The organism is Sinomicrobium endophyticum (assembly GCF_052983315.1).
Map to the genome: position 1 here is coordinate 1 of NZ_JBRKIS010000069.1, position 57,671 is coordinate 57,671.

Below are 57,671 nucleotides of genomic sequence, written 5' to 3' on the forward strand. Positions count from 1 at the left end.
CCACCAGGAACAACTCCGGGTTAGGAATAGTGTTCTGGAAGGCGCAAGGGAGCTTCGTAAGGGCCATCCTCGGCTGGGTTGTAGGAAGCTCTATGCGGAGCTCAAGCCTACCGGGATGGGTCGGGACAAGACCGAGGCCTTATTGCTGAGTCATGGCTTTAGGTTAAAGCGCAAGCGCAACCGTTACCGTACCACTTATGGGGGGAAGCATTGGTATCCTAATCGGATCACTGATTTACAACTAACCGGGATCAACCAGCTTTGGGTGAGTGATATTACCTATATCGCTGTATCGGCTAAGAAGCCTTATTACCTGACCTTGATCCTGGATGTGTACAGTAGGAAAATCAAAGGCTGGAGTTTGTCAGCCACCCTGACCGCAGAGGATACTATAGTTGTAGCTTATAGGGAAGCCCTGGCCACGACTGCTAAAACCGAACGGAAACAACTCATATTTCATTCGGATAAAGGCAGCCAATACGTTTATAAGCGATTAGCTGAGTTACATACAGAAAATCAGGTACAGCCTAGCATGGGCGGTAAAGCCTGGGAGAATGCTCATGCAGAATCTTTAAACGGCATATTAAAAAATGAATATATCGATTTTGACCACTCCCATATCAGTTTAAAACAAGGGAGAATATTGATAAAAAAAATCGTAGAAAAGTACAATTATCAACGTCCACATGGTTCACTAAAAAATATGAAACCTGTAGAATTTGAAACCTTTGTTCAGGGGTTAACCCCTGAACAAAAACCGAGATTTAAGATTAATTATTAACCAGAAAAAAGGCAACCATATTCAGGCATGCCCAAACCTGCAACCTGCAACCTGTAACTTGAAACTTGGAGCCTGCAACTTGAAACCCGTAACCTGCCCCAACTATAAATAAAAAAAATGTACAAAATAGTAACTTTAATATGTTTATGGTGCTGCATTCCGGGAATGTCTGCCGGCCAGGAAAAATCCGTCCGCCGGGTCATTCCCCTGGATGCAGATTGGAGAACCACGATCAAAGAAAGCCGGGACACTATTGGAGAAACGTCTTTTATTCACAGTGATTTCCCTGACACCGCCTGGCAACAGGTAAACATTCCGCACAACTGGGACCGTTACGAGGGATACCGCCGGATGAAGCATGGTAATCGTCACGGTACCGCCTGGTATCGCCGGGAGTTGTCACTGGACAAAAAAGAAAAGAACAAACGTTATTTCCTGTTCTTCGAAGGTGTCGGGTCTTATGCGACCGTATGGGTCAACGGCCATAAACTCGGGGAGCACCAGGGCGGGCGAACCACCTTTACCATAGACATTACGGATGCCGTACATACCGGCAAACCCAACACCATAACCGTAAAAGCGGAACACCCTGCCTTTATAGCCGATCTTCCCTGGGTATGCGGCGGATGTTCCGGCGAATGGGGATTTTCCGAAGGATCACAACCTATGGGGATATTCCGTCCCGTATCCCTTGTGGTTACCGAAGATGTTCGTATAGAGCCATTCGGTGTGCATATCTGGAACAGCGACGAAGTATCCGAAGAAAAAGCCCTGTTATGGACAACAGCCGAAATACATAATTACCGTACAAAGCGGGCCGGGGTACAACTGGAATATACCTTACGGGATAGTACGAACAAGATTATCGCACAAGCCGTTCAGAACGTATCGCTGAAAAAGGGAGAAGTCCTGGAGACCGCAAAAGCAAAACTCGAAGTGGAGCGTCCGCATTTATGGTCGCCTGAAAACCCTTATTTGTACCAGTTGTCCACCGTCATCAAGGAGAACGGAAAAGTTGTGGACAGCATAGGTACTCCTTACGGTATACGCTGGATCAGCTGGCCGGCGGGTAGAGAAGGGGACAACGGACATTTTTACCTCAATGGCAAACCCTTGTTTATCAACGGAACCTGCGAATACGAACACCTTACCGGGAAAAGTCATGCCTTTAGCGCTACACAGGTAAAAGCACGGGTAGACCAGGTAAAGGCTGCCGGGTTCAATGCTTTCCGGGAAGCACACCAACCGCATAATCTGCGATACCAGGAACATCTCGATGAAGAAGGCCTGTTGTTCTGGAGCCAGTTTTCCGCACATATCTGGTACGATACCCCCCAATTTCGCGAAAACTTCAAAAAACTCTTAAAACAGTGGATACGTGAACGGCGGAACAGTCCTTCCGTAGTGCTCTGGGGATTACAGAACGAAAGTGTCATCCCCGAAGCCTTTGCACGGGAGTGTACCGAAATCATAAGACAAATGGACCCGACCGCATCCGCTCAAAGACTGGTGACAACCTGTAACGGCGGGGAAGGAACGGACTGGAATGTTGTACAAAACTGGTCGGGCACCTATGGAGGGGCCCCCTTTAACTACGGCGCCGAGCTCAGTAAAGAATGGCTCAACGGAGAGTATGGCGCCTGGCGTACTGCCGGGTTACACGGGGAAGGCCCTTTCCGTCAGAAGGGAGCCTACACCGAAGAGCGTTTTTCACAACTTATGGAGATCAAGGTAGCCCAGGCCGAATCCGTCAGGGATAAGGCGGCAGGCCAGTTCAACTGGCTGTTTGCATCGCATGAAAATCCAGGGCGAATACAGAACGGTGAAGCATGGCGCGATATGGACCGTGTAGGCCCGGTAAATTACAAGGGCCTGTTTACCGTATGGGGAGAACCTCTCGATGCCTATTATATGTATATGGCCAACTATGCCCCGGCCCATGAGGACCCTATGGTTTATATCGTATCCCATTCCTGGCCGGGCCGGTGGACAAAAGCCGGAACCAAAGACAGTATTGTTGTATATTCCAATTGCGAAGAAGTGGAATTGTTCAATGATACCGGTAAGATCTCGCTGGGCAAAAAGAAAAATCCCGGCAGGGGAAAGCATTTTCAATGGGATAACGTACCCGTACAGTACAACCTGCTTTATGCCGTAGGCTATGAGAACGGCAGGGAAGTAGCGAGAGATTATGTCGTACTGCACCATCTGCCCGAAGCCCCCGGGCTTAAACAATGGAAAGAGACTACAGAAGATATCCTGGAACCCGAAAAGGATAAAAATTACCTGTACCGGGTAAATGCCGGGGGAGCGGAATATACGGATACCTATGGCAATATCTGGGCCGCCGATGTGCATAAGAGCAGGGAAAATACCTGGGGTTCCCTTTCCTGGACCGATGATTTTGCTGGCCTTCCCGATTTTTATGCCAGCCAGGGCAGGACTTTCGACCCGGTTTCCGGTACCGCCAACTGGCCGCTGTTTCAGTATTACCGTTACGGTATGGACAGGCTTCGCTACGAATTCCCGGTACCCGACGGGGAATATACCGTAACCCTGTTTTTTACAGAACCCTGGTACGGAACCGGTGCGCATACCGATTGCAGCAACTGGCGTAATTTTGATATTGCGATCAATAATAAAACCGTACTTCACAATCTCGATATCTGGAAAGAAGCAGGACATGACAAAGCCTTAAAAAAAACATTTCAGGCAAGATCAGAACAAGGAAAGCTAAAAATATCCTTTCCCGAAGTAACCTCCGGGCAGGCTATTATATCAGGTATAGCTATTGCTGCGGATGATACCGGAGCTCGTCCGGCCCCGGCATCGCCTGCCAATATTACCCGGGTACAGACCGATGCCGCAATACAGGGGAAATATGAGGTGGTTTCCTGGTTAGATACAGGAGACCGGGTATGTACCGATAGTGAAGTCCGTTTTTCCACATTGCCCTATCAGCTTTTCGGGGCGGACCGTATACGTTTTGCGGAAGAGCTGGCAGGTAAAGACTTCCGGGGTAGTTTTATTCCCCTGCGCAACTCTGGTGTCTATGTACTTATGGATAGCGTGGTGACCGTTTTACCTGTGTGGCTTAAGGAATATGAAAAAACAGGAGACATAGCGGCGGACGGAGCCGGAAAAATATATACCGTTTACCACCGCAAAGCAACCCGGGGTGAACACGTAGCTTTCGGTAAAAACGGGGCAGGGGAAAATAAGAAGGCAGGTATGTACAGTATTGTGGTGGTGCCGGAATACGATATGGGAGAAGATGACGACTCACGTCCCGTATTTACACACGAAGCCGAGGATGCTGCCATATCCGGGAAAGAAGCGGAACGCGGACATTTTAAAAAAGAAGATTATATAACCTTTGTAAAAGAGGGGAACAACAGCATTACCTGGGAAGTAAACCCGGGCCTGGCCGGGGAATACCTGCTTCGTTTCCGGTATATGAATACCGGCACCGAAGCGGCAAAGGTCAGGCTGCAAATAGAATCTACCGACGGTATAATGCTTCGTGACGATGAGATAAACTTCCCGGTAGCGGATGTAAAATGGAAAATACTCAATACCACCACGGGAGGATATATCAATGCGGGGACTTATAAAATACGATTGTCCGCCCCCGATCTCAGCCGATTACGACTGGATAAAATGGAATTTCAATAGGGGAGGTATTAGATATTAGATGAGAGACTTTAGAACGCAGAATTTATATATAGAAACAAGAAAAAAGAAAAAGTCCGTCTTTTCGTGTGCGTTGCAAACGCACTTTACAATGGGTACTCGTTTCCGCTTTGCTCAAACGAGCACCAGTTTGGAATATTAGATTTTAGATGTAAGATGTTAGACTTTAGAGAAGAGAAGAAAAAAGCTTACCCCGGGCTTGTAAATACCCTCTGTGAACCTCTGAGTGTCTTTGAGTATCTCTGTGTAATAACCTGTAACCCGGTGGCTTCGATACACTCCTGGCTGCGCCGGAGCACTCAGCCACCTTTGTAGAGGCTTTGAAAAACCTGTAACCTGTAACCTGGAACCTGAAACCTGAAACCTGTAACTTGTAATGTAACCAATACTATGATAAAAACAACCAAGAACCTGTTTTACCTGGCCATAGCTGTGATCCTCTTTGGCTGTCATACCGAAGAAAAACCGGCACGGATCATTCAGGACTTCAACGAAAACTGGAAGTTCCTGTTGGGAGATAGTCTTAATGCTTCTGCTATGGAATATGACGACAGCTCCTGGCGCGTGCTTGACCTGCCCCACGATTGGAGCATAGAAGGAGAGTTCGGAAAAGACAACCCGGCAGGTACCGCTGGAGGTGCATTGCCCACGGGCATAGGTTGGTACCGTAAAACATTTAAAGTGCCGGATGAATGGCAGGGTAAGTCTATACGGGTAGAATTTGGCGGGGTATACCGTAACAGCGAAGTGTGGATCAACGGGCATAGCTTGGGCAAAAGGGCCAACGGTTATATCTCCTTCGGCTACGATATTGGCTCCTACCTTAATTTTAACGGAAAAGACAATGTACTGACCGTAAAGGCAGACAATTCCCCGCAACCCAATTCCCGCTGGTATACCGGTTCCGGGATCTATCGCGATGTACGATTGGTGACTACCGGGAAATTACATGTAGCCCCGCAGGGCACATACATCACTACTCCCGAAGTCTCCGGGACTTCTGCCAAAGCAACACTGGAGGTAGAGGTGACCAATGAAAATACGGAAGAAAGGCAACTGAAAGTCGTATCGGAAATCATAGACAGTAATGGCCGTAGTGTGGCAACGACGGAATCTTCTGAGCATATAGTTTCAGGGCAAACCATAACAGTACGGCAGCACCTGGCGGTACAAGATCCGCAGTTGTGGAGTGTGGACAGTCCCGCTATGTACAAAGTACTTACCCGGGTTTACGATGGAGAAGAAAAAACAGATGAGTACGAAACCCCGCTTGGTATCCGGTATTTTGACTTTGATGCTAAAAAAGGCTTTTCACTCAATGGCAAATCCATGAAAATACTCGGTGTATGCCTGCATCACGACTCCGGGGCCCTGGGATCGGCGGTGTATGAGGATGCGCTCCGCAGGAAACTCACCCTGATGAAAGAAATGGGGGCCAATGCCATTCGCACCGCGCACAACCCGCATTCAACGGAATTACTCCGGCTGTGCGACGAAATGGGACTTATTGTACAGGATGAGGCTTTTGATTCCTGGAAAAAGAAAAAGGTCAAGGAAGATTACCATACCGATTGGGACGCGTGGCACAAAAAAGACCTGGAAGATTTTATAAAGCGCGACCGGAACCACCCTTCCGTGATGATGTGGAGCATAGGCAACGAGATCCGCGAACAGTTCGACAGTACCGGTATAACCATTACACGGGAACTTACCGATATCGTAAAATCGCTGGATACCACCCGCCCCGTGACCTGTGCATTGACTGAAAACGAGCCCGGAAAGAACTTTATATACCAGTCCGGAGCCCTGGACCTGCTCGGGTTTAACTATAAGATAGATGCCTATAAAAACCTTCCCAACCGGTTCCCGGGGGCAAAATTTATCGCATCGGAAAATGTTTCGGGCCTTGCCACCAGGGGCTGTTACGACATGCCGTCGGACAGTATCATGCACTGGCCTGAAGCATTCGATGCGCCTTTTGAAGGACATGAAGATTATACCGTATCGGCTTACGACCAGGTTGCTGCCTACTGGGGATCTACCCATGAAGAAACCTGGAAGGTAGTTAAAGACCTTGATTTTATTTCCGGTATATTTGTATGGGCGGGAATTGATTTTCTCGGCGAACCCGTACCATATCCCGATTACCCCGCACGGAGTTCGTATTACGGTATTGTAGACCTCGCAGGTTTTCCAAAAGATGTATATTACATGTACCAAAGCGAGTGGACCGATAAACCCGTGCTACACGTATTCCCTCATTGGAACTGGGAAGAAGGGCAGGAGATAGATGTATGGGCCTATTACAACCAGGCCGATGAGTTAGAGCTCTTCCTTAATGGTGAATCGCTTGGCAGCAAGTCCAAAAAGGAAGATGTATTCCATGTCATGTGGCGTGTGCCTTATACTCCCGGAACGCTTAAAGCTGTATCCCGGAAAAACGGTAAAGTTATTTTGGAGCAAGAGGTCCGTACGGCAGGAAAAGCCGCTGCGCTGCAATTACAGCCCGACAGGGACGATCTGAAGAAAGATAAAAAAACGTTGTGCTTTGTAACCGTAAATGTAGTGGATAAAGATAAAAATATTGTTCCGAAAGCGAACAATAAAGTATTTTTTGAAGTAAGCGGGGGAGCCAAAATAGTAGGAGTGGACAACGGCTACCAGGCCGACACCACTTCCATGAAATCCCCGGAAAAGAACGCCTTTAACGGAAAATGCCTGGTTATCCTGCAATCCGATGGAAGCGGCGAAAAAGCTGTTCTCAAAGCCCGTTCGGAAGGACTGGAACCGGCCGAAATAGTATTAAATATAAAATGAATATGGAACCTGTAACCCGGTGGCTTCGATACATTCCGAACGCAGTTCGGAACACTCAGCCACCTCGTTTTGTGCTCAAACTGGAACCTATAACTTGGAACCTGCACCCCGTAACTTACAACCTGAAACTTTAAAAAAATGAAATATATAGTATGTGAGACCCCAGGCAAGTTTGTCCTGGAAGACAAACCCAAACCGGAAAAAAAAGAAGGGCACGCTTTGCTCAAAATACATAAAGTAGGCATATGCGGTACCGATTTGCATGCCTATGCCGGTAACCAGGCCTTTTTTCAGTATCCACGGATACTGGGGCACGAACTGGCCGCGGAAATACTGGAAATAGAAAAGAACGATAAAGGGCTGAAGACAGGAGATAAAGTCATTGTAATGCCTTACGTAAGCTGTGGAGACTGTATTGCCTGCCGGAAGGGAAAAACCAATTGCTGTACTGATATTCGTGTACTTGGCGTCCATGCCGATGGCGGGATGCAGGAAGAAATTGTTGTGCGAAATGATCTCCTGATCCCGGTAGACGGTTTGTCGCACGAGGAAATGGCCGTGGTAGAACCTTTGGCTATCGGGGCGCATGCCATACGCCGGGCAGGGTTGGAGTCTAACGAAACTGTGGTAGTGGTAGGTTGTGGCCCCATAGGGCTGGGGATCATAAAACTCGCCAAAATAGCCGGGGCCAGGGTTATAGCCATAGATGCCGTGAAAACACGGTTAGGTTTTGCCAGGGATATAGCCGGTGCCGATCACGTATTCCATATTTCCGAAGACCCCGTATCCGGTGTGAATAACATTACCGATGGCGACCTGGCTACGGTGGTTTTTGATGCTACGGGCAACAAAAGGGCACTCGAAAGCGGTACGGACTATATGGCGCACGGCGGAAGGTACGTTCTTGTGGGACTCTCCAAAGAAGACCTGGTATTCAATCACCCGAAAATACACGCCAAAGAAACCACCCTGATGTGTAGCCGGAATGCCACTTTAGAAGATTTTGAATACATTATAGCCCATATCCGGGAATTCCCGGTAGAAGCCTTTGTTACCCACAAAGCACATTATACCGAAATGATCCGCGATTTTGATAGCTGGCTCGATCCGGAAAACAATGTTATTAAAGCTATGGTAGACTTTAGCTGACAAGGAGGGGAGGGAACAAATTACAGGTTGCAGGTTCCATGTTTGATTCTATGTAGTTGTTACACAGAGATCCACAGAGTTTCCCGGAGATACGCAGAGCTTAAATATTGCTTTGTGCCAAACCTGAAACTTGTAACCCGGTGGCTTCGATACAACAGCCTGTGGCTGTCACTCAGCCACCTCGCTTTGTGCTAAACCTGTAACTTGCAACCTGTAACAACTTGTAACCTGCAACTAATTTACCCCCTGGACAGACTTCGCTTTTTAACAACATTCCTCAGGAAAAAGAGCAGGGACAGGATACACAGGGACAGGATAATATAACTCAAAGCCATTCCCGGTTGGTTCCGGATGTGTAATATACTTACTATGGCATAACTTGCCACGGAGGTCACCAGGTAGCTTGCCCCGCTGGTGAGTCCGTTGGTCACCCCCGCATATTCCGGGAACCTTGTCAGGCAGTAGGTAAAATATACGTTGTATAAAAACCCGCTGAAGAGGTGTAGGAGGTATATAAACCCTACAAAGATATAAATATTGGAAACATAGTTACCCGTGGCAAACATCAACACCGCAACAACGATTTCCATAGCCACACCAAAGAACAGTTTAGGTAAAAAAGGATAAGTGCTCAGGGAACGCCCCAGTATTCCGCCACTCATGATCCCCAATCCCGATAGCAGGGCACAATAGCCCGTTACCACAGGAGAAAAATTGAAATGGTTTTCTACGAGAAAGGGGGCAGACATGGCAAACACCATGACCATACCGTACGTTAGGCCCAGAATGACCAGTCCTGTGGAAAAATCCGGGACTTTGAGTACGGCTTTGTACGTGGAAACAATACTTTTCCGGTTAAACGTTTTGAATTCCGTAAACGCTTCCCCGGAGAAAAACCATTCTATAAACAGCATCACCAGGGCATAGCCCCCGAGGAAATAAAAGCTGGAGGTCCAGCCGAACCCTTTCTGAAGGTATCCACCTATAAAAGGAGCTGTAATCGGGGCCATAGACCAGATGATAGTCATTAAACTCGTGTAGTGCTGCAATTTCTTGCCCTTATAGATATCTACCAGGAAGGCCCTTTTTCCCACCACGATAAAAGCCGTAGTGATTCCCTGCAATATTCGCATGGCATAAATAAAATAGAGGTCGGGCACGATGGCGATGGCAAAACTGCTCAGGGAAAACAGCAACAAAGAAGCCAGGACCAGCTTATACCGCCCGAAACTGTCCACTAAGCTCCCGGCTACGAGAAGCGAGATCCCGTAACTGATAAGAAAACAGCTCAGTGTCATTTGTATGCCCTTATTGTCCGTCAAAAGCATTTCCTGCATTTCCGGGAAAGAAGGTATGAAAATATCTGTGGCCAGTCCCGATAATGGAATGAGTAAAAAGATCGAAATAGTACTGATCCGTTCGTGTTTTTTATCATATGTTCTCATAGCAGGTAAGTCAGCGTAATTTTACACAACAAAATTATCTGTACTTCCCCGATGAAAAAATAATCAATTCAAATCAAAAGTTAAACAAATCAAATGTTAGCCGGAACTCCCAGTTTGTATTGTTTGGGACTTATTCCTATATGCTTTTTAAAGAAGGAATTAAAGTGTTGCGGATACTCGAAACCGAGGCTGTTGCCTATTTCAAAGATGCGCCAGTCACTGTACCGGAGCAGGTTCATGGCTTCTGTGAGAATACGTTCGCGTATCAGTTCGGAAGTGGTTTTTCCGGTTTGTGCCTTTACGCTGTGGTTCAGGTGGTTTACATGGATATGTAGGAGGTCTGCATAATCTGCCGGAGTTTTTATTTTTAAGGAAGCCGCAGGCGATTCTATGGGGAACTGGTTGTCCAGGGTTTCCATGAACCGCGTTACCAGGTCCCGGTGGTGTATCCCCGGAAATTCTTTGTTATCGGATGTTTTTATTTTTATTCCCGTGTAAATAATAAGATTAAGCAGGTCGCGCAGCATGCGGTCTTTATAGGTGAAGTTACTGCAATACTCGTTCCGCATCAGCGTAAAGTACTGCTCTAACTGCCGGTATTGGGCATTGGTAAGGAATAAAAAAGGGTAGATGTCCTCCTGGAATAAAGAGAACAGTTTCCGGAAAGCTTTACGCAGTCCCGGTGTTGCAAAATATTCGTTGAACAAACAGGTAAAACCGTCCTGTCCGTCCCCGACATTCTGCCAGCCGTAGCGGATACTCCGGTCCGAAAAGAACAGGGCGGGTTTATCGATAATAACTTCTCCCTTTTCCGTATAAAGGACCGCATTCCCCCGGGTGAGTACTATTTTATAATAATCTCTCCGGGTAAAACTGAGTGCCGTAAAGCAGTTATCTCTTTTAAGGATATTAAAATGTGCCACAGCCCCCGAAGCAGATAACAGGTCGTCCGGTATCTGTTTGAAACTATGGGCGTAATATTCTTCAAGTGTCTCTTTTCCTTCCATGTAACAAAAGTACGAAAATCAAATATTAAGAGGGATAGGGAGGCAGGGCAAAATGCATTATATGCAGAAAGTTAAGGAGTTCTGAGTTTCGGAGTTGGGGGAGTGTATGTTTTTAAGTTTGAAAACCAGAATAAAACAGGTCATGGTACAAAGTGCAAATACCAGGGCACCGATGGCTTCAATACACCCATCGCTGCGCTCGGGTGCTCAGCCATCTTTGTTTTGGCTTTTATAAAGTTCAGTCTTAAAAAATAGGGAGAAAGGGATTGTGTATATTTGTGGCTATCGGCAAGCTGAAAAACAAATAAAAAATAGACAGATGAAAAACGCAATCTTCGCAATTATGATTTTAACCACAATCATATCTTGTAAAAATCAAAATGAAACTAAAAAGGTAGAAACTATTCAAGAAGAAAAAAATATGTCTGAAAAAATGATCTCTTTATCCGGAAAAACATTGGAGTATAATTATGGCGATAATGTTTATGAAGTAAATTTCAAACCAGAGAATCAACTGCATTGGAAGTGTGTAAAAGGAGAAGAAAAAGGGAGAGAAGCTGATGAAACCTATTCTATGCATAGACTGAATAGTTATACTTTTTTTATTTCGTGGATTGAACAAGACGGATTAGGTGTAAGCCAGGTTATTAACTTAAAAGACAATACTGTAAATTCCTTTTTGAGGATTGATAAAGAAATAATACCCCTGACGGGAACAATTCGTGAATTATAGAAATTGACCGAATAAAGCCAGCAGGCGATTTTACTGAAAATTCCGGTGGCTTCGATACACCAGCCTGCGGCCGGCACTCAGCCACCTTTGTTTTGGCATTTTGAGGGGAGAGTAAACATGTTTTACAACCCTGAGTAGTACCCCGTGCTCTTTAAAGTTTAGTCTTAAAAAATATGGAGACGGGGTAGCATTGGAGAATGTTTTATTTGACCTGTAAATATTGTTGTAAAAAATCAAGAAAAGGTTTCAATTCGTTTTCCCGTTCCGTTTTCCAGACCAGTTTCATATCCAGTTGTTTTCCTATTTTTTTGAGTTCGATTGTTTTAAGGTTCAGGTCAAAACCTTTGATGGTAGATTTTCCCATCATTGTAATGCCCAATCCTGCTGCTACCATACGAAGTACCGAGGAAGTGTTTGGAGAGCGATGCACAATATTGGGAGTATAACCATAGGCATTGAATATTTTGAGAATTTCTTCCATATATCCAAAGCCCTCCGTCTGTGGATGCAATATCCATTTTTCATTAGCACAATCCTTTAAATCCTTAAAGGTAGTTTTGTTGATAAAATGATCCTGGGGCAGGATTAACAGATAATTCTCTTTATAGACCGTATTGCCGGATAAGCCTTCGGGAACGAATGCATTGGGGACAAAACCAAAATCTACTTCATTATCGATCAGCTTGTTAAAAATAAGTTCATTGGTTCCTTCAACCAAACTGGCCTTTAAATTCGGAACTTCCCGTTCCATATATCGTAATAATTCCGGCAAAATGGAATGCATTGCGGAACTGGCGTGGCCGATATGTATTTCCCCTGCTGTTCCGCTGTGTACCTGAGCGGTTATTTTTATGGTTTGTTTAAGTTGATGAATTAGTTTGAAAACTTCCTTTTTGAAGTAAGTCCCGGCGGAAGTAAGCTTAATTTGTTTTTTGGTGCGGTCAAACAATTGTACTCCAATTTCTTCTTCAAGCTGCTGTATTTGCCTGCTTAATGCAGGTTGGGCTATATAGATGTGTTCGCAGGCCTTCCTGAAATTAAGGGTTTCGGTAAGCACCAAAAAATTTTCGAGCTGTGGAATGGTCATAATTATTGATTAAAATAAATGATTGATTAATCAAAATTAAGTATTTTTTTTAATCAATATTACCTTTTTACTTTGTTTTGATAAAATCAGATAATGAAAACAAAGCAGTACTTCCTGGTGTTAATTCTAATACAATGCTTTTGTTATGGACAAAACAAGGAAACAACCAGGACTAAAAAAAGTTTTAGCACCACTTTTACGGGCAATAAAATTAATATTGATGGATTGCTGGATGAACCTGATTGGGATATACCCAAGGAGGCAACTGATTTCACCCAGGTACAACCTCAAACCGGAAGCAAGGCCCATTTCATTACGAAAGTAAAAAGTTTATATACCGAAAACGCCCTGTATTTTGGGATTATCTGTTATGATTCCGTAGGTAAAAACAGATTTAAGGCTCCCGACCTCAAACGGGATTTTGACTTTCAGAACCATGACCTGGCAGGGATTACCATCGATGGTTTTAACGACGAGCGGAACAGCGTTACTTTTTTTGTAAACCCATATGGGGCGCAACGTGATTACCTATCCTTTGATGACACTTATTTTGATGTTGATTGGAATAGTCTGTGGAAGGTAAGGACAACCCGTACTGATACTCATTGGATCGCAGAAATTGAAATTCCCTGGAAAACCCTGCGGTATAAGCTTTCTAAAACCGGAACACCTGTTTTTGGTATCAATTTTCAAAGGGCACAACGGACCACTAATGAGCGTTCCGCCTGGTCGTTTTATCCACGTTCAGTAGGCTTTAACCGTATGGAATATACGGGTAAGATGTCCGGCTTTATACCTCCGAAACCAACAACCAATATTTTAGTAAACCCTTATGCTCTGGTCTCTGATAATCCTGATGGTGAAACCGAATTCAAGGCCGGAGGTGAAGCCAAATGGGTTATAAGCCCTAACCTTGTTCTGGATGCGACCGTCAATACAGATTTTGCACAGGCCGATGTTGACCAGCTTGTCAATAACACCACTCGATTCTCCGTTCTGTTTCCTGAAAAGAGACAGTTCTTTTTGGAAAATGCCTCCCTGTTCGGGGCGGGGATTTCCGATGGCAATATGAACGGTAATGTTGCCCTGATTCCTTTTTTTAGCAGACAAATAGGGCTGGATACCAATAGTAGGCCCATACCCATAGATTATGGGGGACGGGTAGTGTACCGTTCGGATAAAAGGAATTTTGGGGCAATGTTCCTTCAGCAACGGGAAACGGATAATATTCCCGGTCAGAAATATATGGTAGGCAGATACGCTGAAAATATAGGTAAAAACAATAGAATTGGCGCCATTGTTACGGGCAGAACATCCGGAGCTACAATGACCGCCAATTCCCAATTCGATTATACTACCGCTATCGATGGTTTTTTTCGGTTGAATGCGCATCACTCTATTAATACCATGGTTTCTCTGACAGGGGTTAAAGAAAGAAAAAACACGGGTTGGGCAGGGTATTTTCAGTATGAATATAATTCGGACAGAATCAAGGCTTGGTGGACCTCCACTTTGATCTCGGAAAATTTTGACCCCAAAAGCGGATTTATATCGAGAAGGGATGTTATAGCAACCACACCTGGAATTGAGTTCAGCTTAAGAGGTAAGTGGTTGCCTTTTAATAAAGTTATTCGCGATTACGAGCCGGGTTTACTTGCTGAACTCTACCATGAATCGTCCACAGGAAATATTCTGGAGCAAAAAATAAGTTTCACTCCTTTGTCCTTTAACTTTATAAAAGGGGGAAAAACCGGGGTGTCCTATTTCTACAATTACCAGAACATTGCCGAAGAATTTAGTCCGGTAGGGATAGGTATCGGGCTAGGAAAGTACACTTACAACAGGTACCGGGTTTTCTATGCGAGTGATGGTTCACGAAAAATTGCCTATGACCTTTCCTACGAAACCGGGGGGTATTTTAATGGTAAGTTGAATACTTTGGATGCTTCACTGGCCTACGCCCCGATTCCTTATATTTCATTGGGAGTGGGCGTTGGAGTGAATGATCTTAAACAGGTAGGAACTGCAAAAGAGAATAAAACGGCAAACGTATATTCCTTTGATAGTCGTTTTGCCCTTAATCCCCGATTGCAGTTTACATTTCTTTACCAAAGGAATTCATTGGACAAAAGCAACCTATACAATGCCCGTCTTTCCTGGGAATATAAACCCCTGTCTTTTGTGTATCTGGTCTTTAATAGTAGAGAATACGGACTTCTGGGGCGCACTAAGGAACAAAGTTCCATAATTAAGATTAACTTTTTAAAGCAGTTTTAATAAGAAAATCAACTATCTCGGGGCTTTTACACAGAGCCGAAGGGCCATAGCCGGACATACCCACATGATTTTACTGCCCTTAATAGTTATCAATAGCAAATTGAGATAAGGGATTGTGTATATTTTGGTGTTATCGACAAGTGCAAGACAACAGCTAAGCAAGGCGGAAACTGTGCAATGAATACAGATCTATTCTTTCAAAAAATCAGGACATATGTTGACCTTAGCATAGAGGCTGAACATGCTTGGCAGATATTACTTAAAGAAAAGAATTATCACAAAGGAGATGATTTTATTAGAATAGGGCAGGTTCCTAAAAAAGTGGCTTTTGTTATAAAGGGACTTTTTGCGCAATGTTATATTGCTGATAATGGCGATTCGGTTATAAAATACTTCTTCCCGGAGAGCAGAATTGCAGGGGTAATTCCTGCAACGTTAACAAAGTCAGAAAGCCCTTTTACCATTACAGCATTAGAAGATACTACTGTTCTCGAATATAATTTTCATGATTTTAAAAAATTGGTTTCAACGTACAGGGACGTTGCGGAATTTTATATTCGCTATATGGAGCGACATTGGGTTATAGATAAAGAACCGTATGAAATATCGTTACGAAATGACCTTGCAAAAATTCGTTATGATGAGTTTCTTAAAAAATACCCGGAACTTGTAAAGCGATTAAAAAAACATCACATAGCGGCCTATCTTGGTATTACTCCTACACAATTGAGCCGGATTTTTTTTGCTAATAAATAACTTTCCCCACTTCTCAACATATGTAAAAGTTTTTGACAAACCATCATTTTACTTTTATACTATTAGTAACAATTAAGACAGTTGATAATGGCAACAAAGGTTTTTATCAACCTTCCCGTGAGGAATTTGGACAAGTCAATGGATTTCTTCAAAGGCCTGGGGTTTTGTTTTAACCTACAGTTCACTGACGAAATAGCAGCATGTATAGAAGTAAGCGATAACATTTTTGTTATGCTACTTACCGACAGCTATTTTCAGACGTTTACGACCAAAAAGCTTTGCGATACTACACAAGCTGCCGAAGTACTTATTGCACTTGACGCGAATTCAAGAGATGAAGTAAAACAAATAGTGAGCAAAGCCCGGTCTTTAGGTGGACTTATCCACGCAGAGCCGCAAGACCATGACTGGATGTATCAGCATAGTTTCGCTGATCTTGACGGCCATCAATGGGAATTTGTTTACATGGACGAATCTCAATTACCAAATCAGGATTAGCATTAAAATACACAGAAATATGAAAAAGTATATAATCGAAATCAAATGGGCATTAATCTTTGCCGCAATGTATCTGCTTTGGATGGTCATGGAAAAACTGGCCGGTATGCACGACAAACATTTAGACAAGCAACAGTTTGTTACTGTGCTTGTTCTCATTCCTTCCATCATCATTTATGTACTTGCTCTAAAAGACAAGAAGAAAAAATATTATGCTGGAAGTATAACTTACAAACAAGGTTTTATCAGCGCACTTATGCTTACTGTTTTTGTGGTTTTACTGAGCCCGATAAACCAACTCATCACTTCTTATATTGTTACGCCCGACTACTTTACCAATATTATTGAGCATACGGTTAAATCCGGAATGTTTACGCAAGAACAAGCCGAAGCACAATTCAATATTAAAAGTTACATAATTACAAGTATTATTGGAGGTCTTGTAACCGGTGTAATTTTTAGCGCTGTCATTTCATTATTCATCAAATCAAAAAACAAATAGCCATGAGTAAAACAACTAAAATTGACGAGTTTATCAGCAAGCTCAATCATCCTTTAAAAGCTGAAATGGAAACGGTAATAAAAATAATCCGTGAAACCAGTTCTGAGATTGAGGAAGATGTAAAATGGGGAGGGCCAAGTTTTGATTATAAAGAGCCAATGGCAACATTTAACCCCAGGGTAACTGATTTTGTAGCTGTGATCTTTCACAAAGGCGAGTTGTTAAATGATAAGACAGGGCTTCTCGAACCCGGACCAAAGGGCAAGGCATATGCAAAATTTCATTCTATGGAAGAGATCAAAAAGCACAGGGAGAATCTTCAAAAGGTCATAAAAGATTGGATAGGACTAATGAATGATTAGGAGCGACTGCGATCGGCATTCGTTTGAGCTCACCGGTAACGAGCATCCACCGTCCAATCCCCGACAGCATTGATACACCAGCCTACGGCTGGCATTCTCGCACTTCCACTTTGGCTTTTTGAGGGTGCAGATGCAAACTTTAATAAGATGGGTTGTGATATTTTGAGAATAGAGGGTTCATTGTATATTTGTTATTGGCATGCCCCGTCCTATGAATAAAAAGGCATGTATAGAAAAAAAACGCCGAACCATGAGTGGAACAAACCCATTTAATTCTGTTGACGAATATTTTAACGCTCAACCCGAACAGACAAAACGAGCACTTTTGGAACTGAAAGAATGTATCCTTAAAGCTGAACCTGGCGCAACGGAACTGTTCAATTATAATATTCCTGCATATGCCCTGATTGAAGGGGGAAAAAGAGAACAGCAAATTATGATTGCAGGATATAAAAAACACGTGGGCCTTTATCCGCATCCCACAACCATGGAAAAGTTCGATGCCGAATTGGACGAATACAAAAAAGGCAAGGGGTCGGTCCAGTTTCCACTGAACAAACCTTTGCCAAAAGACCTTATTATCCGGATGATAAAATACCGGATGGAATTATTGAAAAAATAAAACTCCCGGGGCTTGGGTACACCAGCCTTCGGCTGGCACTCAGCCACCTTTGTTTTGGCTTTTTCGATGTAGCTTATAACAAACTTTCACAGCCTGGGCAAAGGCGGCTGAGTGCCCCGGTCTGCGATCGGGGTGTATCGAAGCCCCGAATTAGCACACAATCCAATTAATCTTTCCCTTATAAAATCAAATAAATCTATCAATGCTTTTTCTATAAGATGTAGGAAACCGTAAAATGATTGGATGTATTGGGTAAGGCTACGTTATGGTGCATTTTGCCATTCAAAGATGTAACTACTTCTAATAACAAGCGTCTAATAAATGAATATAAAGAAAAGACTATGTTTAGAAAAATTATTGTATTTGCTATTATTTCTTTAGTATGTTTTGCTTCCGAAGCACAACCAGATAAATTAAACTCTTTTATTGATGATTATGCTAAGAAAAACAATTTTAATGGAACAATTTTGGTGCAAAATGGGAACCAAATACTATTCCATAACAGTTTTGGAATAGCAGATAGACGATTTAACGTTCCCATAAATAACAATACTATTTATAAAACAGCTTCTATTACTAAAGCATTTACTTCAGTACTAATACTCCAACTTAAAGATAATGGGAAATTGGATATGAATAAAACCGTAGACGTATATCTTCCCGATTATAAAGGCGAAGCTGGATCAAAAGTCACTATACATCAACTGCTTAATCACACCTCAGGAATGAGGCAAATAGATACTATTTCAAGTTTACAAAATGCATTTAAGTATGGGCTGGGATATCTCCAAAAGCCACACACATCAGATGAACTTTTGAGCCTTTTTGAGAAGGATTCATTAGTAAATGTGCCGGGAAAACATTGGGACTACAATAATTTTGAATATATGGTATTGGGTAAAATTATTGAAAAAATATATGGTAAGCCTTACGAGGAGGTATTGAACGAAAAAATACTATTTCCTTTGAAAATGAAACATACAGGAGTTTTACATACCAATAATATCATAGAAAATCTTGCAAGCACTTATTTTACTGCGGATAATTCCCAGGAGTTAATTCCTGATTTACCGGTTTATATGGAAAACTGGTATGCTTCCGGGTCGCTCTATTCCTGTACTGATGATTTGATAAAATTTTCAAATGCGTTATTTTCAGGACAATTAATAACAAAAGTATCGTTAGATTTAATGCTAACACCGGGGTTAGATGATTATGGATATGGGGTTTGGGTCAGAGGCGAAGGAGATTTAAAGGTCATGGAACGTTTTGGAAGTATTATGGGAGCCAACGCCGTATGGACTCAGTTTCTAAACAAAAATATAACTGTTATACTTTTGAGCAATACAAACCTCATAGATCTAGGTGAATTTGCACTATCAATTGGGGAAAAAGTCATGGAATATGAATAAGAGCAGACCATAATAATCAAGTACTCATATGGTTGATAAGGCCAAACGTGAATTTGTACTGACTGAATCATAGCCTACTCCGGTGGCTTCGATACACCAGCCTTCGGCTGGCACTCAGCCACCTTTGTTTATATTATGGGAAAACCAACTTATACAAGCGCAATAGAGGATACTATCGGTAAGCCGTGTAAGGGAAAATGTCATGCCCGATTTGATGAGGGCTGCTATCCGAAATTTAATAACTTAGCAATTATATAGTAATTCTGGTAGTGGACCTACTTTACAGATTAAGACCAAACAAAAGAATGAGAAAAAAGAATTTATTTTTACTGCTAATCCTCTCAATATTACTCTCAAATTGTGCCTCGAAAATGAAAATTAAAGGGACAACATTAAATAGCTTACAACCATTAAAAAACACAGAAAGTGTTGTCATAATTGAGGAAAATGAAAATTTTGAACCTAACGATAAAAATATAAAAATAGGAGTTTTTGAAATTAAAGATGGTGGATTAAGTTTTGATTGTAGTTATGAAAGAGTCAAAAGTTTGGCAAAGCAAAAAGCAAGAAGTATTGGTGGCAATTCAGTTAAAATAGTTGAACACAAATTACCCGACATGTGGTCAACCTGTCATAGAATTAAATTTGAAGTTCATAAACTGGAAGATATTACGAGATTTGAGGAAGAACTAGTATGGAGTAGTACTAATAAGTTAAACTGGGGACATTTTAAAGGGGCACCAAAAATCGACAAGGCTTCTTATTTTTGTGGATATATAGACGTTCAATTTAATGATGTAAATTTCTTGAATGGAAAAGGCGAGGTAAATGTATCCCCCATATTTTTATTTGAGTGTTCTTATATACAGCCTTTGAAAAAAGATAAATATTTGTTGGAATATAATCAGGTTAAATTTGACCTGCTAGAGATTTATGCAAGAAAAATGAGAAATGAGTTTCAGAAATCTGAGATTAATACAAAAGAGAAATGGTCAAAATTTGCAAAAAGGATTTATGACAAAATATACTTAAAATACGATACAGATATATTTAATTTGGAAACTGAAACCAATTTTGGAGAAAACTATTCTGGTTTATTAAGTTGGAAATTTAAAACGGAAAACGGTTTAAAGGAATTGACCGAATTTTCATCAGAAAAATACTAATGCTTATAATGGTAACGTATGCTGGCTGGTTCTATTTCATTCTGTAATGCAAACATGACGTCGTTTTAACCCTGTTATAAAAACATAATGATCAAAAAAAATGTATTTAGTACCTTAGCAGGTATCATATTATTTTCTAATTGTGCCCGTCAGGAAAAATCAAGTTACGCTATTTTGAGTGGGGTAATTAAAAACGGAAAGCAAACAATAGAACTTAGGTCCCACTATAACACTACAGATAAAAGTAAAACGAAAATAATTCATTTAGATGAAGATGGGACTTTTCTTGACTCTCTTCATATTGAAAAAAGCGAATTGTATTTACTTTGGGACAAAACCAATATGGTTGAACTCTATTTAACCCCGTCTAAGAAATACAGTATCGATTATGATGCAAAAAAATTTAAAAGCGAAGGCGTTACTTTAAAAGGAGATGACATTGCTATCAATGAATATTATATTGATAAAACGCGAAATGAAGGTTTTTCTAATTATAACGGGGAAGGTAAGTCTGAAAAAGAACTCAGAAACTCTCTTAATAAGATTAAAGAAAAACAATTGGAAAGGCTTAATGCATCTAAATTACCTGACGTATTAAAAATGCATGAAAGCAGCAGTATTAATTATGAATATCTTAGAAATCTTTTTCTTCATCTTGGCTTAAATGACATTGACACCCCATCTGTTGCGTCTAAAAAAGAATTGAATATTGATTATTTAAACGAAGAAGACTACAAAAAATATGCATCATACAAATATTTAGTATCTGATTATTTTAATACACAAATAAGAAATAAAGAAAAAGAGTACAAAAAACAGGATTCATCATATTCCATAAATCAACATGCAATAAAGGAGTTGGCCTTACTTATTCCAAATGAACATATAAAGAATGATTTAATTGCTAGTGCTGCGTCATTTTATCTTTTAGGTTCAAAAGATATTGAAGCTTGTTATAACGACTTTAAAAAATACTACACAGGAAATGATTCCATTATAAAGGCGGAAATGCTTGATTCTTATAACCGGTTTACTTTACTAAAAAAAGGAACTCCTTCTCCAAAGTTTATAAATTACAAAAACTATAACGGAGGGGTAAATTCACTGGATGATTTTAAAGGCATGTTTGTATTTATTGACATTTGGGCGTCATGGTGTGGTAACTGTTTTTTCGAAATACCTGCCCTGAAAAAGTTAGAAAAAGATTATAAAGACAAAAACATTGTTTTTTTAAGTATTGCCTGGAAAGATGATGAAGATAAATGGCGAGAAACAGTAAAAAGAGAATCATTAACCGGAATACAACTATTTGCATCAAAAAAAGATAATACTTTCTTTGATGAATATAGAGTAAGTGGTATACCGAGATATATCTTAATTGATCCGGAAGGTAATATTGTAGATTACAGTACGCCAAGACCTTCAGAAGGCAAATTAACAGCTTTGTTTAAAAGCATTGGCATGGAATAACTTTTTATCCCATTAAATGGGTCTAATTCCCTGATGCTCTGCATCGAAATGGGCTAAGGTTTGTTCATTTAACTACCTCGCGTCCCGATAATTATCGGGATTGCCCCGAGGTAGTTGATTAAATAAATATAGGCAATATCGGTAGTCATTGCGCAAAAATTACTTGACTTAACTTTCCTCTCCGCTGGCGCTTGTAATGCCTATAAAAACCGGTGGCTTCGATACACCCGTTGCTGCGCTCGGGCACTCGGCCACCTTCGTTTTGGCTTTTATAGGATGTTTTTAAAGTTCAGTCTTAAAAAACATGGGAAAGGGGATTGTGTATATTTGTGTCTTAGCGGTTATTGCGAGATATTTCAATCGTCAAAGGACAGGTAACTAAATGGATATGACAATAATTAACAGACCAAAATAATCAGGACAATGGAATTTAACCCCAACAACAATGTCGTTAAACTCTGTGTTCAAGGTATGGGCATGGAAGAAAAGGACAAACCTGAGGAAGCAAGCAGATTATTTCTTCAAGCCTGGAACGAAGCGACAAACGACTTTGAAAAATTTACTGCCGCTTATTATGTGGCCCGACACCAAAAAAATGCTCCCGACAAATTAAAATGGCTCGAAACAGCTTTGCAGTTTGCATTAAAAATAAATAACGACAGTGTTAACGGGGTTTTTCCTTCTCTATATTTAAACATTGCCAAATGCTATGAGGCTTTAAGCGATCATGACAATGCAAAAAAGAATCGTGAATTGGCAACTTCGTTCACGGAAGAAATATCTGACAACGGCCCTTTTTATCACGGGACGAAAGCGGACTTACAGATTGGTGATTTGCTGACACCGAGGTTCAGGTCAAATTACAAATCCGAAGTTATAATGAATCACATTTACTTTACAGCCCTGGCTGACGGGGCGGGGCTTGCTGCGGCACTGGCCAAAGGAGATGGCCGCGAACGTGTTTATATTGTTGAACCTACAGGAAGCTTTGAAAATGACCCAAACGTTACGGATAAAAAATTCCCGGGTAATCCAACACGTTCCTATCGCAGCCAGGCACCATTAAAAATCGTTGGCGAAGTAACAGACTGGGCAAGGCAAACCCCAGAAGAACTCCGAAAATGGCGCGAAAACCTGGCAAATAACAAAGGAGAAATTATTAATTAATTCCTGTGATGTCCATATCTTGCATAACTATTGGAAATAAGAGAAAAATGACCATCGACAACAGCACAATTGACGATATAGACGAAATATTCCGACTGTATAAAATTGCTTCGGACTATCAAAAAGCCAAAAAAGAGGTCACCGTATGGCCAGATTTTGAACGGGCGCTTATTGAAAATGAAATTAGTGAAAAACGGCAGTGGAAAATGACAATCAATGGTGAAGTTGCCTGCATTTGGGCAATTACCTTTAGTGATGGACAGATCTGGCAAAAGAGAAATGAGGATAGCGCCGTTTATATTCATAGAATTGCGACTAACCCGGACTTCAGGGGGCATAACTTTGTCGCAAAAATTGTAGACTGGGCTAAGGAATACGCAATAGCTATCGGAAAACAGTATGTAAGACTGGATACCACCGGAAACAATGTGCGGTTGATAGAACATTATAAAAACTCGGGTTTTGATTTTTTAGGGATGTTTGAACTTGAGGATACGGCAGGACTGCCAGGACATTATAGCCGGGTGCCTGTATGTTTGTTTGAGATTAATTTGAAAGATAAAAACTGAAAAATAAGAGCGGCTACCGTCCAACTCCCGAGGGCTCGATACAACAGCCTGTGGCTGACACTCAGCCACCTCCGTCTGGGATTTTTTACGGAATTCCTTATAATTTTACTTACTTTAGTCATACGGAATAATTATTCCGGGTAATACAAAAGAAAAATGGTAGCCATAATAGCACAAGTATTGACCGCTTTGGTCGCACTGGAACATCTGTATATTTTGTGGATGGAAATGTTTGCCTGGGAAACAGCGGGGAAGAAAACATTTAAAACGATTCCCGCAGAATTGTTTAAACCCACAAAAGCTCTGGCGGCCAACCAGGGGCTATACAACGGTTTTCTCTCGGCCGGATTGATCTGGTCGTTTTTAATCTCAGACCCGGAGTGGACTGTAAACATTCGTTTATTTTTTCTCGGTTGTGTAATCGTCGCAGGAATATACGGAGCCATAACAGCTTCCCGGAAAATATTTATCATCCAGGCTTTACCGGCAATTATCGCATTTGTTTTTGCGTTGTTTTCTTAAGGGAATAATGGATTTATTCAGGCTTGTTTAAGTGTAGTGAAAAAAGTACCTGTAATATCAGAGAACCAAAAATGGCAACCAAAGATCTTTTGGATCACATCCTGGTAATTAACTCCAATTAAAACAAAAAAATCAAAACTATTAAAATGAAAGTCATCCTATGGTGTTGCATGTTATCGTTCCTTACCGTTAATGAAATTTATGCTCAGGATAGTCTCTTGAAAGAAGTGGAGTATACCATTATCGCGGAAGGTACGGACTCACCTGTTCCGAACTTGCAAATTGTTTGCTTCAATAAATTTTTTAACAAAGACTATCTGCCGGCAGATTTTCGGGAAAAATATAAACTTAACGATAAAGGACTTTATAAAAAGAAAATGCTGATCGAGGTTTTCCATTCCGATGAAGACAAAAACGGACTTGATGCTATTGAATTGATTGGAATTAAAGAAAATAAGGAAAGTTTGGTTGTGGAATATAACCTTGTGAATTCTAATCATGAAAATGACGATAAAGCATTAGCTCCCTTTCTTATTGTCCAGGTGCCAAAATCACAAAAACAAATCAGGTTTATTGTTAATGGAACGGAATTGGGGAAAGGTACCAAACTTTATATAGATTAAAAAAACACGGATTTACGGGAATCCATACATTTCTGCATAAGGAATAAAACCGGTGTTATTCCTTAGGGAACATTTGTCCGTCTTTTCAATTCATCATGAACAGCTTTGTATTTGGGATTGACATAAGGATTTTTTTTGTCCCGATGCATACCCAATAACATGGTATGGAGTATCCGGATGTCATGCGTTTTTATATACTGATCAATAAATGTGTTAAACGCTTTGTAATCCTTATTATCGAGGATTTCTCTTAGCATGAAAAAGATTTGATCATATGTGTCGGTATTTTTTTGTTCTACAGACATTATACGGGGTAATTTATAGTTGGTATACGTTGTACATCTTTGGTTATCCCGGTACGGATATGTTATTCAACATATCTGCGAGTTTGTCTTTACTGCTTCTGCCGAGGGGCAGGGGCGTGCCATGGACTTCTACAGTACGGCAACTATACCGGTCTACCTTATCGAGATTAATGATAAAAGATTTATGAATCCGCATAAAGCGATCTGCCGGTAATTCCTGTACGAGGGCCTTCATGGAGGAAAGTATAATGATATTTTTGTCGTCCGTGACCAGCTTCATATAATCTCCCAGGGCTTCGATCCATCGGATCTTGTGGAGAAAAACCTTGTGTTTTTCCTGATTGCACCTTGCGACTATATAATCGTCATCTTCCCGGACCCCGGCCTTGAGTTTGTGTATTTCCAGTACTCTTTTTACTGCTATTTCAAAGCGTTCCGAAGAAATAGGTTTGTGCAGATAGTCCGTTACGTTATAGTCAAAAGCTCTCAGGGCATATTCTGCCTTTCCGGAGATAAGGATAACCTGGGGCGGGGTCCGCAAAGATTCCAGGAGATCAAATCCGGTGATGACGGGCATCTCTATGTCGAGAAAAATAAGATCTGTTTTTTTTCGTTTTAACCCGCTTTTGGCTTCTATAGCGTTACCGTATTCTGCAATGAGCCGGAGGGAAGCGGTGTTCCGGATAAGCCGGGCCACGGCCATTCGTTGTATGCTGGAATCATCGACAATAACACAGTTTATTTTCATGATTAATTACAATTTTGAGCTAAACCTTTCTTTTTAAAAACTCGTCTTCCATTTCGCGTAGTTCCATAAAAGGAGTATGCCACGGGGTGATGTGAAACCAACAAACTTTGTTAGAAATATTCCGGGCATACTCTCAAATATGGATAGAAGGGAGGAAAAGGTGGAACTTTATTTGTTCCACATCCGGCTCATGGAGAAAAATTACCTGATCAAATTATGTAATACAGGTTTTAATTAGCTAGTTTGGCAATTTACTGCATGACCCCTCTATAGTATAAATACACGTGAGCTTACCAAAAGTCCCTCTTTAAAGGTGAGAAAAATGAAAAAAGATTTCTCTTTTACCTGTTTGTAACTTGTTTTTCTGTTCAAATAGACGGGGAAAAGCCGGGGTAATCCCGTAATTACCGGGACGAGGAGTTGCAGAAATTCACTTCTCGTTAGGGATAGTGTTTATTATCGGGTTGAAGGTTAAAACCCGTCAATGATAATATTGAAATTGTCAGTGTATAAAGCATCATATTCTGTATTTCTTTTTCTTCTGTATTAATTTCCAGACGACGACAACACTGATCAGGATGGTAAGGGCACAGAACAGGAACAGGTATTCCATACCGAATACCTTAATAACCGCGCCTTCCAGGGGGCCGGTTACTCCAAGGGAGATATCAATAAACAAACCGTAGCAGGCCAGTGCGGCACCGGCATTGGAGGCCGGGGCCAGTCTTACGGCTTCTACTCCCAAAGCCGGGAAAACCAGGGAGAACCCCAGTCCCGTTATGGCAGCGCCTGCCAGCGCAACGTTTGGGTGGGTTGCGAGAAACAGGATAGTGAGGCCTATCATTTCTGTTACCAGGCAAACAAACGCCACTTTTAACCCTCCTTTGGAGTTGATCTGGTTGGCAAAGAAGAGCCTGCCCAGAACAAACAAAACACTGAATACACTAAGGCATAGCACGGCATTGGGCCAGTTGAAATAATCGTAATACAGGGTGATGAAGTTGGACAACCCGCCAAAGCCGAGTCCGGCCAGTCCCAGGCAAATTCCGAACGGGGCTACCAGCCGGAAAACTTTAAAAAACGAAATCGGTTTTGCTTTAAACCGTCCTACGACCGCTTTTTTGGAGAGAGCGTATACCAATCCCAGTGCGGGGACAATAAACAGGCAGATGGCAATGTAGGAAAGGCCCCAGTGTTTGTCGATCAATACGCCGAGGGGGGCTCCCAGGGCTAAAGCGCCATAGCTGGCAATGCCGTTATAAGATATGGCTGTCGCGGTATGTTTGTCCCCGGCCACCAACATGGCCCAGTTGACGGGGCTGGCTCCTATCATACCTTCGGCGCAACCGGTTATAAGCCTGGCAACTGCCAATAGTATTAAGGTAAGCATCCCGCTTTCCCGGCTTTCAAATGCAACATACATTAATACAGCACTGAGCAGGAAACCGATCATGCTGATTACAACGGCTATCTTGGGACCTTTGGTATCCACGACCTTTCCGGATATGGCGCGAACTATTAAAGTGGCCACATATTGCAGGCTGATAACCACCCCGGCAACGATTTCGCTAAAACCTAAAGTCTTATGAATAAAAATAGGGAGTACCGCCAATGGCAATCCAATACACAGATATCCGAAAAAAGTAAAAGATACGAAGCCGGTAATTTGTAATTTGGAATTACGCCGGCCGGCAGATAAAGCGGTATCAAAAGACATATAGCAGAAAGTATTTACCAGTATAGTTTTCTGCTGCAAAGGTATAGAGGAATATAGTAATGCATACGATTGCACTATACTTTTTTTACGAACTTGACGAGATTTGAAATGCTTTGCTATTTGCCTGCCTGCTCCGGAGGGCGGATGCTGTGATTTTTTATGTTTTTTGAAAAGGAAGGAGCGTTATAAAGGCTTTGTAGGAGGGGGAAGGGGTTAATATTCGTATTCCAGTCTGTCTTTTATATTAGTAAATTCCTTCTCTTTATCGGGAAACCTTAGGAATAAGTTATCTAAAATCTCTTTTGCCTTTGTACAATTTTTGAATTCACGTTCACATTGCAAACTGTACAAATTAACAATTCTGTAGTTTACATCATAATTTTCCGGAAAAAGTTCTTTTGCTTTTTTGTAATAGAAGACGGCATTATTCCATTTAGCTTTCTCAAACCATTCATCCCCGTTTTGTATAAGGGCCAGGAATTCTTCGTTTTTTTCCTTAAGCAGTAATACCTTTTGTTTTTCCTGTGGTATATAGTTTTGTTTAACGAGTTTAAAAGTAAAATAAGAGGCTATGGTAATCGATATGGTGGCAATCGTAATTAGGGCCTGTTAACACTACACACTCAAAGCGGCTTTTTGGCCTATTTTCTGCCTCTCTTCGTTATTTTTTCCTTATTTGGCGCTACCAAACTCGTCAAACATGCCTCGATAGACAAAAAATATACTCAAAAATCCATCTTTTCTGGTAGTGTTAACAGGCCCTAGTATAATATTATCTTTTTTCCTTTCCTTAAGGACACTTTTTCTAATTCTGGTAATATCTTCTTTCGAAGCTTTTTTGAAATCCAAGTTTCCGCCGGCAGCTTTCAGATATTCCTTTTTTATGTTGAGAAAAGTCTTTTCTTTGGAGAATAAGCTTTTTGACCTGAGTAACTTTTTGTTGTTCTTCAGGCTGTTGATCATTCCCTGAATACTTCCGCCTCCTGACATTTTTTGATGTTTGTTAATTTATCTGTAAATGCAATAACGCATATACTTTATCTAAAATAAGGAATTCAAACGGATTAATTGGTTTTAAGGGGAAGACGTTCACGGCAAACACACTAAAGAATAATAAGCAGTTCAACATCTCCGTGAAATCTCTGTGCATCTCTGCGTTATAGCTATTACACAACCCTGCCTGCCGGCAAAGGCAGGGTTTCACGGAGAAGCACAGAGAGTTACACAGAGCAAAAAAACGATATTAAATAGTATTGATTATCAGGAATTTAATTTTTAATGCGGTTGCCCCGGGAAGACGTTATAAATGTTTTGGTATGATGACTCCCGTTGCAAACGAACATGAGGGAGGATTTATAAAAGCAGTATAAAAAACTTGTTCTTTTGCCAAATGACAAATCCTGTCCAATGAGCTTTAATTAACTTGCCACGATGAAAGAATTTATAGATTTCGTATTACGGTTCGGAAATTTAAATCAACAACGGATAGACCTGATTTCCAAAAAGGCAGAGGAGTCCTTACTTCGTAAAGAAGAATATTTTGTCGAAGCAGGCAAAGTTCTGAAACAGGTAGGTTTTGTTATAGATGGTATTATTCGTGTCTGTTACTATAATAATAGGGGTGAGGAGATCACCAAGATCTTCATCTAAGAAAACCATTTGCTTTTTAACCTGGATAACGCCCTTATAGACAAAAACGGCCCTACCGGAAAGTTTTTTAGTGAAGAATATAACCCGGAGACCGGGGAAATTCCGTGGTAGTACCTGGAATAATGGGGCCAAGGATATACGAATTATTTTTTTAATCCCATTAAATGGGGCTAATTCCCCGATGCTCTGCATCGAAATGGGTTAAGGTTTGTTCGTTTGAATACCTCGCGTCCCGATAATTATCGGGATTGCCCCGAGGTAGTTGATTGTTGTGTTACTCCTCAAACAAAGTGTTGAAAAACAATAAATTAATTTAGGATTTGCTGTTTTTTTCGTATTTTAATAGTGGATTCTAAAGAACGGAACCATGGGAACAGTAAAAACATTGAACAAATGGGCCAATGCGCATACGTATTATCCGCTGGACCTCTTACGGGTGGCTCTGGGAGTATTTCTCTTCCTGAAAGGTACTTCCTTTGTCGTAAACAGCCAGTACCTGATCGACATCATTAAGCCGATACAGAACTGGTGGGGAGCCATGCTGACCATTCACTATGTAGCCCCTGCACATATGCTTGGGGGGATACTGATTATTTTCGGACTGCTTACCAGGTTGTCCGTTGCGGTACAAATTCCTGTACTATTGGGTGCTATTGCCATTAATTTTATAGGAGAAATGCATACGGGGAACCTTATTGCTTCTCTTGTAGCTTTTTTGCTGTGTATTTTTTTCCTGGTCTACGGCTCGGGGAAGCATTCGGCAGATTATTATTTTAAGATGCAGCAATAAATAAAATTCAAAACGGGGCCCGGAGCCTCACCAGGTACTTGTTTGGTGTCGTGCAAACAAGTACCTGTTTTTAATACATCGCAAATGCTTTGTACGATAGAAAACAATTATTCAATACTTTTTAATATTTCCTCAATCTTTTCATTATCCGGGTTGAGTTCCAGGGCTTTTCGATATGCTATAACGGCATTTTCCGAATCCCCGGTTTTTAAGAGACACTCTCCGTAACTTTCATAATGCTTAAATCCTTCGGGGAAAAGTTCGGTATTCAGTTTGAATATTTTTAAGGCTTCCGCGTCCTTTCCCTGACCCATTAAATAATGACCTAAGCCGTTGATTTCATTTTCCGAAACGCTGTTTTTTGCTTCCGATGGAGATTTCTTTTTCACAAGTTTTATAATTTGGTCTGCACTGTTTCCGGAATCATAGAGTTCAAATACATTTACCCGGTTCATGGTTTTGACCTTTTCTTTTAGTTGAGCTAAAGTTCCGACACTAAATTTTATTCGCTCTTCATCGGTAATAACAGTGGTGTCTATTTCCGAGAGTTTCCAGGGGGTATCTCCTTCCTTATAATATTGCGTTCCGAATATCTGAGGTTTTCCCTTACTAAGTAAATACCTGTCGGTAGCAGCGGCCAGTAACCATTTGTTGGTGGTGGAGTCCAGGGCAATGGCTTTTTTCATAAGCTTGACTGCCATGCCATAATCTGCAGAATCCCTGCCATGCTGAAAAATCATTGCAGCATTTTTGTAGTCCCCGGAAGTCTTTACTTTATTGGAATCCAGAAGCTGAAGTACCCGGATACGCCTGAGGCTGTCATTCCTCATAATTATCAACGGGTCCGGATCTATTGTTTTCCGGTCGATCTGGTCCGCGGTATAGATTTCTTTGAGTTCCGGGTTGTCTTCTGTTTTTTCTACAATTACTTTATTTTCGTTCTTATGGTTCCGGCAGGAACAGAAGAATGCTATAAAGGTAAACAGTATAATATTTTTCATAACGGTCGGTTTTTTGGTAATTAGGAGAAGAGTTGTTTTATCTGTTCACTTTTCTCCACTGTAATTTGTTCGTTTGTCGGGATCATGTTTTTCCATACCCAGTTGTAATGTTCAATGATCTTTTCCGCTTTTAAATGTGGCCTTTCGCTAGTGGTATGTCCGTCTTCGACAACGGTGATATGGTAATCTTTTACCAGGGCGGATTGGATGGTGGATTCCACGCAGAAGTCCGTTGCGCTGCCCGTAATAAACAGTTTGTTTACCCGAAGCATGGATAATTTGGTTTGCAGTTCCGATTTGTAAAAGCTATCATTGGCATATTTATCTATGAGAATGTCAGAAGGAGCCACATTTAACGCATCCAGGATTTCCCAATCCGGAACGTTCTTTTCAAATTCCCCGGTTCCGGTGCCGTCGTGTTGAATATGAACTACCGGGTAGTTATGTCTACGAAAGAGATCGGCAAGTTCATTTATCCGCTGTACTACACCATTGGTATCAAAACTGAGCGTTTGCGGGGTAAAAGAGCCTTTTTGCATATCAATGATCAATAAAGCTTTTCTGTTTTTCATTGGACTATATGTGTTTTTTAAATATGTATCCTTTTTTAAAAGGAAGCTGCCTTATCCGAAGACTCTTAACCACAAAGTTCGCAAAGAATATGCAAAGTTCACAAGAAATAAGCAGGCAATTACGATGTATCTTACCCGGGCCCCTAACTCTGCGAATGTCCCTGATTTCGCAGCCCCTGAACTTCAATGACGGGCGAGTACGTTAAGCCCCTTTCCCGAGGGGTATCCAGGACTATATTTTATAACTTTTATCTGAAACTAACAAGCCTACGGCAAGGTTATTTCACTTGCGCTAGGTAAAACAAAGCAGAAACAAGTGCCTGTCTTTTAACTGTTAGTAACGCAGGAAAAAAAGATATACTATGGATATCCGTAAACAGAACATTTACGTTTTAATAACGGTTAATTTATAAATGAACGGAACAAACTTTTGTTTTTTTTATGAAAAATATCTAATATTACAACCCAAATGTTATCCTGGTTGCAGCACTTGAGCTGTTTTTATTTACCAGAACAAATTATAAACGAAATTCAAAGGCCGGTGAAATAAAATTACTTATTATTTATCCCCCTAAATGAAGTCTGTGTAATAACAGGCTTCACCCCCCTAATAATTAAAAGAAACCTTTACCCGGATTAAAGGCTGGGTGTGTATTGTCATATTTTCTGTTCATGCCATATACATGATTAGCTTTTGATTTTCCGGTTTGGAAATATTGTAACAGAATAGTTCCTGTTACCCGCAAACTTTTAGCAGCGCTGTTCGATAGTTGACCGTGTTGTGCTGAATAGTTTGCGGTAACTATGATTATGTATTTTGACTGTTAACATTAAAAACCTATAGAATCATGAAAAAGATATTGTTATTGCTTTTACTGGCTCCTTTGCTGTCCATAGGACAGACCAATACATTCCCGGCATCCGGGAACGTGGGAATAGGAATAGCGGCACCCGAAGGAAAACTGGATGTAGGAGGGTTTACCTATTTGAGAGGAGCTCCTGGTCATTCAACCATTTCCGAGCAACTTAGAATAGGGAGAAGAGACAGGGATATTCGCTATCACTCCATTTATTCCAATCATACAAGTTCACCATCCGCAAATTATCTTCAAATACGTGTACATGCCGGCGGCGATTCGGATTTGGCAGGACAGGTATCTGTAATGACATTAAACGGCGCCGGAAACGTAGGTATAGGTACCGGGGCCCCTGGTGACTGGCGCCTGGCGGTGAAAGGGAAAATACGGGCAGAAGAGATAAAGGTGGATACCGGCTGGAGTGATTTTGTATTTGATAAAGAATATAACCTGCCGACCCTCTCCGAAGTAGAAGCCCATATAAAAGAAAAGGGACATTTGAAAGATATCCCCAGTGCCAAAGAAGTAGAAGAGAACGGTGTTTTTCTCGGGGAAATGGATTCGAAATTGTTGCAGAAGATCGAAGAGCTGACTTTGTACACAATACAACAACAAAAAATTATAAACTCCCAGGGGAAAATGATAGAAGAGTTGAAAGGTGAAATGGAAAAAATGAAAAAATATTAATAATGAAAAAACTATACTTTCTTTTTATACTGTTTGTTTTGTGTTATTCAGGTTTTTCTCAAAACCAGTTTCCGGCTGCAAAAGGTTCCCATGTATTAATTGACGGAGGACAAATAAATATGATAAGACCGGGTACTACCGGCGGCTGGGCCCGAGGGCTGAATTATATTAAACCGGATAATATCAGGTATGCAGGAATAGGTATTTTAGGGGGTGGTGACGAAATCAAGCACCTGTATATTGCTCATGGAAGTGCGCCTTGGGACAGTAAAAAAGGGATTTATATTTTGCCTGATGGGAATGTAGGTATAGGAACTTCTAACCCGACTCGTAAATTAGATGTTGTGGGAGATATTAAATCTGACACTCGTATTATAGTGAGCAATCCGGAATCCCCGGCTTCAAGCGTACACTTGGGCTGGTTGAATAATGTGGCTCGTATCCGGATAGGAGGAAGTGGTAATGGGGCAGGTAACGGGGTAGATATTCAAACCCAGGGAGATAAAAGCCTGATGCGCTTGTTGCACAATGGTAATGTAGGTATAGGGACCACTTCCCCGGATTCCAGACTTTCCGTTAACGGTGTCGTGCACAGTAAGGAAGTAAAAGTAGATTTAAACGGGTGGAGTGATTTTGTTTTTGCAGAAGGATACGAGCTTCCTGCTCTGGAAGAAGTAGAGCAGCATATCCGGGAAAAAGGTCATTTAAAAGATATTCCCAGTGCCAAGCAAGTAGAAGAGAACGGGATATTCCTGGGGGAGATGGATGCCAAATTGTTGCAAAAGATTGAAGAACTGACTTTATATGCTATTCAGCAGCAAAAACAAATAGAATTAATCCTGGAAGAAAACCAACAACTTCGTAAAGAAATCGATGAACTCAAAAAGCCGTAATATGAGAAAGACACTCCAAAAAATATCAGAGCATGTCCCCTCCCCTTGGGGGAGGGCCAGGGTGGGGGTATTGTTCCTGCTGCTCCCTTTTACTTTTTATGCCCAGATCAATACATTCCCGGCTTCGGGGAATGTGGGCATAGGGACAGACACTCCATCGGCTAAACTACATATTGTCGGTGATCTGTACATGAATCAGGGAGAAGGATTTAAGATTTTTGGGGACAGTAATTATTTTGGTCAATATCTGGATGGTATTATTTTTCAAATGGAAGACGGTAATGCAAGTAATGGAAATACCGATGGTGGGTTTGTTTTTAGGGGGTATAGCAGGACGGATGCCCTTTACAAAAACTGGATGGTCATTAAAGCACCGGGAAGAGTAGGTATTGGAACTTTGAACCCGGACGCCGAACTCACCGTAAAAGGAAAAATCCACACTCAGGAAGTCAAAGTAGACCTGGCAGGAGCCGTAGCCCCGGATTATGTATTTAAGGAAGACTACCATTTGCGTTCCCTGGAAGAAGTACAGGCTCATATTAAAGAAAAAGGGCATTTGCCGGGGATTCCTTCTGCTGAAGAAATGGAAGAAGAAGGAGTAAATCTTAAGGAGATGAACCTGAAATTGCTGGAGAAGGTAGAGGAGTTGACACTGTATACACTACAACAACAAACCGATCTTAGCCGTAAAGATAAAAGAATAAACGACCTGGAAAGCAGGTTGGAAACTTTGGAAAAATTAATACTTAATAAAAACTAATACTTGTTCTGTTGATGAAAAAATTACTACTTCCCCTTTCGGTTTTAGCTATTATCCTAAGCGTTTGTTCCTTTGGCTGGTCCGTACTTTCCGTACCCGACCTGGTTTATGTAGATGTCAATAAATTACTGGACGGATATAAACGATCTAAGGTAGAACGCGAAAAATTCAATCAAAAAGCAACCGCTTTAAAAGCCAATGTAGACAGCCTGGTCACAGATTGGCAAAAGGAACTGAAAAAATATGAAAAAGAGCGAGCTTCCATGAGTAAGAAGGAGCTGGAACTGCAACAGGAACTCCTGTCCGGTAAACAGCAGCAGGTTAACAATTACCAGCAGGCCATACAGCGGCAGATACAGGAAGAAGACCAGAAAATGACACAAACCGTCATCAATGATATTAACGATTACGTAAAAGAATTCGGAAAGAAAAAAGGCTACCGTATTATTTTTGGCGCCAGCGGAGGGGGAAATATTATGTATGCCGATGATGCAGCAGATCTCACCGAGGAAGTTCTGGACGGATTAAACGGAGAATATGGTAAAAAGTAAGCTTGGTCTGTTTTGTGGGGTCTTTCTTTGCTTGTTTGCGGCATGTCAAACCCGGGAGTTTGATACGGAAGAAGAACTGCTGACCTACATACGGGATGCCGAAAATGGTTTCTTACAGCAAAAAAGTGTGAATAATGTGGAGTTTTCACTTTTGTATAAACCTACGGATCTGATGGTAAAACAGGAGTTAATACAGAAGAGTACACAGGGTGTAATAGACTCTCTGCGTGAAAAATACGGACGGTATATGTATTTTGTTTTATCCATGTCCAGGAATAAGCAGGAATTGCTCAGCCACGCTGCGGGAAACCGGAGCCGGTTCGGAGCTATGGTCAACGAACTTTCGTTTCATATAGACCGGAAAGTTCATTGCTATACCCCGGAAAAAGACACATTGCCCATGGCAGATTTTATTTATCCCCGGATGTACGGTATGAGCCGGAGCACGGATATACTGCTGGTATATCCCAGGGACAAAAAGTACCTGGCAGGAGAATACCTGGATATAACTGTCGAAGACCTTGGGTTTTATACCGGGGAGGTAAAGTTCAGGATGTTGACCAATACTATTATTAGTGATCCTAAACTAAAATATAAATTATGAAAGTTGTTTCCCTATTGATATGTGTGTTTTTAGTGACTGGTCTGAATGCCCAGATCAGACCTTCCAGGATATTCCTGAAAAGCGGGGAAGAGTTGATCGCGAAGGGGAAAATAAAAGGAGATCACTATAGATACAAGCTGTATAGTAAGGGCAAGAGAATAGATACACATTTCGACGATATTGACCATATAGATGTATTTGTTACCAAAGACAGTATTGTAACATACAGGGGCATTAAGGTTAAAACTTCGGTAAAGCCCGAGATTGTCCGGGAAGTCCGGACCGGGGAGGTAAACCTGTATATTGCTTCAGCCGGTGGCTCTACATCGATGCCCATGTCCTCCGGAGGTTTCGGAGGGTTTTCGGTCCCGGTTACCTACACCATAGAGAATTATTATTTACGGCGAAAGGGAGAGGAAGAAGCTACACACCTGGGGTCTAACCAGTTGTTTACAAAGAATTTTATGGAGGCTGCTTCCGATTATTTTAAAGATTGCCCGCTATTGGTTGAAAAAATAGAGAACAAAGAGTATAAAAAGCGGCATCTGGAGGAAGTTGTCACCTTTTACAATACCAGGTGCAACTAAATTACTCACTATAAAGAAATGACAGGCAACAGGCTTTCGCCTAAGATAATAGCTGAGCATTGTTGTAGATCTGTTTAAAGTAAAAATCAAAAGTGATAATATCACCAAATAAGTCCGACTGTCTTTGGACGGCAATGGAAAAGAATAAAGTAAAGAAATACTGTTTTTATGAAATGCTCATTAACAAAACGGCAACCTAATCGAATAATGTTTTTAGGGCATTCCATACTAACCGCTAAAAAAATAATAAATATTAACAGATGAAAAGATCTAAACGCTCACACCGTGTAATCGCACTTTTTCTGGTCTTTAGTATGTTACCTTCCCTGGTGCCTTATAATATGTTACAGGCTTCCGGTAATGGCCCTACAGCCCCCGAAGCTACCGGTTTTGAACCGGTGGATGCCACGGATATGGTAAACCTGGTGACGGGAGATTTTTCTTATGTATTACCGCTGCTAAACGTACCCTCACCGGAGGGAGGATACCCGCTTGCTTTGGCTTATCATGCTGGCATAGCCATGGATCAGGAAGCATCCTGGGTAGGATTGGGATGGAGTTTGAATCCCGGTGCAATTAACAGGAACATAAATAACCAACCTGATGATTGGAAGGATGGTATGAAGGCTACGGTAGTCCGGGATGCAGGCGGAGAGCAGACTACAAATTCGCTCTATGTTGGAGTCGGTTGGGGGGATGAAAATAAGAGCTCTGTAGGATTGGCTCTAAATTGGTCTGCGAACAGGGCTTTTGGAGGAGAAACTACTTATAATTATTCTGCTTCGGGAAGTTTTCGGAGTCAAGGGTATAATGTGGGAATTTCCAGTAATGGTTTTAATGCAGGAGTGGGACCAATATCTTATAATTCATCCGCTAATGGTTTTAATGTTGGGGTGGGACCAATATCTTATAATTCATCCGCAGGTCTTGGTATTGATTTATCCATGGCGATTACTCAGGCAACAAATGATAAAATATATGGAAACTTTAGTTTATATACTAAAGAAGGGATAGGAATATCCTTACATTCTGCCAGTGGAGCGAGTATTTCTCTTGTAGGAGATAGCCAGTCAGCAAGTAATTCTATGGGGCTAATAAGTTATAGCCGGGGCCCTAAGTTTTCTGTTAATGCCAATTTCGGGATATTTAGGCTTGCCTTTACCAGGCAAAAAATACGTTATTGGACATTTGACGAAAAAAGATATGGAAATACAGGGACTTTGTATGCAGGTGGATTAAACGATATACTTAATGACCGTATATTACCATATTTACATTCTTTTGATGCCAGTGAGTCCTTGTATAGGACAGACTATGCCCAGGAAGCAGCGGAAAACAATCCGGGATATTTATCTTATGATCAGTACAATGTTGCGGCGCAGGGGATTATGGGAAGTATTTCTCCTTACCTTTTGGATTCCGGCTACATACATCAGCCTCTCCGGTCCTTCAATAATGAGAATGTTACAGTTGGAAGTAACAACTTTAAACTTCGCGATGTTTATAGTTATGTTCCGGAACCATTTTCCAAAAGTGTGGATGCTACAGCACCCGGAAACAGAGTCCATTTCTATTTTGATGGAGAATATTCCTCTTTTTATACTACGGAACCAGGTAATACATGGAGTTATCCTAGTATCTTTAGAGGGATGCAGGACTTTTATAGCAATACCAGTATTTCTCATGAAAATGTTTACGGTGAAGGGTATGTGTCCTCTAAAAACAGGCTGAAGAAAGGGAGTTTTATTGAATCTTATACAAATAAAGAGATACAGGAAAACCCTTCATTGGTATTTGATAATGTAAACCGGCAAAATATGCCGCCTGATGGTATAGGGGCTTTTAAAATAACTGTGGCGGATGGAAAAACTTATCACTATGCTTTGCCAGTTTATCAAAAGGAAAAATTTAATAGAAATACAAAGAGCGAGCTGAATATTGATGAAAAATACATCGAGGAACAAGCCTTAACACCATATGCAACCCATTGGCTTGTGACTGCTGTTACCGGACCCGATTATGTTGATACTAACGGCGATGATAAAATCGATGAAGGCGATTATGGATACTGGGTAAAGTTTGAATATGGAAAATGGTCTGACGGATATGGATGGCGAAATCCTACACAAGGATTTGCCTACGGTGAAAACAGTAAAGGATATGCGTGGGGGGTAAAGGAAATATATTATCTGGATAAAATTAAAACACGGACCCATACAGCATTATTTGTCAAAGAAGCAAGGGCTGACAATAAAGCCAGACCTGTTAAAGTCGGACAGGACAGAAATAATCTTGCATGGTATGATGCCGTATATTATAGTTGGCAGTTAGGGATTCCAAGGTATAAAGGTACGGATGGAAATATATATTACCCGGGCGCTTATTCTTTGGCTCCTATAAATACTTTATCGGGGGCACCAGGTGAATCTGCAACACTTGTTATTGACAATGGATTTTATGCTGAGGCTAAACCTCATAAAACACTAAGGTTAAAAGAAATCATACTTCTAACAAACAATAAAGTGCCTTCAGTCCTGAATAAAGTAAATGGAACAGAAGGAAATCCTGCTCTGGTTTCGGACTTTTTATTTAAGGAAAGAGTTCGTGCGGAAGTTAGCGGACCCGGAGGGGAAAATTTTGATACAGGATATATTTCTTATGAGGATATTTCCTATAAAGGAGAATATTACAAAAATATTTTAGATGAAAAGGACATCTCCGTATTGACTCCGAACCTTAAGAATGACGCTATTAAAGTAATTACTTTTTATCAGGATTATTCCCTTGCCGGAGATTCTCCTAATTCGGAAGCTTCTACAAAAGGACGATTAACCTTGAGAGGAGTAGGATTTAAGGGAAAGAGAGAAGAGCAAATAATTCCTTCATATAAATTTGATTATTATAATTCGGGCAATTTTAATCCGGATGGAAAAGATAGTTGGGGATTTAACGCCAGTAATCCTGCAAACTGGAGTCTTAAAGAAATTACTACTCCGGTTGGAGGTAAAATAAGAGTAGAGTATGAAAGTGATGACTACAATATGGAGGTTGCAGTCAAAGGAGCCACTGCTGCCAGGAGTATTTCCGGGGGAGGAATACGTGTACGTAAAATTAAATTGCTTGATGGAAACAATAATAGTTATGAAAAAGACTATTTGTACAATATACCGGAATCCATAGGAGATCCTAGATTTAGCGGTAGCGGATATATTTCTTCCGGTGTTACCACATTTGCCCCGTCCCAAGAGGAAAAAGAAATTCCCTTTGCAAATTATCTTCCGGCACCTAATGTTTTATACGAATATGTAACGGTAAAAGATAACGACAAATTTACCCGATACCATTTTAAGGTATATAAACCATATCAATTTAATAATGGAAATTATAGTTTAGGGGATGCTATGGTTATAAATACGATACAGAAAAAAGAAGAAAGTATTCCCGGAGCGAATAGTTATTCGGGAAAGAATATAACGATTAACACAAGAAAGTTTGATATCAAAGATAATTTGGCATCTATAGGAACTTTATTGGAAAAGGAAGTGTTTAACAATGAATCTCAATTGTTATCAAAAACGGAGAATTTTTTCTCAAATCCTGAAAATGCGGATCAGGGAGTAGTTAAAGAATCTTATAATAATATTAAAGGCCTTCTGGGCGAATATAGTTCAGGGGTGGGGATATTTAAAGTGAATATTGACAATACCTCGAAAACCAAGTATACCAGTGCAGTGACCGAAACAGTTACTTCCATAGGAGGACATGTCAATACTACATATGTAGATAAGTATGATTTTATTACCGGGCAACCATTGGAGACTCGGAATGTTGGTAGTGACGGGACTACTTATTTAACTAAAATAGTCCCGGCCTATACAAAATATTCTGCAATGAGGAGTATGGTTGATAATCCGGGGAATAAAAATATGCTGACCCAACAGGCTGCTCATTTTAAATACAAATTGGATACTCAGACCCGTACTCCCGTGGGGGTAGGGATTACTACATGGAAAAGCTGGAACAATAGTGTGTGGCGAAAACACAAGACTTATACCTGGAAAGGGGAGATCAATGCTGATGGAACTTTCAAAAATTTTTCAGATAATTTTAACTGGACTACGACGGGAGATTCCCAGGCGGAAGAATGGCAATTACTCACGGAAATCACCAAGTATAATGTATATTCCAATACGCTGGAAGTTAAGGATGCAAATAATAATCACCTCTCAACCAAAATGGGAGATAATAACACTAAAGTTATAGCTACCGCTAATACTGCCTACAATAATTTCTTCTTTTCCGGAGCAGAATACAGCAGCGGAAACACACTTAGTGGAGGAGTCACTAAGGATGCCTCAGCTGTCATAACAACCTCAAGGGCTCATACCGGGAAGAAGACGATACAGGTTGCATCTAACGTCAAAGCATTTAAGGCTACACCAGGAAGTACAGGCACCTATCGTCTGTCAGTTTGGGCACATAAATCTAATTATGCAAATACCAGTGTTACTTCAAATGAACAAAACTTTAATTTTAATCAGGAGGAAACCATAATAGCGGGAGATTGGGTACAACTTAATTTTACTATAGATGTGGCTTCCGGAAAGGAAGTGTCCTTGACCACAACTTCGGGAACAGCTTATTATGATGATTTTCGTTTACATCCCGTATCTTCTTCCATGACTTCCTATGTGTATAATGAATATGATGAACTCACATGTATTTTAGGAACCAATAACATGGGGACAAGATATGAATATGATGCCGGAGGAAGATTGATAAAGACCTATGCGGAAGCCGCTAATTATGAAAGTAAATCCGGGGGGTATAAATTGATCAAAGAAATAAATTATCAATATAAGGAAGATGCTGATACTCCTTATACTCAATTAGTATTACTCCCTCAGATAAGAGGAACATTTAATGAGTCACCGGAGTTTAGTGCTATAACTAATGGGGGCAGTGGTTACATCGAATACCGTTGGGCCCTTAGCGAAGGGGATTATTCCAACACCTACGATGCGTGGACGCTTCACAGCAGTCGAAGATATATAATGACCTGCCCTGATGACAATGGCAGCACAGTTTATTATCGTTGCCAGGTAAGGGATAAAGTGACGGGGGAGATCAAGACAAAATCCGGGAATTTTGTATGGGAATGCAGTGAAGATATCGAAGGGGAGAACTGATAAAAAGGATATCTATTGCAATGTAAAATATGGATAGTTTATAAGACAAAGTATAAAATTAGAAACGAATGAAGAATATAATTTTTACATTCACGCTGTTACTCGTTGGTGTATCGGTATTTTCCCAGGAGGGTCCCATTACAACCATCCAAAAAAGTGTTACCAACAGTACCTACTATACTGAAGGCACATCCGGTTCTTTTAGCAGTATTTTTAGTCAAAAAATAAAACTGGACGTCCGGTATTCCTATGTGGGTGATCCTTTGGAGGACAATGAAGGGGAAGATCACAGAATAACTTTTCAATTGTGGAATAAGACCAGCAACAGTGCGGTCACGCCCCTGCAAACTATGGAATACAACCCGCTATCCGGGCCTCATACCTATTATAACGAAGTACAGATCAGTGCAAATACCAATTACGAATTACGCTACTCGCTGAGTGGGATAGGTTCCACCATAACGTACAAAATAATTTATATCAAAGAAGGATATCCCATTCCTTCCAGGCCGAATAACCCGGAGATAAGCGCTCTTGGATGTAATGAAGTAACCCTGCGGAGAGTAGGAACTCCACCGGAACCAACTACCTGGTACTGGCAAGGGAAAGATGCCAACGGAATGAGTACGACAAAAGGATCGGGCACTACATTCAAAGCTAATGAGGGTAGCGGAACCTATTACATACGGGCCCGTAACAGTAGCGGATGGAGTACGAGTTCCGGGTTTGTTTATGTGAACATTCCCTCCCCCCCGGCGAGGCCGGATCCCCCCACCATTACCAATAACGATGGCAGTACAATTTTAACCCGGGGGACGCCACCGGAAGGAGTAACCTGGTACTGGCAGGAAACGGAAGGAGGAGAAAGTATTTCCAATAGTGACTCCAGTATAGAATTAACCAGCGGAACAGTGTATTACCTGAAAGCCCGGCTGGATAATGTAAACTGTTGGAGCCCGGCAAGAATCATAAACTATACGGTAAATGACTCTAATCTCCCGCCATTCACGGTTACGGACCAGGACAGGAACTGGATTTCTACGGTGACGTATGACATTGATGGAAATATGAAGGCTAATAGTGTTTCTTATGCCAATGCTTTAGGGAAGCCTGTCCAGGTACAGAGTGTGGATGTAAAAACCGGGAAAATATGGGCTGCTCAAACCTTGTATGATGGGCAGGGAAGAGCTGCTTTCCAGACTGCGCAGTCGGCAATTGATGCGATAACCCCCAATACCTTTAAATACAGAGGAGATTTTATAAAGAAAAGCAACGGCAGCAATTATACTGCTGCCGATTTTGAAACCAACCCGGATAATCCTGCTGCTGTAGGCAATCAGGCCGGAACCGTGGGATGGTATTACAGCGAAAGCAATACTTCGGAGCCCTACCAGGACGTAACCGCTTACCCTTTTTCCAGGCAAATATTCAGTGAGCTTAGCCCTGGTAGCGTACTGAAGAGCATAGGTGGGAATAAGATCGACGGGGCATGGCCGCAGGCTTATGCGTTTACCATGCAGGCTTCCGGCGAACTGGCACAAAGTATGGCATTCGGAGAAAGTAAGTACACCGCCATTAAAACAGTAAAAACGGTAGGCAGGGACGCGCATGGTGTGGAAAATGTCGTTTTTACCGATACGGATGGCAGGACCCTGGCAGCCGCAAGAAGCGGGGGAGGAAGTGTACGAAGTATGACTTTGAACATCGGGCAACAGGGATATGCGGATATCCACGTTCCTGCCGGGACAACGGGTTTTACGGTAAACAAACCATCCGGGGTACAGACCTCGGTATATAATCTTATCACAGAAAAAAAAGTAACTACAGCTACCACGTCACTGCCCAACGGGTTTTATCGCGTTGCAGTTACCGATGTGGATAATTATAATCCCGGTAACCCGGTAAAGGTTACATACAAAGAAAATTATTACGATTATGCGTTAAATGAATACGATAAAGCAGGACATTTGATCGCCTCCTATCAGCCCTTTGGTAATACGAAATCTGTCAAACCTAAGACCACTTTCAAATATGATGCCCTGGGGCAATTGATATATACGAATAGTCCGGATGAGGGAGAGGCCTGGTTTAAATACCGTAAGGACGGGCAGATACGTTATTCGCAAAACAGTAAGCAGAAAGCGGCAGGCGAATTTTCCTACACCAATTATGACAACCGGGCCCGGCCGGTAGAAAGTGGTGTCGTGGTAAGCACGGCCTTTAATACGGCCAACCCAGATACGAACACCCTGCCCTCCGGTACCAAAAAGGAACAGCAGTTTACGGTTTATGATACCGGTGAAAACATAGCTATAGGAGGAAGTACCCGGACACCAAGTTTTGTGGCCGGCAATGTAGCCAAAACTCGTAATGCTTATACGACCACTTGGTATAGCTATGATGTTTACGGCAGGGTAAGCTGGATGGTACAGGATATCGCGGGAATAGGCAAAAAGACCATAGACTACGAATACCACCCGGTAAACGGGCAGGTAAGCCGTGTGGTTTACCAGAAGGATGTGACTGCGGAACGCTTTATACACCGGTATACGTATGATAAGACGGATCAGCTGGTAAAAGTGGAAACTTCTGTGGACGGCGTCAACTATGCTCCCCGGGCCACGTATAGTTATTATGAAAACGGGGGACTGAAACGTACCGAACTGGGAAATGAGTTGCAGGGAATAGATTATGTGTACAACATTTCCGGGCAGTTGAAAAGTATCAACCACCCGGCCTTAAGCGCCGCCAAAGATCCGGGGGCGGACGGCAATGATATTTTCGGGATGACATTGGATTACCACCGGAACGACTATATGCGCAACGTTGGTAATGTAAGCCCTGCCACCTACGGGCAGGATCGCCTGGACGGCAATATAAAAGGAATACGCTGGAATAACAGGCACCAGCCGCTTGCCGGTGCGGAAAATGCATACAGCTATACGTATGACCGGAATAACTGGCTGTCGGAAGCTACTTATGGACAGTATGCCGAATCTTCCGGCTCGGATATAGACGCGGATATTACTTCTACGGCAGTGACCGAGAGCGGAAGCACGCTTCCCCTGGAAGCGACCAACAGTATTGTTTTAAAACCCGGTTTTCATGCCAAGGCAGGGAGCATTTTTACTGCAAGGATCGTCAAGGTAAACGGTTTTGAAGAAAATGCCAAAGGCGATTACAATGTAGCTTTAACCTATGACGCCAATGGTAATATCCAAACCCTGAATCGAAATAAAAATACCGCAGGGAACAGCAATGCGATGGACAAGCTAACCTATAATTATAGTAATGGTAAACCTAACCGTCTGGATCATGTAAAAGATGCCGTAACCACTGCTACCGGGGCAGATGACATCAAAGGGCAGGCTACAGGGAATTATGTATATAATGCTATCGGGCAGCTTGTGGAAAACAAAAAAGAAGGAGTAAAATACGTCTATAATGCTGCCGGGTTGGTTACCCAGGTGCAAAAAAATAACGTACCTTTGGTTAAGTTCTTTTACAATGATCGTGATCAAAGGGTCAAAAAAGAAAGTTACACCAATGGCAGCCTGGCTAAGACGGAATATTATGTAAGGGATGCTTCGGGTAGTATAATGGCTATTTACCAGGGTATTTCGGCCAAGGAATATCCCATTTACGGGGGTAGCCGTCTGGGTGTTTATTTCAAAACCAGCAATACGGCTATCTACCAGTTAACGGACCATTTAGGAAATGTACGGGCGTTGATACAGGAAAATGGTGAACTGGCAGGGGCTACGGATTATTATCCCGGTGGGATGTCCATGCCCACAAGAAAGTTAACGGATGCTGAGGGCTACAGATATGGTTACCAGGGAGAATTTGCCGAGACCGATGTTGAAACTGGAAAACCTGCGTTTAAATTAAGATTATATGACCCGAGGATAAATAGATGGGTATCTCCGGATCCTGCCAACCAATATGTGTCACCGTATCTTTCTATGGGGAACAATTGGATAGGTAGGGTAGACCCGGATGGAGGGTTTGATTCCTGGCTTGGTGCGTTTTTCTATAAAATATTCAATGGAGGAGGAGAAATATATAAAACTGAAAATGGAGGATTCCACATAGGAAGAAATACAAATGATGGAGGAGTGGAGATAATTACAGGATATCAATGGGAAAAAGACAATTTACATAAATTTGCTATCGGATATGAAACCCAGGCAACTTTGACATTTGCAGCTTTTATAGGAACAGATACTAATGGAGGTATACAACAAGTATATTTTCCTAAGTATCCCGACCAAATGTCTGTTTATGGTTCTATAGATAGCGGCCCCAAGATTACTACCGAATTGGATGCCTCTGTAGGTGTGGGACAAAACTATTTTGTTTCCTATTACGATGGAGATACTAAAGATATAACACCCGAAGAGTATGCAGGGAGATATTGGGCCATAGAAGGAGCAATTGGGGCGTCGGTGGGACTAAACCCTGAAGGACGAGTAGGATATTCTCGGACTTATCCTGATGAAGCCGGAGGAAAATGGCACACAGTTTATTTAGGAAAGAGTGTAAGCATTGGCCCTCAATTAGGAACTACTTTTGGAGTTTCGGGCTCCATAGCACATCAGCAGGGAGTATCTAAACATCTTATCAATTACCCATTTCCCGTGAATAGACTTATTCGTCAATTAAAAAATTGAAAATATGAATAAAAAAGTAAAATTGTGGTTTATTTTTTTAGGAATGCCTGTTTTTGCTGTTGTTGCAGGAATATTAATATATGTAAGTAACAAGAAAGATCAACAAGACAGAGAAACTTATATTCAACAATATTGGGAACAATGTGATATAGAATTTTGCGGTATAGTAAGCGATAAAAAAATAGTAGATCGTGGATTTGGTTATGTTTGTATGGACTTGAGATATTCCAATAAACCAGAGGGATATACATTATATATTAATAATGAATCTTTCGTATGTCAAATAAAAAATGATAAAATTCTTTTTATCACGGAGGCAGTGCAATTAGAGATTGGAGATAGTATTTGTTATAATATGAATGGTAGTAAAAATGAGGTAAGATATAGAAACGGTAAAAAATTTCTAATGTTTGAAAATCGTGTTATTGGGATGGGGCATGTAAGTAGAAATCACACTGTAGATAAGTATGAATGTGAATAAAAATTAACTAATGTATATATATGAAAAAACTATACCCGCTCACCATCCTGTTTATTTTAACCATAAACATCAACACCGCCCAGGAAAATGTAGAATTGGGTCTTAAAGCCGGTTTAAATTATTCGAGCTTTATTAATAACAATGACAGGAGTATTCCTGCAGATTACAAAGGCAAGGCAGGCTTTCACGCCGGGGGTTTTGTCAATTTTAGACTGACAGAAAAGCTTTACATAAGGCCGGAGGTATTGTTCTCTCAACAGGGAAGTGAGTTTGAAATAGATCCGGAGGATACAAATGTCAACGATCCGGAAGATCCCATCTTTATATCCGATGGTATTTCCGGAAAGATCAAAGAATCGGTGATCCTGGTCCCGGTGATGGCGGGTGTTTTTGTAACAGATAAGCTGGATGTGGAATTAGGGCCGCAACTGGCCTGGGTGGTAAACAGGGATGTTACCTATGAAAATAATCCGTACCCTCTTGCCCTGATACGCAATGACGATTCAGGAGATTTTGAGTTCGGTGTAAACGCGGGATTGGGATATCATTTTGGAGCGCATTATCGTATCGGGCTTCGGTATACTTACGGTATTACCGAAAGACAAAACCTGCACAGTTCCGTTTTTCAACTGGGCTTGTATTACACACTATAGCATAGAAACAGGATAAAGAAAACCTGCTTCAGTCAAAATTCCGTACCAGCAAATTCCCTTGCAGGAATTCTTTCCCGGTACGGAAGTTTTTCTTTTTTTCCAGGTTGAGGCTTACCACTTCCCCGTAGCCTGTTCGCTGTTCCAGGCGGTAGGTAAAGGCCAGGATATCGTTATAACCACCTTCTACCGTAAGGTCATAAGTGTGAATTTTAAGCCCTTCTTTTTCGAAAATATGAGGCTCGTGAAAGGCGATGACCTTGAGGTTCAGTTCACCCGCATTTTCGTTTACTGCTTTCAGGAGGTTGTGCTGCATGGAGGTACCGCCTATCTTGTATTTGCGCAGCAGCGAGTCGTAATAAGCATTTTTTTCATTGAGGATAGATAATTGCCTGGGAATATCATTAAACAGGGATTCCTCGGCCTTCAGGGCATTGTATTCGCCTTTGGTACGGACCGTATTGGAAATAGCCAGGGTATAGCAGAGGAATAAGGCCAGTAGAAATACGGCAACGGCGGCTATGTTTTTGTTCCGGGAAGTCATGGATTGTTTTTTATGGCTAACATAATGGAGAACGAAGCGCCGGAGACGGAGGAACCGTAATCTCTTATAGAGACGTTTTCCGTCCAGTTCATAGCTTCCAGTTCCTCTATCCATTCGGAGAAGCGGTTACTGTCCGCGGATTCCCCGGAGATCATAATCCGGTCTTCCTGTAACAGCACTTCCTGCCCTTCCTTGACCTGTTTCCGCAAAGGCTGGTAGCGGATCTCTTTCAGCAGGATGGAAGCGGGGAGGGCCTGTGTAATCCGGTCGGTGTAATAGGAACTCCTGGAGCCGGAGGAGGACCGGATATCCCCGACAACCTTTTCTTTTTTATCCACTTCCTCTTTCAGTTTCATAAAATTCTCCCGGTTAAGCCGGTTTACTTCCGAGGCTTGCTTTATGACTTCGGTTTTCTGAAAATAATGGTTAAAGACCATAAAGTTAACAAGCAACAGGGCAAGAAGGAAAACCAGGGCGCTGCGGACGAATATCCGGAAAAAACGCCGGTGGTAAAACTCCTGCCGGAAGTAAGCGTTCCGGTCCGAAAAGTTGGAGACGGAACCGGTATTTCCCGTAATAAGCCCCAGTACGGCAGCAAATCCTGGCAGGTGAAGCCCGGGGATTTCCAGGCCGTTTACCGTATATGTGATACCCGGCACAGTCTCTTCTTTCCGGATATCCGCAAGCAGCCCGTCTGCAAATGTCACCCCGGCGTTGGAAACCCCGGTTTCCCCGTTCCCGGTAAATGCGGCCAGGTGCTGCATACACAATAGGCCGAGGGAGAACCCGGAAGGGGTATACCCTTTGGCTTTCAGCTCCCCGAGTATACGGTCTACATATGCTTTCCGGCAGATGGCGATAAAAGCACGTTCCCCGGAAGCGACTACCTCGTAGTAAAAATCCTCTATTTTAATATTCGGAAAAGCTTTGTTCACTATAGCGATATCCGCATTCCCGGTGGTCTCCGTAATCCTGGTGAGTATGTTATTGGTATTGATAACAACCAGGATATGATGATGGGCGGACAGGGTACCGGGAAGATCTTCCGGTGCACCGGTGACGCCGCTTTCTGTTAAGATGATCTCGTCTTTCTGTCTTTTTACGACGGTGTTAATCCACCCGGTAACCCCGGAGGTTTCCGTGAGTTCCAGCGCCTGGAATATATGGCCTTCCCTGAGGGATGTAAGCAGGTTTCGGATCATATTTAATAGATAACCGTAGGTTTGATCAGTACCGTAAGCTTCTTTTTGGAATCTTCCCGTTTTCTGCTGCTGAACAACCATTTTAAAATGGGGATCCTCGATAGCAGCGGTACACCGCTCCCGGAATCGTTCTTCATTTTTTCCTCCAGTCCGCCGAGCACTACCAGGTCCTGGTCCTGTACACGGATAATGGAGCTGAATTCCCGCGAGGTAAGCCCGGGAGGGGCGTCTTCCTCGATCCGCTCTCCACTGAAATCGGACTGTATGACGTTGATATCCAGGGTAATTTGTCCGTCTCCCGAAACCAGGGGTTTGATGCTTACGGCCAGTTCCGCGTCTATAGGCATGTAGTTGCGTATTTCGGAAGACTGCGGTATCTGCGACCCGTAATAATTCTGGTTGGTGACAACATAGTAGGTCGTTTCCCCGATGGAGAGGTGCGCCCTGTGGCCGTTGAGGGTGGATAACTTAGGTGTAGACCGGATCTTTACATTGCCGTTGGCTTCCATGGCTTTGATAGTAGCAAAAAACTCGGGGACCACTTTACCTACGTTCAGCGAACCGAACCCGTCAAATCCGCCGATGACCCTGTTTACGGTTTCGGCACCCAGGGTGAGATCGGTATTGGGAAAAATACCTCCTTTGGTCTTTGTAGGCTTGTCGCCTATACCCCAGCTTATACCGGTTTCTACGGTGGCCGTACGGCTTACTTCAAGAAGCATGACTTCTATGAGGATTACCGGTACCGGTTTGTCCATCTGTTTGATAAACGATTTAAAGCGGTTGATATTGGCTGCCGGGCCGCTGACCAGGAAACTGTTCAGTTCGAAGTCTATTTTAATATCCAGGTCGGCAATGATCTCATCCGGAAGGATATTGACCAGGGCTTCGGCCTTGCTGTTATAAGAGCTGAAATTATCGGAATTGGAGGTATTCAGTGACGAAGTAGGGCGGTTGAGGTTGTTGCTGCCGTAGGTATTGCTGTTCCCATACATATTTTGCCCGCTGTTAAACCCGCCGCCGAGATAGTTGATGCCCCCGGGCACCGTTCTTCCGGAAGAACGTGTGGAGCCGCTGTTTCCGGACGGGTCGCCCAACAGTTCCACGGAGCGGTGCATGAGTTGTACGATCTCTACTTTACGTACACTAAGCTGGTTGGCCATGCCGAAAAAGTAGATATTACCTTCTTTCTTAAAAGTAAAATGATTACCCGGCGAAGCGCTTCCTTGTCGTCCGCCGTTAATATCATTAATATCGTTATTCCCCGGATTCCGGTTATTACTACGTGCAGCAAGGGGCTGGCCGCTTTCGAATATCTTTTCCAGTAACTCGTCAAAAGTTATGCTTTTGGCCTTGAATGTAACGTTACCCGCATTTTCCAGCGGCGTGGCCGTGTAAATATCCAGTTTAAGGTCATAGCCTATTTCGTTGATAATGTTGGCAACCGGTGTATTGTTGAAATCCACTTTTAGGGTCATGGTGGTGGTATCCAATACTTCGTAATAAAAATTAGCACCCCTGGGAGCCCGCATGGGCCTGTTTTGAGGCGGGATGTTTCCCCCCGGGTTTCCTTCCGGCCCGGCAGATAAATATGCCGCATCGAACAGGTAAAAACCGTCCCTCGATTTGCTGTAGATCAGGTTATTGGTAGCGGCAAGGTTTTCCATGGCCTTGTCAAATTCAACATCCTTCAGGTACATCCGTAAAGGGGTGTTTTCCAGTTCGGAACTGTACAGCAGGTTATGACCCGATATATCGATGATCCTGCGGAAAACCTTCCCCAGGGGATCATTGTCCAGGTCCATGGAAATAAGGTCGTCCGCAGGGTTGTATTGCACCCGTACCGGCTTCTCTTCCGGAATTTCCTCCGGGGGTGTATACTGATGTATGGAGAGAATGTTCCCCGTGAAATCGATATCCAGCTGGTACTCCTTGCACAGGAATACCAACAGGTCCGCTACGGTAACATCCGAAAAGTTATTGACTATAGTGATGTTTTGCAGTTCGGGCGATACGTTGATATTTACTTTGTGTACCCGGGATACGGCCATAAGAAAACCGGAAAGGGGGACATTGTTTACATTAATATCCGTTTTGAAACTCTCGGTAAGCCCCGGATTGTCCACGGAGAGGGATTCCAGGTGATTGCGGATGCTCTCTATGCGCCGGGAGTCATTGTCCTGGGCAAGGAGAGAGGTTGCAATACATAAAAACAGGTACAGCGTAATTTTTTTTATCATAAGCTATCAGTCCATCAGCAAGGCATATACTTCCTCGACGGACGTTATCCCGTCCCGTACCAGTTGTATGGCATTGCTTTTTAAGGTGTTAATATTATTCTCCCCGAGATAGGTATCTATTTCTAGTATGTTGTTTTTGATATGTTCTGCAAGACCGCCGGTTATGGGGATGATCTCGTAAATGGCTTTTCTGCCGCTGTAACCGGTATGGTAGCAGGCGTTACAGCCAACGGCCCGGTAATGGGTTTGCAGGGAAGCGGGTACGCGGAAATTTTCGGGGAAAATACTCTTTTCTACGGGGACTTCCTCTTTACAATGATCGCATAATTTCCGAACCAGCCGCTGGGCCACGCTGACATTGAGCGTACTTGCAATTAAAAACGGCGGTACTCCCATATCTACCAGGCGGGATACCGTTGCCCAGGCAGAATTGGTGTGAATGGTGGAAAGCACCAGGTGGCCGGTAAGAGCTGCCCGGATAGCCATATTGGCCGTTTTCACGTCCCTGATCTCACCTACCATGATCACATCCGGGTCCTGCCGTAAAAAAGTACGCATGGCCGAAGCGAAATCCAGGCCTATGTTCTCTTTGAGTTGTACCTGGTTAACCCCTTCGAGGGTGTATTCTATAGGATCTTCTATAGTGAGTATATTGGTCTTGGGATCATTGAGCAGTTTCAGCGTGGCATAGAGGGTTGTCGTTTTCCCGGAACCGGTGGGTCCGGATATGAGTATGATACCGTTAGGTTTGCGGATACTCTCTTTAAACATTTTCAATTCCCTTTCCGTAAAGCCCAACCCGCTTAAATTAAACCTGCTCGCGTCTTTACTCAGGATACGAAGTACTATTTTTTCACCGTGCAGGGTAGGCAGGGAGGAGACCCGGATGTCGAACTCGCCGGTATCGGAATTCACCGTAATACGCCCGTCCTGCGGCAATCTTTTTTCGCTGATATCCAGGTTGGCCCTTATTTTTATCTTATTGATGATCACCGGGTATTCTTCTATGGGAATATGGAATTGCTCTATAAGTTTTCCGTCCAGGCGATAGCGTACCCTGCACTTTTCTTCATAAGGTTCGAAATGAATATCGCTGCTACCTATTTCTTTGGCGGTAATGAGTATTTTCTCCAGGAAATCCGGTGTGTAGCGAAGGTTCTCCCCGGGGGTTTGTTCCGCCTTCCTGTAATTGGTGGCGAGGTACCTGTTTAGCTCTTCTTCGGTGTCGCCCTGCAGTTCTATCTTACTTCCGAGGATGATCTCCAGTTCCTCTTTCAGCCCGGGCATGGCCCGCCGGTCCGTTTTAAAGGTAATATGTCCGTTTTGCCTGCCTATGGGAACAATGCGGTAATGGAAGGCCTGCTCCGCACTGATAAGCTGTTGTAAACCGGTTTCTATATGATATGAGGTCAGTTCCATAGGTCTAGGTCAAATATAGGGAAGGGAAATCAGAAAAGAGGGAATATATAAAAACTACTATAAAAAAAAGCGCCATATATCCCGCCAGGGGAACGGTCTGTTGCGGCTCACCGGGATTCTTTCCGGAAATATGTTCTCCGGTTTTTACCGGGACCGGTTTAAAAAGGTTTCGCGGAACCGGAAAGATATGCAGCAGCAGGGAAAACACTATGGAAAAAGTAAACAATACGACAAAGGTTACGGGAGGAAAGCCGAGGGCGATGGCCACAAAAAAGAACAAATCGCCGGCGCCGAAACTGCCGTTTATAAAAGCGGACCGGAGTTTAAAACGGGAATAGAGATACAGTATACCCGATATTATACTTATGAACCCGAGGTTTATACCGATGGAAATCCAGAACACATACCTGTCCGCCCGGAAAAAATGCAAACCGGCAAACAGGAGAATGGCCAGGATAAACAAGGGAAGCGATACCATTCGAGACCTGTAATCCTGGTAAAAAATAATTCCCAGTACTGCTATAAGGCATATTTTTACGAAAAGCATGATACTAAGCTTTTGGCAGATCAAATCTGTATTTGAAATTATAGTTTTATTGACCTGTTGCTTCAAAGCCGAAAAAGGGGGGAAGTAGCGACTTTTATACCACAGGATTTTGTATTCTTATATTATTTATCTGTCAGGTGTTACAACTAATCTTTTACCGTTTGTTTAGGCACCCCGTTTTCATCGATTTCCCAGACATTAAACACGCCGTTGCCATTAAAGTCTGTTACCGCTTCCGCCCTGGCTTTGAAAGAGGAGTTGGAAGCTTCGATAATTTCATATTTATAATTGGCCGTACCGTTATCATTAACCGTTTTCGGCGGCTCGAAATCCAGTTCGTTAAAATCCGCAGAGAATTTGGAATACATGTACCTGTAGGTATTCTGCGCATTGTATATGGCCTTGAGCTGGGTCTGGGCTTCCACACTTTTGGCCTTGGTGATCAGGGGCATGAGGTTGGGCAGCGCTATAAGCAATAAAATACCTATAATGGCCAGGACAATCAACATTTCCTGGAGGTTGAAAGCGGGAATCTTTTTGGTCAGCCTGGATGTATACATAACAATACAAAGTGTTTGGGGATAAAAATACTAAAATTTAAATAGTAGCAACAGGAAAGGATATAAAAAGTAAAAAATAGTTCCGTTCATTTATAAATGCGGACTTCCGTAAAGAGCAACGGGACGATAGCTATGGGGATAATACAAGAGATACGGAACATGTATTATTGTTTTTTTGTATGCCATATTTTACCGGGATAACCTGTGTTTTGATGTGGTATTTTTTATGTTTAATGTATTTATTTATAGTATTTTATGTTTTATTATGATGTAGTTGAATTGTAAAGTTATCAAACCCTTGATTTATAAATCGGGGGAATAAGTTGTTGTGTTTTTTTATTTTTTATATTATTATTGTATGGTATAAAATCTTGATAAAGATATAATTTTTGCCTATGATTGATGTGTAATCGTTGGTGACATAAATAAAAAGATAAAATATATTATATGATGTGAAATTACCTCTTTTCTTTCCCCGAAGAACAATAACCTGCTTGGTAAAATAATCAGATTACTTTCCCCTCCCCTCAGGGATTTTTAACAGACAACGAATCCGGAATACCGGATTGCGTACAGGACATTTGCGCTCTGATTGTGGCGTAATATCCATGAGCTATACTGTTTGTAGTAATACATACAGATATTAAACCGTATAACTACCTTAAACAGGTCCCGGGAAGACAATACATAAAATATTTAGTGCATGACAATCTTGTTTTTCAGTCGATTATAGGGAGAATCCGTTTGACTCTTTCCTCTTTTTACCAAAGAAATAGAGGAAAATTTATGCAGATGAAATTTTATTATGTACTAAGACTAATTATATACCATCAATAATCTTCAATATAATATCACATATGAAAAAAACGCTACTTATTCTTTTCGCCTCTCCCTTATTTTCTATCGCGCAGAGCAATACGTTCCCGGCATCGGGGAATGTAGGCATTGGGGTTTCCTCTCCTTCGGAAAAACTTGAAGTTCGGGGCAATATAAAATTTATCCGGGGCACTGGAGGGAGTAATTTTATCGGTATTCACCAAGATGCTTCCGGGAACTACATTACCAGTGATGATCCCGGGACGAATCATAAAAACATGATCATACAAGTATCTCCTACAGCACCCGGAAAGACGGACAGGCATTTGTATTTCCGTACCGGAAAAAATTCTGAAGGAAATTTTCTGACAAGGATGATAGTGAGGGGAAATGGCAATGTAGGTATAGGAACCGTAACACCGGATTCCGAACTTTCCGTAAACGGGGTAATCCACAGTAAAGAAGTAAAAGTGGACCTGAACGGCTGGAGCGATTTTGTATTTGATAAAGAATATGAGCTCCCTACTTTGGAAGAGGTAGAACAGCACATTGAAGAAAAGGGCCATTTAAAAGATATTCCCAGTGCGGCGGAAGTGGTAAAAAACGGTATCCTGCTAGGAGAGATGAATGCCAGGTTGTTGCAGAAGATAGAGGAGTTGACCTTATACACGATTCATTTACAAAAACAGGTAAAGGTATTAATCAAGCAAAATGAAAGACAACAACAGGAAATAGATGAATTCAAAAAACAATAAGTGATGAAAAGATATATACTTACCTTTTGCTTAATTCCAATAACCGTTTTGCTTGCCGAAGCACAGACTGTAGATGTGCAATATTTGAATCCAAAATTTGGAATAGGAGATCCGCATAAATATCTTCGATTCGGAACTTCAACAGAATACTATGCTGGTTTTATGTGGAATAATACCAGTGATATATACGGAAACGGCAATGATTTTACCATTTTTACCTATGGTAACCGAGACATAAATATCCGAACCGGAACGGGAAATTTTGTTGTATTTCCAACGGCAGGAGGAAATATGGGAATAGGGACGACTTCACCCAATGAAAAATTACATGTACAGGGGAGAATGTATATGGGGAAGCACTCTTCGGGAGCCGGAGCTTGGTATGAAACCTCTATGGGCTCTAATTGGTTTGCAGGGCTTAGCAGCAATAATGAATGGCGAATATACAAAGATGGAAACAGATTTCTTATTAACTCTAACGGTAATGTTGGTATAGGGACATCTAATCCCGGAAGTTGGAAACTTGCCGTAAACGGTAACATCCGTGCTAAGGAAATTAAAGTAGAAACCGGCTGGAGCGATTTTGTCTTTGAAGAAGGGTACAATCTGCCGACTTTAGAAGAAGTAGAACAGCATATCAAGGAAAAAGGGCATTTAAAGGATGTTCCCAGTGCCAGAGAAGTGGAAGAGAACGGGGTCTTCCTGGGGGAAATGGATGCCAGGTTATTACAGAAGATTGAGGAACTGACTTTATATATCCTGGAACAGAACAAACAAATAAAAAAGTTGGAAGAAGAAAACGGCAGGATTAAAGTATTGGAAGACAAAATGGACACATTACTAAACAGACTATAGATATAAAACATTGAGGAAAAACAAAAAAGGAACCAGGAAGAAAATACAATTACTCTTTTTTATCGGTAGTGCACTGTGCTTTGGAATGGAAGCACATGCACAGCAATATACCGGGATCTTTAAGACGGTAACCGGAAATACGGACTATCACCACTTAACAAGGGATAATGCCAACGGGGCGGCAGTGTATATAAACCAGGTGGGGAGCGGTCCCGTTTTACGGTTGTCCAGCGGAACGGCTACAGCCAACCAGAATGTGAACTTTACCGTGGAAAACAATGGAAATGTGGGAATAGGGGCTACTTCGCCGACAGCAAAACTGGAAATACAAAGATCCGGAACCATTGGTGCGAAATGGGTGCCGGAAAAAAGCTATCTCACCATCACTGACGGAAACAGTTCTATGATAGTAGACCCAAATGAAATATATAGTTCGGGGGTATTGCATATAGGTTCGGCTAACGGGGATATAGTGAAATTCAGAACTGTCAGCGATACCGGAGTAGAGGATAAAATGGTTGTAAAAGGTAGTGGCAATGTAGGTATAGGAACCACGACTCCGGATGCCAAACTTACCGTTAAAGGAAAAATCCATACTCAAGAAGTTAAAGTAGACCTGGCGGGAGCCGTGGCCCCGGATTATGTATTTAAAGAAGAGTACCATTTACGTTCCCTGGAAGAAGTACAGGCCCATATTAAAGAAAAGGGGCATTTGCCGGGAATACCTTCGGCAAAGGAAATGGAGGAAGAGGGAATTAATCTCAAGGAGATGAATTTAAAACTGTTGGAGAAGGTAGAGGAACTGACACTGTATACCATTAAACTACAGGAAGAGATCAAAGTATTGCAACAGGAGATAAGACAAACAGACTATTGGAAGAATACAAATACCGCTATAAAAACTAACAGGAGATGAAAAAACTATATCTGCTTTTTGTATTTCTGGGATCAGGATATTTAGGCATATCCCAGAATCAATATCCTACGGCAAAGGGTTCCAATATATTACTGGACGGAGGAGGAGTGAATATGATAAAACCCGTGGCCACCGGGGGCTGGGCCAGGGGGATCAATTACTTTAGAGAACTTGGAGGTCCCCGTTTTGGGGGGATAGGAATGCTTGGCAGTGGCGAAGAATCCCGGAAAATATATATCGCCTACGGCCAAACCCCCTGGAATGGGGATGGAATTTTTCTATTGTCCAACGGCAATGTAGGTGTAGGAACTGCCGAACCAACGGCTAAGTTTCATGTAGATGGGCTGATCAGAACAACCGGATCCGTTCAGGCTATTAACCCGGAAAATTCCGGGCTCAATATGTCTGTGGGCTGGTCTAACGGCGTTGCCAGGGTTCGTATGG

The 57,671-nt window shown here is 42.0% G+C and carries 49 protein-coding genes (1 of these 49 running past the window's edge); 34 read left to right on the top strand and 15 right to left on the bottom strand.

Translation table 11 applies throughout. The annotated features are described in order from the left end of the window. The 4 genes from ACVBDU_RS23185 to ACVBDU_RS23200 form a co-directional block, all read left to right on the top strand. Window positions 1-781 (top strand): IS3 family transposase (locus tag ACVBDU_RS23185; protein ID WP_447178419.1); only part of this gene is annotated, 781 nt, incomplete at its 5' end. A 117-nt stretch (window positions 782-898) separates the two neighbouring features. Beyond that, window positions 899-4,456 carry a malectin domain-containing carbohydrate-binding protein gene (locus tag ACVBDU_RS23190; protein WP_447182050.1) on the top strand — a complete coding sequence of 1,186 codons (3,558 nt, stop codon included), beginning with the start codon at window positions 899-901 and terminating at the stop codon, window positions 4,454-4,456. 408 nt (window positions 4,457-4,864) lie between these two features. Next, entirely contained in the window at window positions 4,865-7,291 is a 2,427-nt protein-coding gene (locus ACVBDU_RS23195; RefSeq protein WP_447182051.1) for a glycoside hydrolase family 2 TIM barrel-domain containing protein, read from the top strand. A 138-nt stretch (window positions 7,292-7,429) separates the two neighbouring features. Next, window positions 7,430-8,440, top strand: coding sequence for a zinc-binding alcohol dehydrogenase family protein (locus tag ACVBDU_RS23200; protein ID WP_447182052.1), 1,011 nt, complete (start codon window positions 7,430-7,432; stop codon window positions 8,438-8,440). Between the two features lie 239 nt (window positions 8,441-8,679). On the opposite strand, the gene ACVBDU_RS23205 is transcribed toward ACVBDU_RS23200, so the two are convergent. Further along, a complete protein-coding gene (locus tag ACVBDU_RS23205; RefSeq protein ID WP_447182053.1) occupies window positions 8,680-9,885 on the bottom strand; it encodes an MFS transporter in 1,206 nt (401 codons plus the stop codon). Between the two features lie 89 nt (window positions 9,886-9,974). Further along, entirely contained in the window at window positions 9,975-10,892 is a 918-nt protein-coding gene (locus ACVBDU_RS23210) for a helix-turn-helix domain-containing protein (protein ID WP_447182054.1), read from the bottom strand. Window positions 10,893-11,211: 319 nt separating this feature from the next. On the opposite strand from ACVBDU_RS23210, the gene ACVBDU_RS23215 reads away from it, so the two are divergent. Beyond that, entirely contained in the window at window positions 11,212-11,625 is a 414-nt protein-coding gene (locus ACVBDU_RS23215) for a phenolic acid decarboxylase (RefSeq protein ID WP_447182055.1), read from the top strand. 202 nt (window positions 11,626-11,827) lie between these two features. On the opposite strand, the gene ACVBDU_RS23220 is transcribed toward ACVBDU_RS23215, so the two are convergent. Next, window positions 11,828-12,712, bottom strand: a complete 885-nt coding sequence (locus ACVBDU_RS23220) for a LysR family transcriptional regulator (RefSeq protein WP_447182056.1) — start codon at window positions 12,710-12,712, stop codon at window positions 11,828-11,830. 93 nt (window positions 12,713-12,805) lie between these two features. Between ACVBDU_RS23220 and ACVBDU_RS23225 the strand changes: the two genes are divergently transcribed. The 13 genes from ACVBDU_RS23225 to ACVBDU_RS23285 all read left to right on the top strand — a co-directional run bounded on the left by ACVBDU_RS23225 (window position 12,806) and on the right by ACVBDU_RS23285 (window position 24,658). Further along, on the top strand, window positions 12,806-14,989 hold the full coding sequence (locus tag ACVBDU_RS23225) for a carbohydrate binding family 9 domain-containing protein (protein WP_447182057.1): 2,184 nt from the start codon (window positions 12,806-12,808) through the stop codon (window positions 14,987-14,989). A 177-nt stretch (window positions 14,990-15,166) separates the two neighbouring features. Next, window positions 15,167-15,745: a Crp/Fnr family transcriptional regulator gene (locus tag ACVBDU_RS23230; RefSeq protein WP_447182058.1), complete on the top strand. Its 579-nt coding sequence runs from the start codon at window positions 15,167-15,169 to the stop codon at window positions 15,743-15,745. A gap of 87 nt (window positions 15,746-15,832) precedes the next feature. Next, window positions 15,833-16,243 carry a VOC family protein gene (locus tag ACVBDU_RS23235; protein ID WP_447182059.1) on the top strand — a complete coding sequence of 137 codons (411 nt, stop codon included), beginning with the start codon at window positions 15,833-15,835 and terminating at the stop codon, window positions 16,241-16,243. A gap of 19 nt (window positions 16,244-16,262) precedes the next feature. Continuing rightward, entirely contained in the window at window positions 16,263-16,745 is a 483-nt protein-coding gene (locus ACVBDU_RS23240; protein WP_447182060.1) for a DUF4199 domain-containing protein, read from the top strand. Window positions 16,746-16,747: 2 nt separating this feature from the next. Next, on the top strand, window positions 16,748-17,107 hold the full coding sequence (locus ACVBDU_RS23245) for a DUF1801 domain-containing protein (protein WP_447182061.1): 360 nt from the start codon (window positions 16,748-16,750) through the stop codon (window positions 17,105-17,107). 250 nt (window positions 17,108-17,357) lie between these two features. Next, entirely contained in the window at window positions 17,358-17,729 is a 372-nt protein-coding gene (locus tag ACVBDU_RS23250; RefSeq protein ID WP_447182062.1) for an iron chaperone, read from the top strand. Between the two features lie 341 nt (window positions 17,730-18,070). Beyond that, window positions 18,071-19,141, top strand: coding sequence for a serine hydrolase domain-containing protein (locus tag ACVBDU_RS23255; RefSeq protein WP_447182063.1), 1,071 nt, complete (start codon window positions 18,071-18,073; stop codon window positions 19,139-19,141). A 371-nt stretch (window positions 19,142-19,512) separates the two neighbouring features. After that, window positions 19,513-20,307 carry a hypothetical protein gene (locus ACVBDU_RS23260; RefSeq protein WP_447182064.1) on the top strand — a complete coding sequence of 265 codons (795 nt, stop codon included), beginning with the start codon at window positions 19,513-19,515 and terminating at the stop codon, window positions 20,305-20,307. A gap of 87 nt (window positions 20,308-20,394) precedes the next feature. Beyond that, window positions 20,395-21,777, top strand: a complete 1,383-nt coding sequence (locus ACVBDU_RS23265) for a TlpA family protein disulfide reductase (RefSeq protein WP_447182065.1) — start codon at window positions 20,395-20,397, stop codon at window positions 21,775-21,777. 753 nt (window positions 21,778-22,530) lie between these two features. Further along, entirely contained in the window at window positions 22,531-22,944 is a 414-nt protein-coding gene (gene arr / locus ACVBDU_RS23270) for an NAD(+)--rifampin ADP-ribosyltransferase (protein WP_447182158.1), read from the top strand. 47 nt (window positions 22,945-22,991) lie between these two features. Further along, complete coding sequence (locus ACVBDU_RS23275; RefSeq protein ID WP_447182066.1) at window positions 22,992-23,513, top strand: GNAT family N-acetyltransferase; 522 nt, start codon at window positions 22,992-22,994, stop codon at window positions 23,511-23,513. 156 nt (window positions 23,514-23,669) lie between these two features. Continuing rightward, window positions 23,670-24,035, top strand: a complete 366-nt coding sequence (locus ACVBDU_RS23280; protein ID WP_447182067.1) for a DUF1304 domain-containing protein — start codon at window positions 23,670-23,672, stop codon at window positions 24,033-24,035. A 146-nt stretch (window positions 24,036-24,181) separates the two neighbouring features. Next, the gene (locus ACVBDU_RS23285) at window positions 24,182-24,658 is read left to right on the top strand and encodes a hypothetical protein (protein WP_447182068.1); all 477 of its coding nucleotides are present in this window, start codon (window positions 24,182-24,184) and stop codon (window positions 24,656-24,658) included. A gap of 62 nt (window positions 24,659-24,720) precedes the next feature. Here ACVBDU_RS23285 and ACVBDU_RS23290 read toward each other — a convergent pair whose 3' ends face one another. The 4 genes from ACVBDU_RS23290 to ACVBDU_RS23305 form a co-directional block, all read right to left on the bottom strand. Beyond that, window positions 24,721-24,915, bottom strand: a complete 195-nt coding sequence (locus tag ACVBDU_RS23290; RefSeq protein WP_447182069.1) for a hypothetical protein — start codon at window positions 24,913-24,915, stop codon at window positions 24,721-24,723. Between the two features lie 91 nt (window positions 24,916-25,006). Next, the gene (locus tag ACVBDU_RS23295; RefSeq protein WP_447182070.1) at window positions 25,007-25,711 is read right to left on the bottom strand and encodes a LytR/AlgR family response regulator transcription factor; all 705 of its coding nucleotides are present in this window, start codon (window positions 25,709-25,711) and stop codon (window positions 25,007-25,009) included. A gap of 517 nt (window positions 25,712-26,228) precedes the next feature. After that, window positions 26,229-27,428 (bottom strand): MFS transporter, encoded by a 1,200-nt coding sequence (locus tag ACVBDU_RS23300; protein WP_447182071.1) that lies wholly within the window; start codon window positions 27,426-27,428, stop codon window positions 26,229-26,231. 672 nt (window positions 27,429-28,100) lie between these two features. Then, window positions 28,101-28,418 (bottom strand): hypothetical protein, encoded by a 318-nt coding sequence (locus tag ACVBDU_RS23305; protein WP_447182072.1) that lies wholly within the window; start codon window positions 28,416-28,418, stop codon window positions 28,101-28,103. 441 nt (window positions 28,419-28,859) lie between these two features. Here ACVBDU_RS23305 and ACVBDU_RS23310 point away from each other — a divergent pair, with 441 nt between their 5' ends. After that, on the top strand, window positions 28,860-29,078 hold the full coding sequence (locus tag ACVBDU_RS23310; RefSeq protein ID WP_447182073.1) for a cyclic nucleotide-binding domain-containing protein: 219 nt from the start codon (window positions 28,860-28,862) through the stop codon (window positions 29,076-29,078). 367 nt (window positions 29,079-29,445) lie between these two features. Beyond that, window positions 29,446-29,868, top strand: a complete 423-nt coding sequence (locus tag ACVBDU_RS23315; protein WP_447182074.1) for a DoxX family protein — start codon at window positions 29,446-29,448, stop codon at window positions 29,866-29,868. Between the two features lie 107 nt (window positions 29,869-29,975). Here the strand turns inward: ACVBDU_RS23315 and ACVBDU_RS23320 are convergent, their stop codons facing one another. Both ACVBDU_RS23320 and ACVBDU_RS23325 read right to left on the bottom strand, forming a co-directional pair. Beyond that, the gene (locus ACVBDU_RS23320) at window positions 29,976-30,869 is read right to left on the bottom strand and encodes a tetratricopeptide repeat protein (RefSeq protein WP_447182075.1); all 894 of its coding nucleotides are present in this window, start codon (window positions 30,867-30,869) and stop codon (window positions 29,976-29,978) included. A gap of 20 nt (window positions 30,870-30,889) precedes the next feature. Continuing rightward, complete coding sequence (locus tag ACVBDU_RS23325) at window positions 30,890-31,441, bottom strand: isochorismatase family protein (RefSeq protein ID WP_447182076.1); 552 nt, start codon at window positions 31,439-31,441, stop codon at window positions 30,890-30,892. Window positions 31,442-32,289: 848 nt separating this feature from the next. Between ACVBDU_RS23325 and ACVBDU_RS23330 the strand changes: the two genes are divergently transcribed. The 10 genes from ACVBDU_RS23330 to ACVBDU_RS23375 all read left to right on the top strand — a co-directional run bounded on the left by ACVBDU_RS23330 (window position 32,290) and on the right by ACVBDU_RS23375 (window position 47,376). Next, window positions 32,290-32,985: a hypothetical protein gene (locus tag ACVBDU_RS23330; protein ID WP_447182077.1), complete on the top strand. Its 696-nt coding sequence runs from the start codon at window positions 32,290-32,292 to the stop codon at window positions 32,983-32,985. 2 nt (window positions 32,986-32,987) lie between these two features. Further along, on the top strand, window positions 32,988-33,878 hold the full coding sequence (locus tag ACVBDU_RS23335) for a hypothetical protein (protein ID WP_447182078.1): 891 nt from the start codon (window positions 32,988-32,990) through the stop codon (window positions 33,876-33,878). A gap of 1 nt (window position 33,879) precedes the next feature. Then, the gene (locus ACVBDU_RS23340) at window positions 33,880-34,638 is read left to right on the top strand and encodes a hypothetical protein (protein WP_447182079.1); all 759 of its coding nucleotides are present in this window, start codon (window positions 33,880-33,882) and stop codon (window positions 34,636-34,638) included. A 14-nt stretch (window positions 34,639-34,652) separates the two neighbouring features. Beyond that, the gene (locus ACVBDU_RS23345; RefSeq protein WP_447182080.1) at window positions 34,653-35,189 is read left to right on the top strand and encodes an OmpH/Skp family outer membrane protein; all 537 of its coding nucleotides are present in this window, start codon (window positions 34,653-34,655) and stop codon (window positions 35,187-35,189) included. After that, window positions 35,176-35,793: a hypothetical protein gene (locus tag ACVBDU_RS23350; protein ID WP_447182081.1), complete on the top strand. Its 618-nt coding sequence runs from the start codon at window positions 35,176-35,178 to the stop codon at window positions 35,791-35,793. Before ACVBDU_RS23345 ends, ACVBDU_RS23350 begins: the two co-directional genes overlap by 14 nt. Further along, the gene (locus ACVBDU_RS23355; RefSeq protein WP_447182082.1) at window positions 35,790-36,380 is read left to right on the top strand and encodes a hypothetical protein; all 591 of its coding nucleotides are present in this window, start codon (window positions 35,790-35,792) and stop codon (window positions 36,378-36,380) included. Before ACVBDU_RS23350 ends, ACVBDU_RS23355 begins: the two co-directional genes overlap by 4 nt. A 260-nt stretch (window positions 36,381-36,640) precedes the next feature. Next, window positions 36,641-41,569, top strand: coding sequence for a hypothetical protein (locus tag ACVBDU_RS23360; RefSeq protein ID WP_447182083.1), 4,929 nt, complete (start codon window positions 36,641-36,643; stop codon window positions 41,567-41,569). Between the two features lie 68 nt (window positions 41,570-41,637). After that, window positions 41,638-46,242 (top strand): RHS repeat domain-containing protein, encoded by a 4,605-nt coding sequence (locus tag ACVBDU_RS23365; RefSeq protein WP_447182084.1) that lies wholly within the window; start codon window positions 41,638-41,640, stop codon window positions 46,240-46,242. 4 nt (window positions 46,243-46,246) lie between these two features. Further along, entirely contained in the window at window positions 46,247-46,723 is a 477-nt protein-coding gene (locus ACVBDU_RS23370; RefSeq protein ID WP_447182085.1) for a hypothetical protein, read from the top strand. Window positions 46,724-46,743: 20 nt separating this feature from the next. Next, window positions 46,744-47,376 (top strand): porin family protein, encoded by a 633-nt coding sequence (locus tag ACVBDU_RS23375; RefSeq protein ID WP_447182086.1) that lies wholly within the window; start codon window positions 46,744-46,746, stop codon window positions 47,374-47,376. Between the two features lie 28 nt (window positions 47,377-47,404). On the opposite strand, the gene ACVBDU_RS23380 is transcribed toward ACVBDU_RS23375, so the two are convergent. The 6 genes from ACVBDU_RS23380 to ACVBDU_RS23405 all read right to left on the bottom strand — a co-directional run bounded on the left by ACVBDU_RS23380 (window position 47,405) and on the right by ACVBDU_RS23405 (window position 53,885). Continuing rightward, window positions 47,405-47,917 (bottom strand): hypothetical protein, encoded by a 513-nt coding sequence (locus ACVBDU_RS23380; protein ID WP_447182087.1) that lies wholly within the window; start codon window positions 47,915-47,917, stop codon window positions 47,405-47,407. After that, window positions 47,914-49,119, bottom strand: a complete 1,206-nt coding sequence (locus tag ACVBDU_RS23385) for a PilN family protein (protein ID WP_447182088.1) — start codon at window positions 49,117-49,119, stop codon at window positions 47,914-47,916. The genes ACVBDU_RS23380 and ACVBDU_RS23385 overlap by 4 nt, the downstream gene beginning before the upstream one ends. Before the next feature lie 2 nt (window positions 49,120-49,121). Next, window positions 49,122-51,359 (bottom strand): type II secretion system protein GspD, encoded by a 2,238-nt coding sequence (locus tag ACVBDU_RS23390; protein ID WP_447182089.1) that lies wholly within the window; start codon window positions 51,357-51,359, stop codon window positions 49,122-49,124. A 6-nt stretch (window positions 51,360-51,365) separates the two neighbouring features. After that, window positions 51,366-52,778: a GspE/PulE family protein gene (locus ACVBDU_RS23395; RefSeq protein ID WP_447182090.1), complete on the bottom strand. Its 1,413-nt coding sequence runs from the start codon at window positions 52,776-52,778 to the stop codon at window positions 51,366-51,368. 4 nt (window positions 52,779-52,782) lie between these two features. Further along, a complete protein-coding gene (locus ACVBDU_RS23400; protein ID WP_447182091.1) occupies window positions 52,783-53,325 on the bottom strand; it encodes a hypothetical protein in 543 nt (180 codons plus the stop codon). Window positions 53,326-53,471: 146 nt separating this feature from the next. After that, window positions 53,472-53,885: a type IV pilin-like G/H family protein gene (locus ACVBDU_RS23405; protein ID WP_447182092.1), complete on the bottom strand. Its 414-nt coding sequence runs from the start codon at window positions 53,883-53,885 to the stop codon at window positions 53,472-53,474. Between the two features lie 857 nt (window positions 53,886-54,742). On the opposite strand from ACVBDU_RS23405, the gene ACVBDU_RS23410 reads away from it, so the two are divergent. The 4 genes in view from ACVBDU_RS23410 to ACVBDU_RS23425 are tightly spaced (at most 10 nt apart) and all read left to right on the top strand, a layout consistent with a single transcriptional unit that may run on beyond the window. Further along, window positions 54,743-55,456: a hypothetical protein gene (locus ACVBDU_RS23410; protein WP_447182093.1), complete on the top strand. Its 714-nt coding sequence runs from the start codon at window positions 54,743-54,745 to the stop codon at window positions 55,454-55,456. Window positions 55,457-55,459: 3 nt separating this feature from the next. Next, the gene (locus ACVBDU_RS23415; protein ID WP_447182094.1) at window positions 55,460-56,311 is read left to right on the top strand and encodes a hypothetical protein; all 852 of its coding nucleotides are present in this window, start codon (window positions 55,460-55,462) and stop codon (window positions 56,309-56,311) included. A gap of 10 nt (window positions 56,312-56,321) precedes the next feature. Further along, window positions 56,322-57,227: a tail fiber protein gene (locus ACVBDU_RS23420; RefSeq protein ID WP_447182095.1), complete on the top strand. Its 906-nt coding sequence runs from the start codon at window positions 56,322-56,324 to the stop codon at window positions 57,225-57,227. Continuing rightward, window positions 57,224-57,671: the start of a hypothetical protein gene (locus ACVBDU_RS23425; RefSeq protein WP_447182096.1), read on the top strand. The gene runs 464 nt beyond the window's last position; the window shows 448 of its 912 coding nt (coding positions 1-448); it begins with the start codon at window positions 57,224-57,226; its stop codon lies off the right edge, out of view. The genes ACVBDU_RS23420 and ACVBDU_RS23425 overlap by 4 nt, the downstream gene beginning before the upstream one ends.

Bases quoted from the DNA above. Each gene is read 5' to 3' on its own strand.
- ACVBDU_RS23305 (WP_447182072.1), bottom strand. From the start codon at position 28,418: ATGTCAGGAGGCGGAAGTATTCAGGGAATGATCAACAGCCTGAAGAAC.
- ACVBDU_RS23300 (WP_447182071.1), bottom strand. From the start codon at position 27,428: ATGTCTTTTGATACCGCTTTATCTGCCGGCCGGCGTAATTCCAAATTA.
- ACVBDU_RS23290 (WP_447182069.1), bottom strand. From the start codon at position 24,915: ATGCTAAGAGAAATCCTCGATAATAAGGATTACAAAGCGTTTAACACA.
- ACVBDU_RS23340 (WP_447182079.1), top strand. From the start codon at position 33,880: ATGAGAAAGACACTCCAAAAAATATCAGAGCATGTCCCCTCCCCTTGG.
- ACVBDU_RS23215 (WP_447182055.1), top strand. From the start codon at position 11,212: ATGAAAAACGCAATCTTCGCAATTATGATTTTAACCACAATCATATCT.
- ACVBDU_RS23325 (WP_447182076.1), bottom strand. From the start codon at position 31,441: ATGAAAAACAGAAAAGCTTTATTGATCATTGATATGCAAAAAGGCTCT.
- ACVBDU_RS23395 (WP_447182090.1), bottom strand. From the start codon at position 52,778: ATGGAACTGACCTCATATCATATAGAAACCGGTTTACAACAGCTTATC.
- ACVBDU_RS23335 (WP_447182078.1), top strand. From the start codon at position 32,988: ATGAAAAAACTATACTTTCTTTTTATACTGTTTGTTTTGTGTTATTCA.
- ACVBDU_RS23255 (WP_447182063.1), top strand. From the start codon at position 18,071: ATGTTTAGAAAAATTATTGTATTTGCTATTATTTCTTTAGTATGTTTT.
- ACVBDU_RS23210 (WP_447182054.1), bottom strand. From the start codon at position 10,892: ATGGAAGGAAAAGAGACACTTGAAGAATATTACGCCCATAGTTTCAAA.
- ACVBDU_RS23360 (WP_447182083.1), top strand. From the start codon at position 36,641: ATGAAAAGATCTAAACGCTCACACCGTGTAATCGCACTTTTTCTGGTC.
- ACVBDU_RS23295 (WP_447182070.1), bottom strand. From the start codon at position 25,711: ATGAAAATAAACTGTGTTATTGTCGATGATTCCAGCATACAACGAATG.
- ACVBDU_RS23230 (WP_447182058.1), top strand. From the start codon at position 15,167: ATGAATACAGATCTATTCTTTCAAAAAATCAGGACATATGTTGACCTT.
- ACVBDU_RS23385 (WP_447182088.1), bottom strand. From the start codon at position 49,119: ATGATCCGAAACCTGCTTACATCCCTCAGGGAAGGCCATATATTCCAG.
- ACVBDU_RS23245 (WP_447182061.1), top strand. From the start codon at position 16,748: ATGAGTAAAACAACTAAAATTGACGAGTTTATCAGCAAGCTCAATCAT.
- ACVBDU_RS23280 (WP_447182067.1), top strand. From the start codon at position 23,670: ATGGTAGCCATAATAGCACAAGTATTGACCGCTTTGGTCGCACTGGAA.
- ACVBDU_RS23285 (WP_447182068.1), top strand. From the start codon at position 24,182: ATGAAAGTCATCCTATGGTGTTGCATGTTATCGTTCCTTACCGTTAAT.
- ACVBDU_RS23415 (WP_447182094.1), top strand. From the start codon at position 55,460: ATGAAAAGATATATACTTACCTTTTGCTTAATTCCAATAACCGTTTTG.
- ACVBDU_RS23320 (WP_447182075.1), bottom strand. From the start codon at position 30,869: ATGAAAAATATTATACTGTTTACCTTTATAGCATTCTTCTGTTCCTGC.
- ACVBDU_RS23235 (WP_447182059.1), top strand. From the start codon at position 15,833: ATGGCAACAAAGGTTTTTATCAACCTTCCCGTGAGGAATTTGGACAAG.
- ACVBDU_RS23240 (WP_447182060.1), top strand. From the start codon at position 16,263: ATGAAAAAGTATATAATCGAAATCAAATGGGCATTAATCTTTGCCGCA.
- ACVBDU_RS23205 (WP_447182053.1), bottom strand. From the start codon at position 9,885: ATGAGAACATATGATAAAAAACACGAACGGATCAGTACTATTTCGATC.
- ACVBDU_RS23375 (WP_447182086.1), top strand. From the start codon at position 46,744: ATGAAAAAACTATACCCGCTCACCATCCTGTTTATTTTAACCATAAAC.
- ACVBDU_RS23405 (WP_447182092.1), bottom strand. From the start codon at position 53,885: ATGTATACATCCAGGCTGACCAAAAAGATTCCCGCTTTCAACCTCCAG.
- ACVBDU_RS23275 (WP_447182066.1), top strand. From the start codon at position 22,992: ATGACCATCGACAACAGCACAATTGACGATATAGACGAAATATTCCGA.
- ACVBDU_RS23190 (WP_447182050.1), top strand. From the start codon at position 899: ATGTACAAAATAGTAACTTTAATATGTTTATGGTGCTGCATTCCGGGA.
- ACVBDU_RS23390 (WP_447182089.1), bottom strand. From the start codon at position 51,359: ATGATAAAAAAAATTACGCTGTACCTGTTTTTATGTATTGCAACCTCT.
- ACVBDU_RS23265 (WP_447182065.1), top strand. From the start codon at position 20,395: ATGATCAAAAAAAATGTATTTAGTACCTTAGCAGGTATCATATTATTT.
- ACVBDU_RS23200 (WP_447182052.1), top strand. From the start codon at position 7,430: ATGAAATATATAGTATGTGAGACCCCAGGCAAGTTTGTCCTGGAAGAC.
- ACVBDU_RS23410 (WP_447182093.1), top strand. From the start codon at position 54,743: ATGAAAAAAACGCTACTTATTCTTTTCGCCTCTCCCTTATTTTCTATC.
- ACVBDU_RS23370 (WP_447182085.1), top strand. From the start codon at position 46,247: ATGAATAAAAAAGTAAAATTGTGGTTTATTTTTTTAGGAATGCCTGTT.
- ACVBDU_RS23225 (WP_447182057.1), top strand. From the start codon at position 12,806: ATGAAAACAAAGCAGTACTTCCTGGTGTTAATTCTAATACAATGCTTT.
- ACVBDU_RS23380 (WP_447182087.1), bottom strand. From the start codon at position 47,917: ATGACTTCCCGGAACAAAAACATAGCCGCCGTTGCCGTATTTCTACTG.
- ACVBDU_RS23355 (WP_447182082.1), top strand. From the start codon at position 35,790: ATGAAAGTTGTTTCCCTATTGATATGTGTGTTTTTAGTGACTGGTCTG.
- ACVBDU_RS23400 (WP_447182091.1), bottom strand. From the start codon at position 53,325: ATGCTTTTCGTAAAAATATGCCTTATAGCAGTACTGGGAATTATTTTT.
- ACVBDU_RS23310 (WP_447182073.1), top strand. From the start codon at position 28,860: ATGAAAGAATTTATAGATTTCGTATTACGGTTCGGAAATTTAAATCAA.
- ACVBDU_RS23365 (WP_447182084.1), top strand. From the start codon at position 41,638: ATGAAGAATATAATTTTTACATTCACGCTGTTACTCGTTGGTGTATCG.
- ACVBDU_RS23315 (WP_447182074.1), top strand. From the start codon at position 29,446: ATGGGAACAGTAAAAACATTGAACAAATGGGCCAATGCGCATACGTAT.
- ACVBDU_RS23220 (WP_447182056.1), bottom strand. From the start codon at position 12,712: ATGACCATTCCACAGCTCGAAAATTTTTTGGTGCTTACCGAAACCCTT.
- ACVBDU_RS23330 (WP_447182077.1), top strand. From the start codon at position 32,290: ATGAAAAAGATATTGTTATTGCTTTTACTGGCTCCTTTGCTGTCCATA.
- ACVBDU_RS23345 (WP_447182080.1), top strand. From the start codon at position 34,653: ATGAAAAAATTACTACTTCCCCTTTCGGTTTTAGCTATTATCCTAAGC.
- ACVBDU_RS23350 (WP_447182081.1), top strand. From the start codon at position 35,176: ATGGTAAAAAGTAAGCTTGGTCTGTTTTGTGGGGTCTTTCTTTGCTTG.
- ACVBDU_RS23250 (WP_447182062.1), top strand. From the start codon at position 17,358: ATGAGTGGAACAAACCCATTTAATTCTGTTGACGAATATTTTAACGCT.
- ACVBDU_RS23195 (WP_447182051.1), top strand. From the start codon at position 4,865: ATGATAAAAACAACCAAGAACCTGTTTTACCTGGCCATAGCTGTGATC.
- ACVBDU_RS23260 (WP_447182064.1), top strand. From the start codon at position 19,513: ATGAAAATTAAAGGGACAACATTAAATAGCTTACAACCATTAAAAAAC.